This window comes from Caballeronia fortuita, assembly GCF_001544835.2.
Taxonomy (GTDB): domain Bacteria; phylum Pseudomonadota; class Gammaproteobacteria; order Burkholderiales; family Burkholderiaceae; genus Caballeronia; species Caballeronia fortuita.
The window spans coordinates 1-56,994 of sequence record NZ_FCNX02000025.1 but is presented as its reverse complement, the minus strand read 5'-3'; the positions used below and the strand labels follow the sequence as shown (position 1 = coordinate 56,994).

Genomic DNA, 56,994 nt, shown 5'->3' with positions numbered 1-56,994 from the left:
ACTTTCGACGTCATCGGCGAGCGCAAGCCGCGCGCGGATCTCACGCTCGTGATTCATCGCGCGAACGGCGAGCGTGTCGAAGCGCGCGTGACGTGCCGGCTCGATACGGCCGAGGAAGTCTCGATCTACGAGGCCGGCGGCGTGCTGCAGCGTTTCGCGCAGGACTTCCTCGAGTCGTCGAAAGAAGCGGCCTGACATTCAATCAAGGACACGAACGACATGGCACACGCACCTCAGATCAAGATCGCCGCGACCTACATGCGCGGCGGCACCAGCAAGGGCGTTTTCTTTCGCCTGAACGACTTGCCCGAAGCCGCGCGCGTGCCCGGCCCCGCGCGCGATGCGCTCTTTCTGCGCGTGATCGGCAGCCCGGATCCGTATGGCAAGCAGATCGACGGCATGGGCGGCGCGACATCGAGCACGAGCAAGACGGTCATCGTGTCGAAGAGCGCGCGCGACGGACATGACGTCGATTATCTTTTCGGGCAGGTCGCCATCGACAAACCGTTCGTCGACTGGAGCGGCAACTGCGGCAATCTGTCGGCGGCGGTCGGGCCGTTCGCGATCGCAAGCGGTCTGGTCGATCCCGGACGCGTGCCGGACAACGGCATTGCGGTCGTGCGTATCTGGCAGGCGAACATCGGCAAGACGATCATCGCGCATGTACCGATGACCAACGGCGCGGTGCAGGAAACCGGCGACTTCGAGCTCGACGGCGTGACCTTCCCCGCCGCCGAAGTGCAGCTCGAATTTCTCGATCCCGCTGCCGAGGAAGAAGGCGCGCAAGGCGCGATGTTTCCGACGGGCAATCTCGTCGACGATCTGGAAGTGCCCGGCATCGGCACCTTCAAGGCGACGATGATCAACGCAGGCATCCCGACGATCTTCCTGAACGCGGACGACATCGGCTACACGGGCACGGAGCTTCAGGACGCGATCAACGGCGACGATGCCGCGTTGAAGCGCTTCGAGACCATTCGCGCGTACGGTGCGCTGCGCATGGGGCTCATCAGGAATCTCGATGAGATCGCGAAACGTCAGCACACGCCGAAGGTCGCGTTCGTCGCGCCGCCGGCGGAGTATGTCGCATCGAGCGGCAAGCGCATCGGCGTAGGCGATGTCGACGTGCTCGTGCGCGCGATGTCGATGGGCAAGCTGCATCACGCGATGATGGGCACGGCGGCGGTCGCGATCGGCACGGCGGCGGCAATTCCCGGCACACTCGTCAATCTCGCGGCGGGCGGCGGCGAGCGTCAGTCGGTGCGCTTCGGGCATCCGTCGGGCACGCTGCGCGTCGGTGCGGAAGCGGTCGAGGTGAACGGTGAATGGCAGGTGAAGAAGGCGATCATGAGCCGCAGTGCGCGGGTTTTGATGGAGGGGCGCGTGAGGGTGCCGGAGCCGGTGGTGGGGTGAGGCTGGCGGTTACTGGATGGAAGAAAAGCCCCGTTCGCGGGGCTTCTTCATGTTCAGCCGGCACACATATCCATAGTTCATCTGTCGTTGCCTTGTATCTTGCGGATTCCGATTGATAAGGTTTCCCAACTACATGGCTTATTCTGAAACGGCATGCGACGATCCGCGCTGCCCGGTCTGTTACCCGAAGCGGAAAGAAGAAGAGAAAGCGGCCCGCAAAAAAGCAGAGACAGACAAGGAGGACTGTCTCCGTTGCTGGCGCAACTTGCAGAAGGAGGCCGAGCGCATCGTATCGAACGCGAACCCGATCGTGCGCAACCGCCGTATCAACGCTGCCTACGCGCAGCTCTGGCTGGAAGACCGACGCTTCCAATGGGCGGGCCTCGCTGCCTTCGCATCCAAGCAGGTCGGATGCGGCCTGCTCAACTCCGCCGAGTTGATCCAGAAATCCAATCAGCAGCGCGACGCGTATCAGCGTTGGGAGCAGAACGCGTCGGCGCTGGACAGGATGTCGCCTTACGGCTCACCCCGCATGCCGATGCAGGATCAGATTATGGGGGAAGGTGCGCAGAAGGTGTATCAAATGCTCGCGCTGGGCAACACTGCCTTGTTCCTCGAAATCTGGCCGCTGCACAAGTTCTACGAGGCGTTCGGACTGGCCCGGTTGAAACGTTGCTACCCGCTGCGACAATCGATCGGTGATGAAGTGTATTGGCCGCTCAGAAAGAAGATCGAATTCGGTCGGGAGTGGTCCGAAGTCGTTGACGCTTTTACCGCTATCGATAGCGGCAACATCAGCCAGGGTGTGCGGTTGATGGCTCGACATGAGCAGATAAACATCTTGCAAACGGCGATTTATTCGGACCCGATGTTCGCTACGCTAATGCGCGGCAATCAGTTCGCATGGGCGCTCAGCATTCCCACGGGATCCGCCAGGGAAATACAATTGACGCTGGCTAATCAATGCACGGTGACGGGAGCGAGTGCACAGCGAGAGCCGTTTAGCAGACTGCCCCTTGCCAATCTTGCTGATCCGGGACAACGCATGAATTTCGTCATGCGCGCCGCCGACCGCTTCGACAGGTTGCTTCATGATCCGCTGCTGAAACATGACGTGGAGAACTCGCTCTACTTGATCGGCGGGCCGAGATGATGACGCGCAATACGAGAAGAATCCAGTTGGTAGTCGCAACAGTGCTGCTGCTGACTATCGCAGTCTGGGCGTATCGGCAGCGTGAGTCGGCGGTCGTGACGTTGAGACTCGGCGAGCCTTACGAACTGGTTCAGAAAGCGTCGCCGGTATTGCCGGATCGCAACCGGGGCTGGGGAGCATTGCCGGAGGTCATCGCGAAGTTTCGATTCGACGACCCGGTCTATGGTTTCACGACACCGCGTTCAGTGATTCTGGATCTGGGCATGGGCGGCCCTGATAACCGGAATGTGACTTCCATCCGGCTATCGCCACAAACGAAGCCGTTGCCGCTGGACGATGCCTTGTCCGTCGTCGCGAACATTCAGGATCAGTTGCATCGTTCGGGCTGGCGTCCGTTTCAATACAGCGAGATGCGTGCTATCGAGGATACGCCGCAACTCCGGAGCGATCTTCACGAGTGCCGGTTTCCGATGTCGGTCTGGAACGGCGGCGACCGGTATCAGGTATCGCTTGACGTCGGATGCCACTCCGTGCCGCAGCAACCCGGAAAAGAACGGTACATCGTGACACTCGAGCTTGGGCCGCCATTCTGGACGGACCGGTCCGGCGAGTGACGAACGACCTCAACTGCATCGCCGCACTCGCCCTTACATGGCATAAGCCCCCGACTCTCTGCGGAGGCTTTCATACTTCAAGAAAAGCCGCTTACTTGCAGTGACGTTCCCAATGATGATGCACGCGCACCTTATGGCAAACCGGATGGTGGCCATGCGATGCAGCGAAAGCCGGAGCAACCGAAAGGAACGTGGTGCCAGCAACCAATACGGCGAGAACAGCTTTTTTCATGAGTTCGATGTCGTGGAAAGAAAGGAGGCGCCATCGTAGCAGCGCGAGCTTACGGCCACATATACGCACCGCGCGATCTGCGATGCCATTGAAAGCCGGTTTCCAGGCCATCAATCACGCTCGCGCTTCGCCAACGCCGCTTCTTCATCGGCGGGCAAGTCGAGCGGCGGCGTGCCATCCGCCGGCAGCGTAAACCAGAACCGCGCGCCTTCCACGCTTCCGCTCGCATCCACGCGATTCTCCGCGCCGATGCGCCCGCCATGCGCCTCCACGATCGCGCGGCAAATCGCGAGCCCCAGCCCCACGCCCGATTGCGCCGACTCCTTCTCTCCGCGCGTGAACTTCTCGAAGAGACGCGTCTCGATGCCCGGCTGAATACCCGGCCCGTAATCGTCGATGCACACGCGCACGAAGCGCTCGCCGCCAATCTCTTCCTCGCGCGCGGAGATATCGATGCCGGCATCTTTCGGCGTGTACTTCGCCGCGTTCTCCAGCAGGTTAGCAAGAAGCCGGTCCATCAGCACGGCATCGAGTTGCAGAAGCGGCAGATCGGGCGGAATGCGCGTCTTTACGCGGCGTCCCGCAAGCGTGCGCCTGAGCGCCGGAAGCGTCGCGCCGACGGTCTCTTCGAGCATCGACCATTGCCGGTTCAGGCGGATCGCGCCCGCTTGCAGACGCGCCATATCGAGCAGATTGGTCACGAGGCCGGTCATGCGCAACGCTTCCTCGTGGATCGCATGCACGAGTTCGGGCGCGCGCCCGGCGCCCTGCTCTTCCAGAATCGATGCAAAGCCGACGATCGATGTCAGCGGCGTGCGCAGATCGTGCGATATCGCGGACAGCAGCGAGTTGCGCAAGCGCTCCGATTCCATGTTGACGAGCGCGTCCCGCGCAATATCGACGTAATGCACGCGCTCGATCGCAAGCGCAATCTGCGATGCGAACGTCTCGATCATCCGATGCTGCTCGGGAACTGCGAGATCGGCCACGCGCTGCGGCGCGAAGGCGAGCACCCCGCGCGTGCGCATCGGCGCCTTGAGCGGCAGATAGAGCGCCTGCGCGGCGGGCAGCGTGTCGGTGCCGAGTCCCGCGGGCTTCTGCTGGTCGTAGACCCATTGCGCGATGTCGAGATCGAGTTGCGCGGTGTCGAGCGTCGTCTCCGGATTCACGTCGGTCACCTTCTGCTGCAGTTTCTCGGCGCTGTCGGGCAAAAGGATCGCGGCTTTCGCCTGAAACACTTCCGCGACGTGGCGCGTGCCGATCTCGATGATCTGCTCGGTCATCAGCGCGGCGGCGAGCTCTTTCGTCATCGCGTACATCGCCCCGGTGCGCCGTTCGCGTTGCGATGCGATGCGCGCCTCGCGCCGCAAACTCGACGTCAGATGGCTGATCGTCAGCGACGTCAGCAGCATCACGGCGAAGGTCAGAAGATACTGCGTGTCGCTGACCGAGAACGACATCACCGGCGCGACGAAGAAGTAATCGAACGCCGCGACCGACAGGAACGACAGCATCACGCCCGGCCCGCGCCCGAGTTTCGCCGCCGCGAAAATCACGCCGAGCAGATACAGCATCACGAGATTGGTCAGCGCGAAACGCTGCGCGGCAAGCGCGTTCGCGACCAGCGTGATGCCCGCGCCAATCGCGAGCGCAATGGCATAGGAACGCGGCGACGAATGCATGCCGTCGCGCAGCGCGCCGAACGTGAGCGCCGGGCGTTGGCCGCCATCGCGCGTGCCCGTCGATACGAGCGTCACGTCGATATCCGCAGCCTGCCGAATGATGCGCTCGCTCACCGGCCGATCGATATGGCGCCGCCAGCCTTTCGTCGCCGGCGCGCCGGCCACGAGCTTCGACACGTTGCGCATGCGCGCATAGTCGATGAGCGTCGCGGCGGCATCCGCGCCATCGAGCGTCACCGTTTCCGCGCCGAGTTCGGACGCGAGCTTGAGCGCATCGAGCGTGCGGCGGCGTTCGTCGTCGGAGAGGCGTTGCAGTTTCGGCGTTTCGACATAGACCGCGAGCCAGTCCGCCTTCAATGCCGCCGCGAGCCGCGCGGCCGCGCGAACCAGCGCCGCGCTGTCCACGCCCGGACCGACGCACGCAATCAGGCGCTCGCGCGCACGCCAGATGCGTTCGATCGATTGATCCGCGCGATATTCGCGCATCTGCGCATCGACGCGATCCGCCGTGCGCCGCAACGCGAGTTCGCGCAGCGCGATCAGATTGCCCTTGCGAAAGAAATTGCGCACCGCGTGTTCGGCTTGCGTCGGCAGATAGACCTTGCCGTCGCGCAGACGGTCGAGCAGTTCCTCGGGCGGCAGATCGACGAGCGTGACTTCGTCGGCGAGATCGAACACGCGGTCGGGCACCGTCTCCCACACGCGAATGCCGGTGATGCGCCCGACGATATCGTTCAGGCTTTCGAGGTGCTGGACGTTGAGCGTCGTGTACACGTCGATGCCCGCGTCGAGCAATTCCTGCACGTCCTGCCAGCGCTTCAGATGACGCGAGCCCTGCACGTTCGAATGCGCGAGTTCATCGACGAGAATCAGTTCCGGCTTGCGCGCGAGCGCGGCGTCGAGATCGAATTCCGCAAGCAGCCGCCCGCGATATTCGACACGCGCCGCCGGCACGATGTCGAAGCCGTCGACGAGCGCGAGCGTCTCGCGCCGCCCATGCGTCTCCACGACGCCGACGACGACATCCGCGCCCTCCTCGCGACGACGCCGCGCCGCCTGCAGCATCGCGAACGTCTTGCCGACGCCCGCGCAGGCGCCGAAGAACACCTTCAGCCGCCCGCGCCGGCGCTTTTCCTCTTCGCGCTGGAGCTTGCCGAGCAGTTCGTCGGGATCGGGCCGTGTCATCGCCGTCGTTCAGCCTCAGAGATGCGCCGCGTCCAGCGCGAGATTGAGCTTCAGCACGTTCACGCGCGGCTCGCCGAGCACGCCGAACTGAGGCCCGCTCGTCGCCTGCGCGACGAGCGCCTCGACCTGCGCGGCCGGCATGCCGCGCGCCTTCGCGACCCGCGCGACCTGATACGCAGCCGCCGCCGGGCTGATCTCGGGGTCGAGCCCGCTGCCCGACGACGTCACCAGATCGACCGGCACCGGCGCGGCGTTATCCGGATCGGCGGCGTGGAGCGCGTCGATTCGACCTTTGATTTCATCGGCGAGCGCGGGATTCGTCGGCCCGAGATTGGAGCCGCTCGAATTACCCGCGTTGTACGGATTCGGCGTCGTCGCGGAGAGACGGCCCCAGAAGTAGCGCGGCGCGTCGAACTGCTGGCCGATGATCTCCGAGCCGACCGTCTTGCCGTCGCGCTCGATGAGGCTGCCGTTCGCCTGATGCGCAAACGCTGCCTGGCCGATCGCCGTCACGACCGCCGGATAGATCAGGCCGGTGACCACGGAGAGCGCGACCAGCAAAACGAGCGCGGCACGCAGAATAGTCTTCATGATTTCAACTCCAGCCGAGTGCGGCAATGACCATGTCGATGAGCTTGATGAACGGGAATGGCAGCAGAATACCGCCCAGGCCGTAAATCAGCAGATTGCGGCGCAGCAACGACGCCGCGCCGAGCGCGCGATACTTCACGCCCTTCAATGCGAGCGGGATCAGGAACACGATGATGAGCGCGTTGAAGATCACCGCCGACAATATCGCCGAGGACGGCGACGCGAGATGCATCACGTCCAGCACGCGCAACTGCGGATACGTCGTCGCGAACGCGGCCGGGATGATCGCGAAGTACTTGGCGACGTCGTTGGCTATCGAGAACGTCGTGAGCGAGCCGCGCGTCATCAGCATCTGCTTGCCGATCTCCACGATCTCGATGAGCTTCGTCGGGTTCGAATCCAGATCGACCATGTTGCCCGCTTCCTTCGCGGCCTGCGTGCCGGTGTTCATCGCGACGGCGACGTCGGCCTGCGCGAGCGCAGGCGCGTCGTTGGTGCCGTCGCCGGTCATCGCGACGAGTCGTCCTTCCGACTGATGCGCGCGGATCGTCGCGAGCTTCGCTTCGGGCGTCGCTTCGGCAAGGAAGTCGTCGACGCCCGCTTCCGCCGCGATCGCCGCCGCCGTCAGCCGGTTGTCGCCCGTCACCATCACCGTCTTGATGCCCATCTTGCGCAACTCCGCGAAGCGCTCCTTGATGCCGCCCTTCACGATGTCCTTCAGTTCGATCACGCCGAGCGCGCGCGACGCGCCGCTCACCCGTTCCGCGACGACGAGCGGCGTGCTGCCGCGACGCGCGACCTCGTCGACAGCATGCTGCACTTCCTGCGGAAAGCGCCCGCCGCCATCCTCGATATAGCGCTTCACCGCAACGGCCGAACCCTTGCGAATCTCGCGCTCGGGCAGATCGACGCCGCTCATGCGCGACTGCGCGCTGAAGGCGAGGAACGTCGCGTGCAGCGTCGCCATGTCGCGCTCGCGGATATTGAAGCGCTGCTTCGCCAGCACGACGATGCTGCGGCCTTCCGGCGTTTCGTCGGCGAGCGAGGCGAGTTGCGCCGCGTCGGCGAGATCGCGCTCGGCCACGCCGGGCGCGGCCACGAACGCCGACGCCTGACGGTTGCCGAGCGTGATCGTGCCGGTCTTGTCGAGCAGGAGCACGTCGACGTCGCCGGCCGCTTCGACCGCGCGGCCCGACGTGGCGATCACGTTCGCCTGCATCATGCGGCTCATGCCCGCGACGCCGATCGCCGAAAGCAGCCCGCCGATGGTCGTCGGGATCAGGCACACCAGCAGCGCGACGAGCGCGGTGATCGTCACGACGTGGCCTTGCTTCGCGGCATCCACGGCGAACATCGAGAACGGCAGCAACGTCGCGGTCGCGAAGAGCAGCACGAGCGTGAGCGCGACGAGCAGGATCGTCAGCGCGATTTCGTTCGGCGTCTTGCGGCGTTTCGCGCCTTCGACCATCGCGATCATGCGGTCGAGAAACGCCTCGCCGGGATTCACGGAAACGCGCACGACGATCCAGTCCGACAGGACGCGCGTGCCGCCCGTCACCGACGAAAAGTCGCCGCCCGACTCGCGGATCACCGGCGCGGATTCGCCCGTGATCGCGGATTCGTCGACCGACGCGACGCCTTCGATCACGTCGCCGTCAGCGGGAATGACGTCGCCCGCTTCGACGAGCACTACGTCGTCCTTGCGCAGGTCTGTGGATGTCGTGATGCGGATCGGCGATTTCGGATGCGGCTCGTTGAGCTTCTTCGCCATCACGTTGTGCTTCGCCTGACGCAGCGACGCCGCCTGCGCCTTCGAGCGCCCTTCCGCGAGCGCTTCAGCGAAGTTTGCGAAGAGCACCGTGAACCACAGCCACAGCGCGATCGCGAGGATGAAGCCCGCGGGCGCTTCCGCCTGACCTGCGAGCGCGGCGATCCAGAGCACCGTCGTCAGAATGCTGCCGACGTACACGCAGCACATCACCGGATTGCGCAACTGCGTGCGCGGTGCGAGCTTTCTGAACGAATCGACGATCGCCGGCTTCAGGAGCGACGGATCGAACATCGAACGTGCGGCCGTGCGCGCCTGGCCCAGATTCTCGGGACGGTGCATCGGCATTTGATTGGGTTGATTCATGCTGTCCTCGAAATTCAATGGCCTGCGATCATCGATATCTGCTCGACGATCGGCCCGAGCGCGAGCGCCGGGACATACGTAAGCGCGCCCACGAGCAGGAGCGTGCCGAGCAGCAGCACCACGAAGAGCGGTCCGTGCGTGGGCAACGTGCCCGCCGTCACGGCAAGACGCTTTTTCGCGGCGAGCGATCCGGCGATGGCGAGAATCGGGATGAGCGTGCCGAAGCGGCCGAACCACATCGCGATGCCGAGCATCGAGTTGTAGAACGGCGTGTTCACCGACAATCCGCCGAACGCGCTGCCGTTGTTGTTCGCGGCGGAGCTGAACGCGTAGAGGATTTCGGAGAAGCCGTGCGCGCCGGGATTCGCGATGCCCGCCGTGCCCGCCGCGCTCAGCACCGCGACCGACGTGCCCGCGAGCACGACGAGCGGCGTCAGCAAAATGACGATCGACACCATCTTCATCTCGAACGATTCGATCTTCTTGCCGACGTATTCCGGCGTGCGCCCGATCATCAGCCCCGCGACGAACACGGCCAGCAGCGCGAAGGCGAGCATGCCGTACAGCCCCGAGCCGACGCCGCCGAAGATCACTTCGCCGAGCTGGATGAGAAGCATCGGCACGAGGCCGCCGAGCGGCGTGAGCGAATCGTGCATGTTGGCGACCGCGCCGCAGGACGCGGCCGTCGTCGCCACGGTGAAGATCCCCGATTGCGCGATGCCGAAGCGCGTTTCCTTGCCTTCCATGTTGCCGCCGGACTGGAACGCGGACGCCTGCGTATCGACCTTCATCGACGCGAACACGGGATTGCCCGCCTGCTCGGCCGAAATCTCGCCCCAGCACGCGAGCGCGAACGCAATGGTCATCGCCGCAAGCACGGCGTAGCCCTGCCGCCTGTCGCCGACGGTGCGCCCGAACACGACGCACAGCGCCGCCGGGATGATGAGCATCGCGAGCATCTGCATGAAGTTCGAGAACGGCGTCGGGTTCTCGTACGGATGCGCGGAGTTGGCGTTGAAGAAGCCGCCGCCGTTGGTGCCGAGCATCTTGATCGCTTCCTGCGAGGCGACCGGGCCCATCGGCAGGGTTTGCTTGTCGGCCTTCAGCGTCTGCGGCGCGGCGCTGCCCGCTGCCGGCGTCTGATACGTGGTCACTTGCAGCGTGGGCACGTCCTGATACGACCTGAAGTTCTGGATCGCGCCCTGGCTCACGAAGACGAGCGCGAACACGATTGCGAGCGGTGCGAGGATGTAGAGCGTCGTGCGCGTGAGATCGACCCAGAAGTTGCCGATGGTCTGCGCGCTATGCCGCTTGAAACCGCGAATCAGCGCGATTACGACCGCGATGCCGGTCGCCGCCGACACGAAGTTCTGCACGGTGAGGCCGAGCATCTGCGCGAGATAGCCGAGCGTGCTCTCGCCGCCGTAGTCCTGCCAGTTCGTGTTGGTCACGAAGCTGATGGCGGTGTTGAACGCGGCATCGGGCGTCATGCCGGCCATGCCTTGCGGATTGGCCGGCAGCACGCCTTGCAGACGCAGGATCGCGTACAGCGCGAGCGCGCCGAGCACGTTGAAGAGCATGACGGCGAGCGCGTAATGCTTCCATGACATCTCCGCTTCCGGATCGACGCCGGCGATGCGATACAGCAGCGCCTCGACCGGCCGCCCGATCCTGCGCACGACGACGGACGATCCGTCGAGCACGTTCGATATATAGCGGCCAAGCGGCATCGCGAGCGCGATCAGCACGACGACGAAGAGCGCCGTCTGCATGAACGTATTGGCGTTCATTCGAGATCCTCCGCACGCAGAAGCGCGTACACGAGGTACACGAACAGCAGCAGCGTCGACGCCGCCGCGAGCCACATCATCCAGGCGCTCATGGACGGCCTCCCGTCGCGCGGCGGCTCAATCGATCGCAGCCGCGCGTGAGCGCCACGCAGAGTCCCCAGACGAGGACGATGCCGGCGAGGTAAATCAGGTCCATTTCGTGTTCTCCCCATAGACGGTTCAGGACAGGCTGGAGAGTACAAAATCGGACGTAAAGGACTTAGTAAGAGCGTTGGGGAACGTATAAATATCGCGTAAAGACGCCGCGCCGAACCGTCATTCGCGCGCGCTCACCGGCACGGAGGCCGGCGTGGGCGCGTCGGCGAGTGAATGCGATTCGCGCGTCACGCCGATGAGACGCCGGCCTTGCGGACCGTGCACGGCATCGGGTTCGGGAAAGCGCCACAGCATCGCCAGATACAGCACGCCGCCGATTGCGAACGACACCGGCACGCTCAGGTCGCAGCCTCCCGCGAGCGCGCCGAGCGGCCCGACGAACTGTCCCGGCAGATTCACGAACGCGAGGCCGATGAACGCCGCGGGCAGCCACGCGCCCATCGCGCGCCAGTTCCAGCCGTGCGCGAACCAGTAGTGGCCGCCGCGCCCGCCGCGGTTGAAGACCTGCAGATCGTCGGCGAGATAGAAGCCGCCGCGCTGCACGAAGCCGATCACCATGATCGCCATCCACGGGCAACTGAAGGTGCAGATGAGCGTCGAGAACGTCGCGACGCTTTCGACGAGATTGAACGCGAAGCGCCCGAGAAAGATGAAGCCGATGGCAAGCGTGCCGATCAGCATCGTCGCGCGCACGCGATCGAGGTATTTCGGGAACATGCTCGACATGTCGAGGCCGGTGCCGTAGAGCGCGGTCGTGCCCGTCGACATGCCGCCGATGATCGCGATGAGGCACATCGGCAAGAGGAACCATCGGGGCGACACCGCGAGCAAGCCGCCCACGTAATCGTTCGACGTGATGTAATTCGGCGCGTGCGTCGCGATGATCGTCGCGGTCGCGAGGCCGAAGAAGAACGGCACGAACGTCGCGATCTGCGCGGCGAACACGGCGCCCATCACGCGATGACGCGGCGTCGATTGCGGGATGTAGCGCGCCCAGTCGCCGAGCGTGGACGCAAACGAAACCGGATTGGAAAGCGCAACCAGCGCCGCGCCGATGAACGCCGCCCAGAAGCCCGCGCTGCCATGCCGCAGCGTGCCCGCGTAATGCACGTCGAACGCGTTCGCGAAGGCAAGCGCGCCGAGCACGAACATGAGGCTCGCCGCCCACACCGCGATCTTGTTGACCCACAGCATGAAGCGGAACCCGTAGATGCACACGATCAGCACGAGCACGGCAAACACCATGTACGCGGTGCCGAGCGTCCACGGATTGACCGGCAGGCCGACCATGTCGTGCGCGCCGCCGACGAGCGCATCGCCCGAACTCCACACGGCGAGCGAGAAGAACGCGACCGACGTGAGCACCGCGAGAAACGATCCGACGATGCGGCCATGAATGCCGAAGTGCGCGCCCGACGACACCGGATCGCTCGTGCCGTTGCGCGGGCCGAAGAGACTCATCGGCGCGAGGATGCAGGTGCCGGCAAGCACGCCGAGCACGATGGCCCACAGGCTCGCTTCGAACGAAAGCCCGACGAGGATCGGGAAGCTGCCGAGCACCGATGTCGAAAACGTGTTGCAGCCGCCGAACAGGAGGCGGAACAGGTCGATGGGCCGCGCGTAGCGCGACGCATCGGGAATGCGCTCGAAACCGAAGGTCTCGATTCGGGTAATGCTCGTGTCCTGGCTTTTGTCGTCTGCCATGCTGTCTCGCTCCATTGTTATCGGCGCGCTCCGGTGCGGGCGGATGCGCGCCGTATTGCGTAGTCGAACCGTTCACGGACTTTCCGCGCGAACCTCCCGCGTGCCGTAGACATCGAAAAGGTCTTCGCAGAAGGCGCGCACGATCGGCTGGTCGGCCATGCCGCGCTTCATCGCGAGATGCAGCGGCACGTCGAAGCCAAAGGCGGTGCGCCCGAGCACGCGGATGAGGCCGCGCTGCTCGAACGGTTCCGCGTGATGCGCGGGCAGATAGCCGATGTGGCTGCCCGACAGAATCAGCACGGTCGCGGCGCGATGCTGTCCGCGATCGCCGTCACGCGCCGCTCGCCGATGCTCGCGAGTTCTTCCGGCACGGAATAGCTGCGCCAGATCCAGTCGTGCGCGCGCAGATCGTCGAGCGTTACGTGCGGGTTCGCGTGAAAGAGCGGATGGCCGCGCCCGCAACACAGCACTTGCCGCTCGCTGAAAAGCCTGCTGTACGACAATCCCGCGACGCGATGCCAGAAGTAGCCGATCGCCATATCGAGCTGCCGGTTGACGAGGCTCTCTTCGAGCTCCTGCGGCGGCGCGACGTGCATCGCGAAGCGCACGGCCTGATCGCGCTTGCGAAACGCGCCGATCGCTTCGGCGAGCCGCGCGTTCTCGACATGCGACGCCTGGCCGATCAGCCCGATAGACAGCGTGCCGACGAGCTTGCGATCGATATCGCGCACCTGTGCGACGAATTGCGATGTCGCCGCCGTCAGCGCGCGCGCCGATGCCACGAAGCGCTCGCCTTTCGACGTCAGCCGGAAACCGCCGCGCCCGCGTTCGCAGAGCGTGAAGCCCATGCGCGCTTCCAGCGCCGAAAGCTGCGCGCTGATGGTCGACTGGCGCACGCCGAGCGACGCTTGCGCGGCGGTGACGCCGCGCGCATCGACGACTGCGAGAAATACGCGCACGAGGCGCAGGTCAAGATCCGACGCGTTTGAAAACATGTCGCCGCGCTCACATCGGAAAGCCCATCGCCTTGATGCCCCTGATCCACGCGCGTTTCCAGCCGCCCTCGGCATCGGCGCCATCGAACGCGTGGAAGGTCACCTTCGCGGCGAGCCATCGGACCGGCTCGGGCGGAATGTAGGTCGGACTCTGATTGGCGATGTCGAGCGCGCGCTCGGGGCTGTCGCGATCGAACAGGATGTTCAGACCCATGAACGCGCCGAAGCGGCTCGCGGCGACGCCGAAACCCGTGTAGCCCGCGACGAACACGGCCTTGTCGCCGAGATAGCGCTTCGCGAACACGGAGCCGCGCGAGCAGTAGTCGATCGGGCCGCCCCACGCGTGCGAGAAGCGCACGTCGCCCAGTTGCGGGAAGGTCTTGTAGAACGCGTCCGCGAGACGGTAGTACGTGTCGCGCTGCTGATCGCGCGGCGGGTTCGGATCGCCGTCGAAGTGATAGCTCACGAGGCCGCCGAAGATGATGTTGTTGCGCTTCGTGAGACGGAAATAGTTGAGCTGCGTGCGCGTGTCGTAGATGCCCTGACGCTGCTTCCAGCCGATGCGCGCGAGTTGCTCGCCGGTGAGCGGCTCGGTCGCGAGCACGTGATCGCGCACTTGCAGCACGCGCCGGTTGATATCGGGAATGCCGACTTTCGCGGTGCCGCTGCCGAACAGCACACGCGGCGCGCGCACGCTGCCCGCGGGCGTTTTGACGAAAACGGTCGCGCCTTCGTCGGTGACGTCGATCAGCGGACTATGCTCGTGGACACGCACGCCGAGTTGCAGCGCCGCGCGCTTCAAACCCCACGCGAGCTTCGCCGGATGCACGATGCCGCTGCGATTGCGCGACCACAGCGCGCCCGCGAACAGCGGCGAATCGAGTTGCTCGCGCGTCGCGGCCGCATCGAGCAGCACGACATCGTGGCCGTAGGACCTGTGCAGATCGTGATCGGCGCGCAGATGATCGATGTGATCGGGGTCGACGGCGACCGTCATCTCGCCGTTCCATTCGATATCGGCGTCGATGCCGTATCGTTCGAGCGTTTCCTCGAAGCCGTCCAGATTGCGCTGGCCGAAGGCTTCGAGCTGCGCGATGTCGTTCGGGAACACGCGCACGGCGTTGGGCAACCCGTGCATCACCGATGTCGAGATGATGCCGCCCGCGCGCCCCGATGCGCCATGCGCAACGCGGCCCGCTTCGATCAGCACGACATCGAGTTCGGGCATCCGCTCCTTCGCCTGCACGGCGGCCCATAAACCGGTGAAACCGCCGCCGACGATCAGCAGATCCGCGCGCGTCTCGCCCGCGAGCGCGGGTTCGGCGGGCGGCTCGGCGGGATCGTCGAGCCAGTAGGGCATGAGCCGCGTGCGCGCGAGCGCTTCCTCGACGGTCAGCTTCACAGGCGTGCGGCGCACGGCTTGCGGCGGCGCGGCGCTATCGCCTATAGCGGGTTCGAAAAGTTGCGCGCTTTCGTTCATGACGTGTCTCCTCCTCGGGCGCGGCGCGCGGCGGTTATTGCTGCGGTTCGAGCACGACGTAAAACTTCTTCGCGTCTTCGATCGTTTCCCAGCGGCCCGCGAAACCTGCCGGCAACAGATAGCCCTCGCCCGCCGAGAATTCGCGGCGCGCGCCGTTCACGTCGATGAGCGCGATGCGGCCTTCGACGAGCCACACGGCTTCGTCGGCAGTGGTCGCGGGAAAATCAACGGCGCCGATCTTGCCTTCCCACCAGCCGATCACGAAGTTGCCGCTCTTGCCCTCGGCCGCGCGCCAGTCGCTTTCGTCCATGCCGTAGTCGAGCTTCGTGAATTGCCCGATGCCTGCGCCGAGCGGCGCGATGTCCTGAATCAGCTTGCTCACGTGTCGTTTCCTTCGATGCGTCGTTTCAAAATCAATCGATGCACCGAAGTTACCGGGTCGACATGCCCCGGTATGCCCCCCCGCAGGGGGGACAAGCCGCGTTTTAGCGAAGCGCGGGTAAATACCTAAAAGTGCAGAAAACCCCTTCTGGCAAGGCATGCGGCGCATGATCTACAATCGGAGAGCCTTTTTTCTGGGGCACGCCATGCTGCTCAACGTACCCCCGCTCAATTCCGATCACGCCGCGTTTCCGCTCTCGTTCAAGACGCTCGGCAAAGTCATCGAAGCTGTCGGCACGCCGGATTTCGTGCCGCGTCTCACGCTGCTTCTCAATGAAGTCGTGCCGCTCAATGTCGTGCATATCGAGCGTTCGCGTGTCGATCGCAGCAAGCCGACGGGCTTTCGCTGCGAGTGGATCGGCAGCAGCGGCGTCGGCATGGACTCGGGCGTCATCTCCGAAGTCATGACGCTCTACTATGACCGCTTCTACGACAGCGATCCGCTCTTCGCGGGCATTCGCGGCAAGGTCGGGACGATGCTCGTCGTGCGCGACATCGGCGCGATTCCGCCCGGCGAATTCCGTCAGCGACTTTTCGATGAAGCGTCGATCGCGCACGAATGCGTGCTCGCGCGCGGCACGCTGCATGCGCAGGATTCCATCGCGCTCGAACGCGCGCTCGATGCGCCGCCGTTCACGCTCGCCGAGATGAACCGCTTTCGCAGCGTGAGCGAATTCCTGTTTCCGCTGCTGGAGCTGCACGCATCGACGAGCGCGGCGAGACGCGTCGCGCATCCGACATCGTTTCTGCATCCGCTCGCGCAATTCGACGCGCGCATCGCTGCCGATCACGTGCGTCTGTCCAGGCGCGAATACGAAATCTGCACGCATCTCATCACGGGGCGCACGGTGCCCGAGGCGGCGGAGATCGTCGGCGTGCGGGTGGGCACGGCGGAGTCATATGTGAAGCGCGCGTTCGCGAAGCTCGGCGTGCGCACGAAGCGCGATCTGATCGCGTGGGGTCAGAGGTAGCGCCGCCTTCACATAGAACCGGATCGATGTGAACATCTCCACTTCGTGATTCGCGCGGCGCTCGCGTCGCCTAACATCGCCCCGTTCATACAACGATGACGGGAGACGTATCGATGCAGCGCGAACTCAACCAGCCGCTTGGCGGCAACGACATGCCGCGCTTCGGCGGCATCGCCACCATGATGCGCCTGCCGCACGCGGCCAGCGCCGAAGGACTCGATGCGTGCTTCGTCGGCGTGCCGCTCGATATCGGCACGTCGAATCGCTCGGGCGCGCGTTTTGGGCCGCGTCAGATTCGTTCGGAATCCGTACTGCTTCGGCCTTACAACATGGCGACGCGCGCCGCCCCGTTCGATTCGCTGCAAGTAGCCGATATCGGCGATGTCGCGACCAATCCCTATGATCTCAAGGATTCGATGCGCCTGATCGAATGCGCATACGATGCGATCGTCGCGAACGGCTGCCGCCCGATCACGCTCGGCGGCGATCACACCATCGCATGGCCGATCCTGCGCGCGCTGCACAAGAAGTACGGCAAGGTCGCGGTCGTTCACGTCGATGCGCACGCCGACGTCAACGACACCATGTTCGGCGAGAAGATCGCGCACGGCACGCCGTTTCGACGCGCGGTGGAAGACGGCCTGCTTCAATGCGACAAGGTCACGCAGATCGGTCTGCGCGGCACCGGCTATCACGCCGACGACTTCGACTGGTGCCGCGCGCAGGGCTTTACCGTCGTACAGGCTGAAGCGTGCTGGAACCGGTCGCTCGCGCCGTTGATGGAAGAAGTGCGCGCGCGCGTGGGCGAGACGCCCGTGTATCTGAGCTTTGATATCGACGGGCTCGATCCCGCGTTCGCGCCCGGCACCGGCACGCCGGAAATCGGCGGACTCAGCGTGCAGCAAGGGCTCGAAATCGTGCGCGGCATGAGAGGGTTGAACGTCGTGGGCGCGGATCTCGTCGAAGTGTCGCCGCCTTACGATCAGGCCGGCACCACGGCGCTCGTCGGCGCGAATCTCGCGTTCGAAATGCTCTGCGTGATGCCGGGCGTGCATTATCGTCAAGCGAATGGGGTGCAAGCATGAACATGCGCGAAGACCGCTCGTTGCTTCTACCCGCCGCGACGATCGCGGGGACGCGCTACGGCGCATCGGTGCTCGAATCGGGCAATGCGATTCATGATGCATCGACGGGCGATGTCATCGGCTGGCAGGAACACGCCGATGCCGCGCAGGTCGACGCCGCCGTGCGTGCCGCGCACGCCGCGCGCGATGCGTGGCGCGACCGCACGCCCGCATCGCGCGGCGTAGTGCTGCGCAGAATCGCGGAACTCATCGCGGCGGATCGCGCGCGTCTTTCGTCGATGCAGCAAAAGGTCAGCGGCAAGCCGCCGCTCGAAGCCGATACCGATGTCAGCGACGCCATCGCCACGTTCGAGTATTACGGCGGCTTGTGCGCGGACGCAGCGCTTTTCGCCGTCGAAAAAGTGAGCTTGCCCGACGATACCGTTTCGGGCGAACGACATCACGAAGCGGTGGGCGTGGCCGCGCTGATCGTGCCGTGGAATTTCCCGATGGTCACGACCGCGTGGAAGATCGCGCCCGCGCTCGCGGCGGGCTGCACGGCGGTGCTGAAGCCATCGGAACTCACGTCGCCGGTGGAGCATATGCTGGCGGACATCATGACGGCGGCGGGCGTGCCCGATGGCGTCGTGAATATCGTGAACGGCGGCGGCGAAGTCGGCGCGCTGCTCGCGGCGCATCCGCTCGTCGACAAGATTTCGTTCACCGGCAGCACCGCCGTCGGCCGCAAGGTCATGCAGACGGCGGCAGAGGACATGAAGCGCGTGACGCTCGAACTCGGCGGCAAGTCCGCGCTGATCGTGCGCGCCGATGCGGACATCGGTCACGCGGTCGCGCTCGCCATCGGCGGTGCGTTCACGAACGCCGGGCAGATGTGCTCGGCGACCTCGCGCATCATCGTGCACGACGATGTCTACCGCAAGTTCATCGCCGCGCTCGAAGTGGCGGTGCGCGCGCACGTGGTGGCGCCGCCGCATGTCGGCAATGTCGCGATGGGTCCGCTCGTTTCGCGCGCGCAGCGTGAACGCGTGCAGGCGTTACTCGATGAAGGCATCGCGGACGGCGCGCGCATCGCGTTCAGCGGCGCGCTCGATAGCGCGTGCGAGGGAGGTTTCTTCATGGCGCCGGTCGTCATTGCGGAACCGGATGCGCGCAACGTCTTATGGACCGACGAAGTGTTCGGGCCGGTCGCATGCGTCATATCCTTTCGCACCGACGATGAAGCGATCGCGCTCGCCAACGATACGCGTTATGGACTCGTCGCGACCGTCGTAACACGCGACGACGAGGCCGCGCGGCGCTACAGGAAAGCGCTGCGCGCGGGCCTCGTGTGGATCGACACGCCGCAATTGATCTTCCCCCAGGTGAGCTGGGGCGGGCTCGGGCTGAGCGGCATCGGCCGCGAGCTCGGCGTGGCGGGATTGCGCAGCTATCAGGAACTGCGCCACGCGATCATGGCGTGAGCGCCTTCGCGCGTCAGCTGCGCGAACGCGGCGGCCTGTCGCCGGCACCGCGTCCTTCGCGATGATTCGGGCGAGCGGGCGCGCCGTGATCTTCGCAGATGGTCGAGATCGCATGCTTGAAGAGCACTTGCGATCCGGCGGTCGAGTTGAGATAGACCATATATGTGTCGAACGACTGGATATGGCCGGTCAGCTTGATCCCGTTGACCAGATAGATGGAGACGCGCTTGCGTTCTTTTCGGAGCGCGTTGAGAAAATCGCCTTGAATGCTGCTGGCTGGAGTGTTGGACATTTGAGACTCGTTTCGGATGGAGCGCGGGCGCCCGGCTGACGGTTCTCAGTCGTCGCACCCGCGGCTCGGCGTGTTTTCTTTGGACGAGTCATTATCCCGTTTCCGCGCGCTTGGTGCGAAGAAAAGTAAATCAGTCTGTAAAGTCCGCACCGAAAACTTCAAAATCGTCGTATGAAACGTAACAATCTGGCAGCGGCGCGCCGTTTCACTTGAGCACCGTTGCTTCCACGGCGGCCAGATACGCGGCCAGCGCCCGCCTGACTTCCCGCAGATAACGCCGCGCGAGTTGCACGTCGCCCATTGCGGGACGCAGCTTGACGGCGAGCGCGCCGCTTGCGAGCGCGTGCAGCATGTCGACGTAAAGCTCACGCTCGGACGCTTTTACGCCGGGCATACGCGCGTCGATCACCTTGCGCATCATGCTGGACTTGCGCTTCTTCTTCGCTTCGTCGTGCGGCATCACCGACATCAAAATCAGAAGATCCGTCTTGCGCTCGAAATACTCGATGTGCGGCGTCATGATGCGATCGATCACCGCTTCCGCCGACAACCCGCGCCACGTCTCGCTGTCGATGCGCGCCAGTTCGTCTTCCAGTTCCTCCAGCGCCGCCGCGTGACGATCCCACAACGCGGCGAGCAGCGCGTCGCGATCTGGAAAAAAGTGATACATCGAGCCGATCGGCGTTTGCGCCCGCCGCGCGACGCCGTGCATCGTCACGCCTTCCAGACCCTTTTCGACGATCAGTTCGGCAGTCGCGTCCAGCACGGCTTCGATGCGCGCGCGCCCGCGCGCCTGCAGCGGCGAACGCGCAGTGCTGCCGCGCTCCGTATCCTGCAATTCGCTTTCATCGTCGGCGCGAGGCTTTTTCATCGTGTCTCCACAAGGCAGGGGCAAACTAGACGCTCGCGTCTAGATTCGTGCATACTAGACGGCATCGTCTAGTTTGGCGAGCGCATCGCGCGGTGATTTTCGCCCGGAACGCGCTCGTTGTCTCGCATTCGTCGAAGGCTGCCGCACGCGCGGCGCCGCGCAAGCTCCCGGAGAAATCATGTCAGTCACAGCGCCCCCGCACGGCGGCCAACCCGCCGACGCCGCTCAAGGCAAACCGTCGCGCAAGCGCCTTCTCATCGCGGCGGGCATCGTCGCGGTCATCGCGGGCCTCGCGTGGGGCGCACGCTGGTGGATGGTCGGCCGCTTCATCGAAACCACCGACGACGCCTATCTCAAGGCCGACAGCGTGACCATCGCGCCGAAGGTGAGCGGCTATATCACCGAAGTGCTCGTCGGCGACAACCAGGCGGTCGCGGCGGGCGCGCCGCTCGCGAAGCTCGATACGCGCCAGTATCAGGCCGCGCTCGATCAGGCGCAGGCCACGCTCGACGCCCGCGCCGCCGACATCCTGCGCGCCGAAGCAGAACTCAAGCAGCATCACGCCAACGCCGATCAGGCGAAGGCGCAGGCCGAAGTCTCGCGCGTGAGTCTCGCGCACGCGGAGGACGACGTGACGCGTTATCGTCCGCTCGTCGCGACGGGCGCCGAAACCGCCGAGCGTCTCGCGAGCCTGGTTTCCACGCGCGATCAGGCGCGCGCGACGCTCGCCGCGAATCTCGCCGCCGCGCGATCGGCCGCGACGCAGATCGGCGCGACCGAAGCGCAGATCGCCCAGGCGCGCGCGCAACTCGAAGCGGCGCAGGCGCAAATGAATCAGTCGAAGCTCGATCTCGGCGACACGACGCTCGCGAGCCCGGTCGCGGGGCGCGTCGGTGACCGTACGGTGCGCGTCGGCCAGTACGTGCAGCCGGGCACGCGTCTGATGACGGTCGTGCCGGTCGATGCGCTCTATCTCGAAGCGAACTTCAAGGAAACGCAGGTCGGCCGCATGCGCGTGGGGCAGCCCGCGACGCTGCATGTCGATGCGCTCAAGGGCACCGATCTGCACGGCGTCGTCGAGAGCTTCGCGCCCGGCACCGGCGCGCAGTTCGCGCTCCTGCCGCCGGAGAACGCGACCGGCAACTTCACGAAGATCGTGCAGCGCGTGCCGGTGCGCATTCGCGTCGATACGGGGCCGCAAACCCGCAAGGTGCTGCTGCCGGGCTTGTCCGTCACCGTCGATGTCGACACGAAGAACGCCACCGACGACAGCCATCGCATCGCTGCGGAAAACCGTCATGACTGAAGGTCACGCACGCGCGAGCGCAAGCGACTGGATCGCCGTCACGGCCGGCGCGCTCGGCGCGCTGATGGCCACGCTCGACATCTCCATCACCAACTCGGCGCTGCCGCAGATTCAGGGCGAGATCGGCGTGACCGGCACCGAAGGCACGTGGATTTCCACCGGCTATCTGATGTCGGAAATCGTGATGATTCCGCTTGCCGCATGGCTCACGCGCGTCTTCGGGCTGCGCAATTTCCTGCTCGGCAACGCAGTGCTATTCACGCTGTTCTCGGTGATGTGCGGCTTCTCCACCTCGCTTTCGATGATGGTCGCAGGCCGCATCGGGCAAGGCTTCACCGGCGGCGCGATGATTCCGACCGCGCAGACCATCATTCGCACGCGGCTGCCGCGCGAGCAGATGCCCGTCGGCATGACCATCTTCGGCCTGATCGTGTTGCTCGGGCCGCTGCTCGGACCCGTGCTGGGCGGCTGGCTCGCGGAGAACATCTCGTGGTCGTGGTGCTTTTTCGTCAACGTGCCGGTGGGCTTCGCGCTCGTCGCGCTGCTCGTCACCGGGCTGCCGGCGGAAAAATCGCACTGGGAGTCCTTTTTCAAGGCCGACTGGATCGGCATTGCGGGGCTTGCGATCGGCCTGAGTTCGCTCACGGTCGTGCTCGAAGAGGGCCAGCGCAATCAATGGTTCGAGTCGCATGAAATCGTGCTGCTGTCGTGCGTCACGGCGTTCGGCTTTCTGCTCATCGCGATCTCGCAGCTCGTCGCGAAAAAGCCGATCGTGCGGCTTTCGCTCCTGCGCAATCCGCGTTATGCGAGCGTGATCCTGATCGTGTTCGCGGTGGGCGCGGGTCTTTATTGCGTGTCGTTCCTGCTGCCGCAGTTTCTGAGCATCGTCGCCGGTTATAACGCGCTGCAGTCCGGCGCGATCATGCTCGTGTCGGGCGTGCCCGCGTTTCTCATCATGCCGGTGCTGCCGCGTCTGCTCGGCAAGGTGGATTTTCGCGTGCTCGTCATCACGGGGCTGCTGTTTTTCGCCGCGAGCTGTCTGCTCGATATCTCGCTGACCGCGCAAAGCGTCGGCCACGATTTCTTCTGGTCGCAGATTCTGCGCGGCTGCGGGCAGATGCTCGCGATGATGCCGCTCAATCAGGCGTCGATGGCCGCCGTCTCGCGCGAGGAATCCGGCGATGCAGCCGGGCTCTACAACATGGCGCGCAATCTCGGCGGCTCGGTCGGGCTCGCGATCCTCGGCACGGTGATCGACCGGCGCAACGACTTCCACACCGCGTCGATCCGCGAATCGCTGACGGCGAACTCCGTCATCGGTCAGGAACGCATGGCCGCGAGCGCCGCGAATTTCTTCGCGCAAGGCGGCGATATGGCGCACGCGAAGATGCAGGCGCTCGGCCAGTTGTCGGCGCAGATCGGGCAACAGGCCATCGTCATGACATATTCCGAAACTTTCTACGTGCTGGCGATCGCGCTGCTCGCGTGTCTTCCGCTCGCGCTCCTGCTCAAGACGCCGCGCGCTCAATCCGGCGACATGTCCTCCGCCGGCCACTGATTCATGAATCCTTTCACGATGTTTCCCCGCACGCTCCGCCTCACCGCCCTGCTCCCGCTCGCCGCATGCGCGCTCGCCGCGTGCACGGTCGGCCCCGACTATCGCGGCGCGCCGGATATCGCGCCCGACGCCACGAAAAGCGGCGCGTTCGTGCGCACGCCGGCGCAGGGCGTCGTCGCGACGCACGCGCCCACGGCGTGGTGGCAAGCGCTCAACGATCCGCAGCTGAACGCGCTGATCGATGCCGCATTCGCCCACAATCCCGACCTGAAAATGGCGCAGGCGCGTCTGCGTCAATCGCGCTCGCAATTGCGCGGGCAGCGCGCCAACGCGTTGCCGAAGGTGTCGGGCAGCGCGGCGGCGTTGCGCATGCGCTCGCCGGACACGTCGTTCTTCGGCTCGTCGGGCGATGACGGTTCGTCGGGATCGTCGGGATCGACCGGGCGCGGTCCCGTCGACTTCTATACCGTCGGTTTCGATGCCTCGTGGGAGCTCGATCTCTTCGGCGGCACGCGCCGCGCGATCGAAGCGGCATCGGACGAAGCCGACGCCGTGCACGCCGATCTGTCGGACGCGCAAGTGTCGCTCGCGGCGGAAGTGGCGTCGGTCTATATCGATCTGCGCGATCAGCAGGAGCGTCTCGCGCTCGCCGAACGGACCGCCGACTATCAGCAGCAGATGCTCACGCTCACCGAGCAGCGGCGCGCGCGCGGCACGGCGGCGGAAGTGGACGTCGAGCGGCTCACGACGCAGGTCGGCACGACGCGCGCGACGCTCGTGCCCTTGCAGGTGCAGATCACCGATTCGCTCGATCAGCTCGCCGTGCTGACGGGCCGGGCGCCCGGCGCGCTCGATGCCGAACTGGGCGCACGTGCGCCGTTGCCCGCGTTGCCGTCGTCGGTGCCCATTGGCGATCCGGCGGCGATGCTTCAGGAGCGCCCCGACATCCGCGCGGCCGAGCGTCGTCTCGCGTCGAGCAATGCGCAGATCGGCGAGCATATCGCCGATTATTTCCCGAAGGTGACGCTGCTCGGCGATATCGGCTTCTCGGCTTCCGAGCCGAGCCATCTATTGCGCAAGCAGAATTTCTCGTGGGTCGGCGTGCCTTATCTGCAATGGAATCTGTTCGACTTCGGGCGCACCGCGGCGAACGTCGATGCCGCCGAAGCCGCGCGCGACGAAGCACAGGCGCGCTACGAGAAAGCCGTGTTGGGCGCGCTGAAGGACGCGAATTCATCGCTGTCGCGGTACGGCAACCAGCGTGAGCATGTGGCGCGGCTGCAGCAGGTGCAGGCGTCGGCGGAGCGCTCGGCGGCGCTCGTGCGGCAACGTTACACGGCGGGCGTGTCGACGCTCATCGATCTGCTCGACGCGCAGCGCACGCAATTCGCCGCGCAGCAGGACGTGGTGGCCGCGCAAGGCGAATTGCTGCGGGATTTCGTCGCGCTGCAGAAGAGTCTCGGACTCGGCTGGGCATCCTGAGCGTCTTGCGTTAGCCGACGCTGCGACGCCATCTCACGCTCGAACATCGGCTTATAGAACGCGACGGCCTTGCGCAAGATGTCGTTCACTTCCCTGAGCGCGACATTCTCTTGTTCGAGTTGTGCGATGCGTCGAAACGGGTCGTCGTCTGCGGCTTGCGTCGTCATGTGCGTTCGCGTGATGTGCGCTATCGATGCGACAGCGCCTTTGCCGATTGCAGAAGATCGTCGAGCATCGCCTGCCGCCGCTGCGGATCGGTATCGCGGCCGGTCATGAAGCACAGCGCCGCGACCGGCAGTCCGGCGCGGTCGCGCACGGGCGCCGCCATGCACAGCCGAAACGCGTTCGACAGACCTTCCGTGCAGCAATAGCCCTGCTCTTTCGCGGCCTGAACGTCGCGCATGAATTCATCGAAGTCGATGCGCACGCCGTTATCGAGCGTGAAGTCTCCTTCCGGAATCAACGCGCGGATCTCGCCCGCGTTCATGTGACCGAGCAGCAGGCGTCCGGTCGCGGTCCACGGAATCGGCACGCGCACGCCGATATCCGAGCTGATGTTGAACGGCCGCGCGCTGTTCTCCGACAGCACCACCGTGTACTTGCTGCCTTCGAGCATGCACAGCTGCGTCGTCTCGTCGTACTTGCGCACGAGCGCGAGAATCGACTGATGCGCGCGGCTGATGAGATCGTTGTGCGTTGCGTAGTCGGAGCCGTAGTAATGCATCTCGCGTCCGAAGAACACGCTTCCATCGGCGGACGTTTCGAGCCAGCCCACTTCGGCCAGAATTGCGACCAGTTCGTAGATGCTCGAACGCGGCGCGCCGGTCGCTTCGATCAGCTCGCGCATCGTCATCGGGCGCTGGGCGAGATGCAGTTGCCGAAACATCGCAATGACGCGGTCCACGCCTCTTGCTCGCGACGATTCCGTGACAGCCATTCATTCACTCCGTAAGCGTCAGTGATCGAGCACGCGATGCAGGAACTGCCGCGTGCGCTCGTTCGATGGATCGACGAAAATCTGCTCCGGCTCGCCCTGCTCCGCGATCACGCCCTTATCCATGAACACGACGCGATCGGCCGTCTTGCGCGCGAAGCCCATCTCATGCGTGACGACGACCATCGTCATGCCGTCGCGCGCGAGTCCGCGCATTACTTCGGTGACTTCGCCGACGAGTTCGGGGTCGAGCGCGGAGGTCGCTTCATCGAAGAATATGATGCCCGGCTCCACGGCGAGCGCCCGCGCGATCGCGACGCGCTGCTGCTGTCCGCCCGACAACTGGCTCGGATAATGATCCGCGCGATCCGCAAGCCCGACGCGATCGAGCACGTCCATCGCGCGCTTGCGTGCATCGGCGGGACTCATCTTGCGCGCCTTGATGAGCGCGAGCGTCACGTTGCCGAGCGCGGTCTTGTGCGGAAAGAGGTTGAATTGCTGGAACACCATGCCGACGTGACCGCGGATGTCGCGCGCGCGTTTCGGGTCGTGCAGCGGCACTTCGTTGACCCACACTTCGCCGGAATCCGTGGTTTCAAGTCCTGCCATGATGCGCAGCACCGTGCTCTTGCCCGAACCCGATGCGCCGATCAGCACGAGCACTTCGCCCGAACGCACGTCGAGATTGATCTCGTTGAGCACGCGCGTCGCGCCGAACGCCTTGCTGACGCCCGAAAGGGAAATGATCGGCCTGGTCTGGCTTTGATTGCTCACGACAGTCTCCTGCGGTCATGGTGGCGCACCCATTGCGAAAGCGGGAAGCACACGACGAAATAGATGATGGCGACGAGTCCGTAAATCTCGACCGGCTTGCCGATGCGATCGACGATCGCCTGGCCGCCGTGCATCAGTTCGGACATGCCGATCATGCTGACGATCGACGTGTCCTTGATGAGCGAAAGATATTGGCCGATGAGCGGCGGCAGCACGATCTTGCCCGTCTGCGGCAGCACGACGAACGCGAACGCCTGCGTGCGCGACAGACCGAGAATCTGCGAGACTTCCCACTGCCCTTTCGGCACCGCTTCGATTCCCGAGCGGAACACTTCGGCGATATAGGCGCCCTGATAGACGCTCAGACCGATGACGCCGGCGGCGAAGACATCGATCGCATAGCCGAAGTACGAGACGCCGAAGTAGATGAACATCAGCGTGATGAGCACGGGCGTGCCGCGAAAGAGTTCGGTGTAGAGCCGCGCGATGCGGTCGGTGCCCCACGGTCCGAACGATCGCAACACGGCGGCGATGAGGCCGATCAGCGTGCCGCCGACGATCGACGCGACGGACAGCAGCAGCGTCGTCACGAGACCTTGCAGCAGGATCGACAGACTGGTTCCCAGCAATTCGATTGACATGATGCGACTCCGGTTCGGGCATCAGGCGCGATTGGCGCGGCGCAGCGCAAAGCCGCCGAAGCGTGCGCGCGGCCGGACGACGAGCGGCGGATGGAACATTCGCGCGCCGAGCTGGCCTGCGATCCACGAGAGCACATTGCTCAGCACGAGATACGCGACGAGCACGACCGCGAAGGTTTGCACGTAAAGGAGCGTGCGCGAATTGATGACGGTCGCGGTGCCCGTCAGTTCCGGCAGCGCGATCGCAGACAGGAGCGACGTGCCGAGCAGCAACTGGATCAGATAGTTGACGATCGCCGGATAGACGGCGCGCGCCGCCTGCGGCAGGACGATCTCGGTGAAGATCTGGCCGCGTTCGAGGCCGAGAATGCCGGCGGCTTCGAGCTGCCCGCGCGGCACCGACTGAATGCCCGCGCGAAACACTTCCGACAGATAAGCGCCCACGTTGAGCCCGAGTGCGATGACGCCGGCCCAGTAGGCATCGAGCGAGATGCCCGCCGACGGCAGCCCGAAGAACACGATAAAGATCTGCAGCAGAACCGGCGTATTGCGGATGATCTCGACATACGCCCGCGCGACGAAGCGGATCACGCCGAGCGGCGACATGCTGGCCAGCGCCGTCAACAGCCCGAGCACCAGCGACAGCACGAACGCGAGCACCGTCACCTGCAGGGTCAGCCAGCCGGCTTTCAGGAATTCGGGTACATAGCCCCACAAGGTCAGCCACTCGTAACTCATATCGGTCTCCGCATTGCTATCGGCATCGCCGTGTGGTCAGAACTGCGGATTCAACGGGAAGCGCGGATCGGTGCCGAACCACTTCTTGTAGAGCTGCGCGTTGAGCTTCGACGCGTTGATGTTGAAGAGGAACAGGTTCAGGTAATTGAGCCACGCTTGATCGCCGGCCTTCACGCCGAACGCGTTGTACTCGAGCGGCACGAGCGCTTCGTTCGTCACGGTCAGTTCGGGATCGAGCTTCGCCTGATACGCGAGGAAGTTGTTGTCCTCGATCATCGCGTCGGCCTGGCCTTGCTTGACGGCGAGAATCGCGGCCTGCGAGCTGTCGTATTCCTGAATCTTGACCGGGATGTTCAGCGAGCGGACTTCGTCGCCGTTGGTCGAGCCCTTCACGGTCGCGATCGTGCGGTTGCCCATGTCTTTCACCGACTGGATGCCGCTGCTCTTCTTGACCAGCAGCGCCTCGCTCGCGACGACATACGGCGTCGTGAATTCGATGACCTTCGCGCGCTCGAGATTGCGTGTGAAGTTGCAGAAGACGACATCGACCTTGCTCGTTTGCAGGTTCGGAATGCGGTTCGCGCTCGTCGTGTTCACGACTTCGAGCTTCACGCCCATTTGTTTCGCGAGTTCCTTGGCGAGATCGACGTCGTAGCCGTCGGGCTGGCCGTCCTTGTCGTAGAAGCCGAACGGCGCGAAGGTCAGGCAGTCGCCGACGCGCAAGGTCCCGCGCTGAAGCACTGCCTGAAGCGTCGATGAACCTGCCGTCGCGCTGCCGCCGCTTTCGGCGGGCGTCGAAACCTTGGTACATGCCGACATCGCCAGCGCCCCGGCGATGACGAACAGGGAAACAGTTCTGGCGCCGATGTTCGAGAGTTTCATGTGCAGATCCTGATTGACGATGATGACGTGAGGAACCGGTTCCAGAACGCTCTGGAAGGATAAGGCTGGCGGTCAGTGCCGTCCGGTATATCGGACAGGCATCTGGCTTATCGGATTGATTTGCAGTGTTGAGTAAGAGAATTCCGAGCACAAGCGGCCCGAACCCTAATTGCGCGCGGCTTTTTGGTCGGATATCAAACGCGACGCGCGCGCGGAGGCCGGCTCGCGATGAGCCTCGCGTGTCCGGATGTAGAGAATTTCGGCCGACGCGAGATTACTGGCTCGCGCCCGCGCCGATTCCCGCCTTCTTTTGGGCGTTCTGGATGTCCTGCGGATAATTCGGGTCGTTCGCCCGGGCCGGGTTGTAGCCCGCGTCTTCGAGCTTCTTGAGCTCGGCGTTCTTTTTCGCGCGCGCCTGTTTGCGCGCAGCTTTTTTATCGGCTTTCGATGCAGGTGCGGCTTGTGTCGCGTCGGTGGCCGCCGAACCGGTATCCTGAGCATAAGAAAGCGAGGCCGCCGATACACACGCGACGCCGATGAAGAATGACACAGCCATGCTTGCCAGCTTCGTTCTCACGGTGATTCTCCGTTCGCCTGGGAAAAATGCGCTCACGGAAGTATAGGCGCTCGAAACAAACTCATGACTCCGGATGCCAATTGATGCAAATCATCGTCGATGCAGACGCCTGCCCCGCCGTCGTAAAGGACATTCTCTTTCGCGCGGCCACGCGTATGAAGGTGGACGTGACGCTCGTCGCGAATCAGTTTCTCCGCACGCCGCCCTCGCCGCACATACGCGCGATTCAGGTGCCGGCGGGCTTCGACGTGGCCGATGCGCGCATCGTCGAGATGACGCAGACGGGCGATCTCATCATCACGGCGGATATACCGCTGGCCGCCGCGGTGATCGAGAAAGGCGCGTTCGCGCTCGATCCGCGCGGCGAGTGGATGAGTGCGGAGAATATCGAGGAACGTCTGTCGATCCGCGCGATGATGGATCAGCTGCGCGGTTCTGGCGTGCAGACAGGCGGACCGCCGCCGTACGCACCGCGCGACGGCAAGAACTTCGCCGCGCAGCTCGACCGGTTTCTTGCGAAGCAGGAAACCCTCATGCGCTCCCGTCGATGATCTTGCGGATCGCTTCCTCGAACGCCTCGGACGGCTGACCGCCGCTCAACAAATACTTGTTGTCGAAGATGATGGCGGGTACCGACTGAATGCCGAGTTGCTGAACCTCGTGCTCTTCGGCGCGGACTTCGTCGGCATAGGCGCCGCTTTCGAGGACCGCGCGCGCCTGCTCGACGTCGAGACCGGCGCTTCGGGCCGCCTTGATCAGCACTTCGTGATTGCTCGTGTCCTTGCCCTCGCCGTGATAAGCGCGCAGCAGCGCGAGCTTCAGCGGCAACTGCTTGCCTTCGATGCGCGCCCAATGCAGCAACCGATGCGCATCGAACGTGTTGTAGACCCAGTTGCGATCGCCGAACGCGAAGCCTTCGCGCGCGCCGCGCTCGCGGATCATCGCCTGCGCCTCGCTGATCTGCTCGGGCGTGCGGCCGTACTTCCGGCCAAGATAAACGACGATGCGCTCGCCCTGCGGTCCCATGTCCGGATTCAGTTCGAACGGATGCAGCGTGATGTGCGCATCGACGGCATCGCCGATGCGTTCCAGCGCGCGTTGCAGCGAGGACAGGCCGACGGCGCACCACGGGCAGGCGATATCGGAGACAAAGTCGATTTGAAGAGTGCGGGACATGGCTTGATGGAAAACGTATTCGAGCGAAACAGGCTAGCTCAATTCGGGCGTGCTTGCCGGCTAGCTCGATGGAAGCGCGCAGCTTCGACCGTTAGTTGCGGGTTGGTGGATGACGAGAGGCGGCTGATTAGCTTCTTGCTTTTCCCGGCCGCATCTTGTTGAACACGTATCCGGAGAATCCGTCGCGCAGATCGGGATATTTATGGATGACCGCTTCGACGAGTTCGCTCGTCGGATCGATGCCCAGTCTGCGCAGCGTCAGCTTGCCCGCGGGACTCGTCCTGTAAGTGCGCCGCCAGTCGTCGCGCTGCCGTGCCGTGGCGGCCTCATATATCTCCCAGCCGCGCCGCACTTCATCGACGATACGGTTCTGCGCGTTCACGTCCTGAGCCGCGACCAGCAACGCCCGACGCGCCTCGGCCTGCTCCTTCGCTTCGGCCTCGCGTTGATCTGTCAGCGCGAGGTCCACCTGAACCTGGACCATCTGCCGCTCTGCATCCGAGACGATCCAGCCTTCTTTCAGCGCCTTCATGAAAAAGCCGGCCGGGCTCTTCGATACCTTGCCGAGCTTCAGGCTGAAACGCGTGCGTTCGATGGCCTGCTCGAGCCGTTCGTCCGTATAGGTGTCGCGGTCGGAGGCGATCTGATTGAACTGCGCGCTCGACAGACCGATCTCCTGCTTGAGCGTCTGATACAAGGCCTGGGCGTGCTCGTGCGTGTGAAGCAGGCGCTCGGCCATCTCCTTGCGCTCGACGCGAAAGCGCATCCGCCCGATCTTGCGCGAGCCGGGCTCGTTGCGCGTCTCGTACGACAGAGATAGATCGGACACCTCATTGATCTGATCCACTGCCGGAGCGAGCCAGTCGCGCTTGAAGTATTTGAATTCCTGCGCCTTCGCGCCCATTGTGCCTTGCCACGCGCGCAACTCGTCCAAAGTGAACCAGTCGGTTACGCCCTCGCCCGCATATGGAAGGAGATGGTCGTACATCACGCGCGCATAACTGAGCGTGAAGAGCGACGTGATGCGCAGGCTTAGCCAGTGGGATTTGCCGGGACCGCGAATGATCCCGATGAGATCGGGGGGTACGCGAAACTGAAACCGCCCGCCAAGGTATGAGATGCGTCCGATCAGTTGCACGGAGCCGAACGGCTTCGATCCATCGGCGTCGGGTTCGGCGGTGGCCTGAATAAGCGCTCGCTGCGCCTCGGTGATGACCTGTTCAAGGTGCGCGTTGTTGCGGCTCGAATAGCGCATCAGCCACTTGAAGTAGTCGAGCTCGACGTCGTACAGGTCGTGAACCTTGTCTTCCTGCGCGACGATGAAATACGCCGCATCGATAAGGCGACGCGCCGCCACGCCGAGATCGACGATGCGGATCAGCACGTTCTTGCGTGAGAAGCCGATGTCCGAGCGAGCCGTTTCGACGGGCAAACCTTCGGCGCTTGCATCGTCGAATAGTGCCAGCGCCAGTTGTCTGGACGTGGCCACCTGCCCCGCTGTCGTCATCCTGCCTCCGTGTTTGCACGTATCGTGTGCTATCGAGCCGAACGTTAACGCCTGCATGGTGAGCTGTCAACACAGATCACCTCACCTTGAAACAAGGCGGACACAGGAAACCTCACTTTGCTCTGGCCGCTTCACAATTTCCCTCACCATCCCGCCCAAACGTCTCACCCTCGGCGCCAAGACGCCTCACTTGTGCGGGGTAAACACGGCACTTAGCGGCTCAATCAACAGCACCTGTAGCACAAAACGGCTCACCTTGCGGGTCTAACGCATTGATTTTTCTAAGTATCAGGTGGACCTGTTAGTGGTGGTTGGTTTTCGTCTTTATTAAATAACCAACAAACCGGGTGGTAATGGATTCTGCGCGCAGCCTACGAGCGAGTCGGTGTCGATGAGCGAACTCGGTCGATTCGCAACAAGGAACCGGCATTTGATAGGTGAGGCGTTTTGTGTTTGGCCAAGCGGCGCGGCTGAACAGGTTATTCATCCACATGCTGAGGTGAGGTGTTTTGTGATCGCCAACGGGCCTTCTTATGTTCGTCGTATGAGATCTCGACTCGTATGCAGTTTCTTAACGTATCAACCAGGCTGCAGACTTGCTCGCAACGTACTGAAATCTATGATCTTTTGTCCCAAACGCGCCGCAATCGAAAATTTCGGGCAATTGGGATAGCCATTCATCACCGTGGCGCGTATTCTACGGTTCGACATCGACTCACATTAAAACCGTGGAAACAGCGCTGGGCGTGTAGAAAACGCCTCACCGTGGACCCACAAGGAAGCGTGCGAATGAATTTAAGCGAACTGCCAGAGATTAACCGAAGAGTGAAACTTTCCAATCTTGGAGAGTTTGCAGAGCGTTTGTCGGTCATGACGAACGAGCTGCGAGACCAAATACTGGCTCCCCGACCACGAAAAACGGCACCCGTTTTCACAATCGGCGAGTTGTCGGAGATGTGCGGTATCGACCGTCAGAAGATCAACTATTTGGCGACCAAGGATGGTACCGATCTGCCGCAGGGCGAAACGCACGGTACCGGCCGCGCGCGCATCTTCTCGCTGAAGGATGCGCGGACATGGGTCCAGCAAGTCTCCGACATCTACCAGACGCCGCTTGTCACCGGAACACGTGAACATCGCGGGCGCGTGCTTATCACGGCGAACTTCAAGGGCGGATCGTGCAAGACGACGACGTCGATGTGCATCGGCCAAGGACTCAGTCTGCGTGGCCGAAAGGTTCTCATGATCGACCTTGATCCACAAGCATCGCTTTCAGAACTGTGCGGTCTCTACGCCGAGAAGGATGTGACTTGGGAAGACACGGTTCTCCCCTACATCTACGATCCGGACATCGAGGGCGGTCTGTCGGCCAAAGTGCAGACGACCTACTGGGACGGCTTGGACGTGATCCCGGCGCACAACTATTTGCACGACGCGGAATTTCATCTTCCGACGGCGCAAAAGACCAATGCGAATTTCGAATTCTGGTCGGTGTTGCGGAAAGGAATCGAACCGCTGCGTGCGCATTACGACTACATCATCCTCGACACCGCGCCGTCGCTTTCCTACATGACGCTGAACGGACTGATGGCGGCCGATTCGATGGTCATGCCGCTTGTGCCCGAGAGTCTGGACTTCATATCGTCGGTATCGTTCTGGTCTCTGTTTGCCGAGGTCGCGAACGGCTTCGTGGAGCATGAAGTCGACAAGACGTATGACTTCGTGTCGGTGCTTTTGTCGCGAGTTGATTACGGGAACACGTCGTCTGCGCCAGTTGTGCGCTCGTGGTCACAGCGCGCCTACGGCGACTGGCTGCACACGACCGAAATCCCCGCGAGTTCGGTCATGAGTAACGGCGCGTTGGCTTTTTCGACGGTGTTCGACTTGTCGCGCGCTGAGACCGTCGCGAAGACCTTGGCGCGCGTGAAGCAGCCAATGGTCGATTACTGCAAATGGATCGACGATCAATATGTCGAGCAATGGAGAGCCGGACAATGAGCAGCCTTCGTGACCGCATGATGAGCAAGACCGCCGAAGTCCGCGCGGCTAAAGACATACAACTCGATCCGCAGCAAGAAAAGGCGACCAGTCCGCGTACCGCACCTGGGATGGCGGCCGCGCTCGCCGCCGCACAGCAGCGCATTGCTCAGTTGGAACAGGCTGGTCCGGCGTCCGAGGCATCGGTATCGGAGATCGTTCCGAATCCTTGGCAGCCTCGTCAGGTATTCAATGATGCAAAGCTCGTCCAACTGGCTGAGTCGATTCGCGAAGCCGGGCTGGTTCAGCCGATCGTGGTTCGGCGCGTTGGCGGTGGATATCAGATCGTTGCCGGCGAACGTCGATGGCGCGCGCACAAGATGATCGGGAAAGAGACGATCAAGGTTCTGGTCGTCGATCTATCCGATGAAGAAATGGCGATGCTCGCGCTCGTTGAAAACGTCGCGCGCGAGGATTTGTGCGATTACGAGATCTCGCGATCCATCCGACGCACAGAAAAGGAGTTTCCGAATCGCAAGCGCATGGCCGAAGCGTTGGGCATCTCCCGGTCGGAGCTTTATCGATATCTGTCGTTTAGCGAGTTGCCTGAGTTCATCGTTCAGGATCTTGATGTTCAGCCTCGGCTGCTAGGCGCCACGGCGGCGGAAAATGTCGTTTCGGTTCTTCGTGGACGAAATGGGGCGGCGTTTGAGATTGCGAAGAGTCTATGGTCGAAGGTGATTGCTGGTGATCTGGATCAGCTCAAGCTGGGACGTGCGATCAAGCAGGCTCTGGATGACGAAGGCAAGCCTGCGGCTGGCGTTAGTGATCGGAGCATCGACAAGATTTTTGCAGGCGGGTCGCATGCCGGATCGATTACAAAGGACTCGACGGGGCTGACTGTCAAGATCAAGGCGGGTTTGCTGACGTCGGAAAAGGAAGAGCAAATTCGCGAGTTGATCGGGCAGTTGTTTGCCGATAACAGTTAAGGATTTTGTCAATCGGTTACGGTGCCGGCCGCAGCACCTACGGTCCTGTTGTTTACCTCTTTCCCGTCGCGGATGTCCCAACTTGGGACACTCGCGACGCGGCATCCTGAGACGCGAAGCGTCCTCTTTTCACGACGTGTCCCGACTTGGGACATGTCACGCGGATCAGGGGCACATCCTGATCCGGTGACCGTCACGCCCTCGTGGTTCTTTTGATCGGCTGGGCGTACCCATCCGCCAACGTTTAGTACGGACGAGACGCACGAGCGCAGAGTCGGCGGTGAAAGGAATCTTTTGCTTTAGCCGGTCGGTCACGAAAAATCGTTTGGCAAGCCCGTCAATTTCGATCTGGATCGCCCGCGGGGGAGCCGACAACAGTCGCAAGTTAAACGCAGTTGTGCCGATAACCTTCCACCTCTTTGCGATGTCATCTGCCGACTGCAGCCGCGACACTCGCAGACGGAAGGCCGAATGCATCAATCGCGACATGAAAGTCGCGCGCTGGACACGCGTGGCGCGGTCTTCCGCCGCGAGCGATAAAGTTGGCCGAGAAAGTGTCCCGACTTGGGACACGTAACGTCCGGAAACTGCACATCGCTTGAGCGAGCCGACTGCCCTATTTTCTACCGTATAACTTCCGGGCGCGTGGCCTTGGTCCCGCCGCTGCTGACGCCCGTTCATCGCAGCGCGAAACACGATGGCCAGGCACAACCTGAACAGAAGACCGGGCGGATGGAGCTGACCTCAATGGAAGCGAGGCGGGCGTTCATCGATATGCAGCGCCGCACGGACGTCGCAAAACGAGATGCCGTGTGGCGTATGCGACCGTCGAACTGGCGTTGAACTGAAGGGGTGGGGCGAAAGCTCACGAGCGCGCGGCTCGGCTCTTTCGAGCCCGAGCACGCCGGATTGATCTCTAGGATAGGAAGGCGACGTTGATTTACGTCGCTTCGCATCGCGCGGTCTGTACTCCGTGTCGAGAGGGTGCAGACCGCGCGCCGCCTTTTCGCACGAGATCACAGAAGCGGAGCGCGGAGGTACCGGGTGCGACTTTTGTGCTCTTGCATCAGCGGAACCGCAGACGCTGCGAATACCCTCCGCATGTTAAGGCGGTAACGTTGACGGGACAATGCGCGGTACTGCGGCGACCGAATCCCGCGTGATACGACTAGCCTCGACGTTAGGAATTCTGTCGGGTCCGTCCGCGAGTGCCTGCGCAGCATTGGCCGGACGTCGCTTCTTCCGGATCTGCTGAAGGTCACGAAGAACCGTCGAAGTTGACGGATAAGTTGCTCATTAGAGCACCGATGCCGGCCCCGTCAACAACGAGTGTCCCGACTTGGGACACGTCGAGCATGCGCGCGGAGGTCCATTCTTCCGACGCTGCCTCGGCGGCCAGCGCCACTTCGGGTGTATGAACTGCGCGGAAGTTGACACCAAGCGAAACTGCCCTGGCATGCGGGAGGGCGTCGTAAGCAATATTGCGTGAGCACGATCCCTTTTAGTGCACGCAACGTTGAGACGCACTTCGCAGCCGAAGAACATGTCCCAAACGTACTCATGCCTTCTGCAAGCAATCGAAACTGGACCGTGCAGGCTTTGTGCAAGCGTTCTCTGGGCGCAAGTGCAGGCCGCTTGGAATGTCAAACTGCCCGTGTCCGTCGCATCGATAGCAGAGTTGTTAAGGGACTGGGCAAAGTCGAAAGCGCGATCGTTACCGCCTTCAAACGGCCGTGAAACATCCGAAGCACGCTTAGAAACTAACCGAAGGCCTGCTGGCAAAGGGCTGCGCCGCGTTTTTCATGCAATATCGAAGAAATGTTTCACGAAATGTAAGCGACTTGCGATAAGAACGCACAGCTATCGGTCTGTAGCTACCTGGATCGCCGACCGTTCTCAGTAGCCGTAGTAAACAACACGCTTTGCGTAGCAGGCCTACCTAACGCAAAAACTACCGTGCCCGCACCTGTTGCTCCCTCCGACTCGGCTCCCCGCTAACCCGAGCCTTCCGCAGCACCGGCATCTTGCGCGGAAAGAACACATCCAGCATTGCAAGCAGACCAAGCAGCACGACCGCAACAAACCCAATCGTCCCAAGAAACTCGAGCAAGAACATACCCCACCTCATCCGGTCGCGAATCGCGTTGTATTGGAACATCTACCGGAACCGAGTATGCGCGCGGCGTTGCAACAACAATCCCGCGATAAGCCGCCACAACCCGCGTCAATTCGATGCTTGAACCGACCGGCCACGTCCCGCATCACCTGAGAGCCAGATTTGTGCCCCCGATCGCGCGTGCTGTCTCGACCACCTGCGGTCCTAACTCCGCCATCGCACTTGCAAGCGTCCAGCGCGTAGAAGGCGCCGACACATTGACCGCGCCCACCGGCTTACCATTAGGTGCAAGGATCGCCGCAGCGATGTTGATGTCGCCGTTGTAGTACTCGCCATTGGCCCAGGCGAAGCCGCGCTCCCGGGCTTCGACGAGCAACGCGTTCAAGCGCCCCAGATCGGTGACGGTCTCCGACGTGTACGGCACGCGCTCGCACGCTTCGAGCAAACTGGCGGCCGTAACGTCAGGCAGACGCGAGAGGAGGGCGCGCCCCGTTGCCGTGCAATAGACCGGCAGGCGCATGCCGATCGGCATATTGACGAACATCTCGCGATGCGTCGGGAAGCGGGCGATATACACCACATCGCAACCATCGAGTTCAGCGACGATGCACGTCTCCTTGCATGCGCGATTCAACGCGTGGACATAAGGATTGGCGCTTTTCACAAGTGTGCTCGTCTGCAGATAGCGCAATCCGACGTCGAGCGAGCGCGGCGCAAGCGAATACACCTTCGTCGTCTCGTTCTTGTGCAGATACCCGAGCGCGACGAGCGTGTAGGCGAAACGCTGCGCGGCGCTCTTCGTCATGCCGGCAGCTTCCGCAAGATCGCCGAGCTTCATCGACGGACGATCTTCCGAAAATGCGGTCAGCAGTTGCAGGCCGCGCGCGAGCGAGTTGATATACAGGCGACTTTCATCGCCCTGCGTCGGGTCGTTCATATGATGTCCGGTTGAGCGCGCTTCTCGCGAGCGTCATCGGCGCGTGCTTCAGGCGACGATCTGCCCGAGGAACTCGCGCGCCCGCGCCGATTGCGGCGCATTGAAGAAGCGCTGCGGCTCGCAGCTTTCAACGATCTTGCCATGATCCATGAACACGATGCGATCGCCCACTTCACGCGCGAAACCCATCTCGTGCGTGACGCAGATCATGGTCATGCCGTCGCGCGCGAGCTGCATCATCGTGTCGAGCACTTCCTTGACCATCTCGGGATCGAGCGCGGAAGTCGGCTCGTCGAACAGCATGATGCGCGGCTGCATGCACAGGCTGCGCGCGATCGCGACCCGCTGCTTCTGTCCACCCGACAACTGGCCCGGATGCTTGTGCGCATGCGCGCCGAGTTTCACGCGCTCGAGATAATGCATGGCGAGCGCGTCGGCATCTTTCGCGGACATCTTCTTGACGAGCCGCAGCGCCGCGGTGCAATTGCCGAGCGCGCTCAGATGAGGGAAGAGGTTGAAATGCTGAAACACCATGCCGACGTCCGCGCGCACGCGGCGAATACTGATCGCGCGGCCATCGAGCGTGACGCCGTTCACGACGACCTCGCCTTCCTGATGATCCTCGAGCGCGTTGACGAGACGAATCGTCGTCGACTTGCCTGAGCCGGAGGGGCCGCACAGAATGAGTCGTTCACCGGGCTGCACGTCGAGATCGACGTTGTCGAGCACTTGGAAGTCGCCATACCACTTGGAGACGGCGCGCATCGAGATGATCGGTTCCATGCGTCGCTCCTGTCAGATTATTGCGGCGGGATTGTGATCCGGCGCACCGCTCCAGTAGCCTGGAATCGACAGCGACTTCTCCGCGCGACGAAAGAGATACGACAGCACGCCGCACATCACGAAGTAAATCGCGCCGACGAGCGAGTACACGAGCAGCGAACGAAACGTGGCGCCGGCAAGCATCTGCCCCGCGCGCATCAACTCGTACACGCTGATGACGGCGACGAGCGACGTATCCTTCACGAGCACCAGCGCGTAATTGCCGAGCGCCGGGAAAATCGTGCGCAGCGCCTGCGGCATCACGATCACGCGCATGCGCTGGGCGCGCGTCATGCCGAGCGCGCGCGATGCTTCGAACTGCCCGTTATCGACCGACTGGATGCCGCCGCGAAAAAGCTCCGCGAGATACGCGCCGAAGTTGAGCACCAACCCGAGCACGCCGGCGACGAAACCGGGGATCACGACGCCAAGCTCGGGCAGGCCATAGTAGAGAAAGAAAAGCTGCACGAGCAGCGGCGTGCCGCGAACGATGTCGATGTAGACCTTCGCGGCCGTTCGCACCGGCTTCATCGACGACATGCGGCAGAAGCACACCGCCAGCCCGAGCGCCACCGCGAGCAGCGACGACGCCGCGAAGAGCGCGATCGTCCACCATGCGCCTTGCAAGAGCGGCTCCAGATAGGTCTTGAGTATCTCGGGCGTCATCGCGTGCTCCGTTCAATGGCTTTCCATGTTCGCGACGCCCCACTTCGCGAGGATCGTATGCAGTTCGCCGTCCTGCTTCATCTTCGCGAGCGCGTCGTTGACGGCAGCGAGCAGCGTCGGATTGTTCTTTTGCGTGCACGCGCCGACTTGCCATTGCTTCTGCGCGCGATAACCCGCGTCGAGCTTCACGCCGGGAATCGACTTCGCCTTGATCTGATAAAGCACGCTCGGCGGATCGACCACGCCGAGATCGATGCGGCCCACGCGCACATCGGCGAGCAGCGAAAAGTAATCCTGATACGTCGATACATCGGTGCCCGGAAGCGCCTTGATCATCTTGTACTGCACGCTGTCGACGAGCGTGCCGACCTTCGCGCCCTTGAAATCGTCGAGCGAGCCGTAGTGCTTCTTGTCGCCGTCGCGGACCGCGACGCCTTCACCCCAGCCGTAGATCGGCGCGCTGAAATCGACCACTTGCGCGCGCTCTTCCGTGATGAAAAGCGGCGCGGCCATGACATCGGCGCGGCCGGACGTGAGCGTCGGAATGAGGCCGTCGAACGGCACGTCGGTGAGTTTCACCGTGACGCCCAAACGCTTGCCGATCGCATCGGCGACATCGACCATGATGCCTTTCATCGAGTTCGATGCCGGATCGAGAAAGCCGTGCGGCGGACTCGATGCCGTCGTCACGACGTTCAGCGTTTTGGTCTGCATGACCTCGGCGAGCGTGCGTGCGCCGGCGGGCAGCGCGATCAGGCTCGCGCACGACGCGACGAGCAACGACAGCGTTTTCAGACTGCTCATGACGGGTCTCTTTCGCAAGTGTTGGAACGATGAACCGGCGTGCGGCTAACGAGAGGGCGTCTGCGCGGCGAGCGCGCAGCATTCCAGCATCACGGTCGCGGCGAGAAACGCGGTGGCGTCGCCGATGTCCTGCGCGGGCGAAACGGTGTTCACATCGAACGAAACGAAGTTCATGCCCGCGAACGCGCGCAACAGCGCGATGCCTTCCTTCGGATTGAATCCGCCCCATTCCGGCGTGCAGACGCCGGGCGCGCATGACGGATCGAAGATATCCATGTCGAAGCACAGATAAACGGGCCGCTCGCCGATGCGCTCCCGGATCCGCGCGATGCAGCCTTCGCGATCCGCTTCGAACTCGGAGAAGGGCACGACGTTGAAGCCGAGCGAGCGCCCGAACCCGATCACGCCGTCGATGAACGTCGTGCCGCGTGCGCCGACGTGAAAGCTGGCGTGTGCATCGACCAATTTTTCTTCGGCAGCGCGCGTGAACGTCGTGGCCGTGTTGAAGCCGTCGAGATCGTAAGTGTCGGTGTGTGCATCGATATGCAACACGACCAGGTCGGAATAACGCTTCCTCACCGCGCGCAGTTGCGGCAGCGTCACTGCGCCGTCGCCGCCCATCGTGACGGGTGTCATGCCGGCGTCGAGCAACTCGTCCATCGCGCGTTCGATCAGCGGGTAGCTACGCGCGATGTCGCCGGGATGGCAATGTACATTGCCTGCATCGACGAGGCGAAGCGCTTCGAGCGGATTGGCGGGACGCCCTTGCGGATCGACGAAAAACGGACGCAGAAGACGCGATTGCCGGCGGATTGCATCCGGACCTTCACGCGAGCCGACGCGAAACGGATGCGTGCCGCAATCGAATGGAACGCCGAGCACGCAGGCGCGCGACGCGCCCGTTGCGGCCGCGTCGGTCTTCATCGGAACGCCCATGAACGTTGCGAATGACATCGATCGTTCCTCCCGGTGCGATGTACGAACCGATGATAGTTGCGCACATGTCGTCACGCAAAGCGGTAAACAAAGATCGCTATGCGATATAAGCAGATGAATGGACTCGCGTCTGAGAGTCTTTACATCGCAAATTCGATCGAATAGCATCCATCACGACATACGTGTATCCAGTCTTACAGTTGTAAATCGACGCATCGATCATGCGAGGAACAACATGGATTCGAGCGAAGTCAGCACGCTGTCGCAACGCGACGCACAGTTCCACCTGCATCCGTTCACGAACGCCGTAAAGAACGCGCACGAAGGCGGGAAAGTCATGATGCGCGGCGAAGGCATCCATGTTTTCGACGAACACGGGCAGAAGTACATCGAAGCGCTGTCGGGCTTATGGAGCGTGGCGCTGGGTTTCAGCGAGCAGCGCCTCATCGATGCCGCCTTGCGGCAGATGTCCGTGCTGCCGTTCTATCACTCGTTCGTGCAGCGCTCGCATCAGCCATTGATCGATCTAGCTGCAAAGCTGATCGACATGGCGCCCGTGCCGATGAGCAAGGTGTTCTTCACCAATTCCGGGTCGGAGGCGAACGACACCGCGATCAAGCTGCTTTGGTACTGGGCGAACGCGCTCGGCAAGCCGGCGAAAAAGAAGATCATCAGCCGGCAACGCGCGTATCACGGCGTGACGATCGGCTCCGCGAGTCTCACCGGCATGCCGCACGTTCACGGCGGTTTCGACCTGCCGCTCGACGGCTTTCTGCACTTGAGCGCACCGCATTTCTATCGCGAAGGTCAGGCGGGCGAAACCGAGGACGCATTCTCGACGCGCCTCGCAAGCGAACTCGACGCGCTGATCCGGCGCGAAGGCGCGGATACCATCGTCGCGATGTTCGCGGAACCGCTGATCGGCGCCGGCGGCGTCATTCCGCCGCCTTCGGGCTATTGGCCGAAGATGCAGGCGGTGTTGCGCAAGTACGAGATTCCGCTCGTCGCCGATGAAGTCATCTGCGGATTCGGGCGTCTCGGGCGCGCATTTGGTTCGGAACACTATGAATTGACGCCAGACATCATGATCCTGTCCAAGCAACTGTCGTCTTCGTACATGCCGATATCGGCGGTGATGATCAGCGAGAGGATTTATCGGCCGGTGGCCGAGGAAAGCGAGCGTCGCATGACCTTCGGACACGGCTTTACTGCTGGCGGTCATCCGGTCGCGGCGGCGGTTGCGCTGGAGAACCTCGCGATCATCGAGGAACGCGGGCTCGTCGAACGCGCGCGCGTGCTTGGAGAGCGCATGCACGCGCGGCTCGCGGAACTGGCCGCGCATCCGCTGGTCGGCGAGGTGCGCGGCGTCGGGCTGATCGGCGCGATAGAACTCGTGGCGTCGAAGGAAGACAAGACGCCTCTCGAGATGCCGGGCAAGCTCGGTGCGCTCGCGTCCGAAGCGCTTGCGCGACGCCATGTCATCACGCGCAATATCGGCGATGCGGTCGCATTGTGTCCGCCGCTCATCATCAGCGAGCAGGAACTCGACGATCTTCTGAACCGCGTGAGCGCCGCCATCGACGATGTCGCCCGGCAGGTGAAACCATGACGGACGAGAGCATGCGTATCGAAAGCCGATTGCGGGACATGAGCATCGAACTTCCGCTGAACGAAGTCGGGCCGTCGTACTACGGCACGAAGTACGGCAAGATGAAGCCGCACTACGAGTACGGCCAGTTGCTGCTGCTGTCGGGACAGACGGCGGGAATCGACGCCGATGGCAACGCGCGCTTTCCCGGCCGCGTGGGCCGCTCGATCTCCGTCGAAGACGCGAGGCAGGCCGCGCGTCAGACGGGCATCAATTGCGTCGCGGCGATCAAGAACGCGGTCGGCGATCTGGATCGCGTCGTCGGATTCGCGCGCGTGCTGAACTTCGTCGCATGCGATCCGGATTTCACTGCGCCGCATCTTGTCGCGAGCGCAATGACCGATTTCCTCGTCGATGTCTTCGGCGAAGAGATCGCGGTTGCGCCGCGCGCGACCATCGGCGTGACATCGCTCGCCGACGACTATTGCTTCGAAACCTGGGTCACCGTCGAAATAGCGGAGCCCGCAAGGAGACCATGATGCCCGACCTTCTCGCGACGAGCGGCGTCTCGCTTTCGGCCGAAGACGAAGCCTATCGCTTCATCGAGAGCGCGATCCGCGCGGGACGTTATCGCGCGGGCGAACGTCTCGTCGCCGAGGACATCGCAGCAGAGATCGGCACGAGCCGCATGCCGGTGCGCGAAGCGTTTCGCCGGCTGTCGGCGGAGGGTTTGCTGCGCATCCGGCCGAATCGCGGCGTCGTCGTGCGCGGACTCGACGCCGACGAAATGCGCGAAGTGTTCGAAATTCGCGCCGCGCTCGAAGGCCTCGCGGCGCGCATGGCGGTGCCGAAGATCGATCGGCACGGCATCGCCAATCTCGAACATCTGCTCGATCGCATGGAGAACGCCAACGCGGATCACTCGCTGTGGGTTACGTATCACCGCGATTTTCACGAGTATCTGACCGGCCTCGCGGGCATGCCGCGCCTCGTGCGCCAGTTGTCCGGACTTCACTCCGCGATCGAGCCATATATGCGTATCTGGCTCGAGCATGCCGACAAGCCGATGACATCGCGCGAAGATCACGGCGGTCTCATCGACGTGCTGCAAAGCGGCGATCCGAAGCGCGTCGAAGAGGCCGTGCGCGAGCATGTCCGCGCGACGATTCCCGCGCTGGTCGAATTCGTGAAATCGTAGTTCCGTGCTTTGCGAGGAAACAGCGAGATGAGAAATTTCGAGGCGCCGGGGCGCTCCATCGTGATGGCGAAGGACGGCATGGCAGCGACCTCTCATCCGGCGTCGTCGTATGCGGCCATCCGCATTCTCGAAGCGGGCGGCAACGCGATGGACGCGGCGGTTGCGGCGTGCGCGGTGCAGTGCGTCGTCGAGCCGGGATCGACGGGCATCGGCGGCGATTGCTTCGCGCTCTATTCGAAGCGCGGCACGGACGACATCATCGCGTTCAACGGCTCGGGATGGGCGCCGCAAGCCGCCAGCGTCGACGCGTTGCACGCGCTCGGCGTGACGGCGATCGCGCGTCGGTCGCCGCACGCGGTTACGGTGCCGGGCGCGGTCGATGCATGGGCGACGCTCGTCGCGGATCACGGCTCGATGCCGCTCGGCCGCCTGCTTGCAGCGGCCGTCGCGCTCGCGCGTGACGGCTATGCGGTGGCGCCGCGCGCGGCGTCGGATTGGGCGAAGCAGCGCGACGTGCTCGCCGCCGACGACATAAGCCGCACGCGCATGCTGATCGACGGACGCGCGCCCGAAGCCGGCGCGCTGCACGCGCAGCCCGAGCTTGCGCGCGCGTTCGAGCTCATCGCCGCGCGCGGGCGCGATGCGTTTTATCGCGGGCCGATCGCGCGCGACATCGTCGACTGTCTGCGCGGTCATGGCGGCCTGCACACGCTGGACGACTTCGCGCGTTATCGCGGCGAATACGTGCAGCCGATCAAGGCGAGCTTTCGCGGATACGACGTTCACGAATGTCCGCCGAACGGGCAGGGCGTCGTTGCGCTGCTGATTCTGAAGATACTCGAAGGCTTCGCGGCGGACGGCGATCCCTTGAGCGCGGAACGTCTGCATCGCGAGATCGAGGCAACGCGTCTTGCCTATTCGATACGCGATGCATCGCTCGGCGATCCGCGCGCAGGCGGCAAGCTGAACGTAGACGAATTGCTGTCGGACGCGAACGTCGATGCGTTGCGCGCGAAGATCGATGCGAAGCAGTCGCGTCACGCGATGGAAGCATCGTCCGCGACGGAGCACAAGGACACGGTGTACATCTGCGTCGTCGACAAGGACCGCAACTGCGCGAGCTTCATCAACTCGCTCTTTCATCCGTTCGGCTCGGGCATCATGTCGCCGGAATTCGGCGTGATGCTGCACAACCGCGGCCAGAGTTTCTCGATGCAGGCGGGCCATCCGAACGCCATCGCGCCACACGTGCGGCCGATGCACACGATCATCCCCGGCATGATGACGCGCGACGGCAAGGTGCGCACGGTGTTCGGCGTGATGGGCGGACATTATCAGGCGATGGGTCACGCGCATTTCGTCTCGAAGCTGCTCGACTACGGTCTCGACATGCAGACGGCGCTCGATCTGCCGCGCGTGTTTCCGGTGCCCGGCACGGATCACGTCGAGGCAGAAGGCACGCTGCCCGAAGCGGTCAAAAGCGCATTGACCGAACGCGGCTTCAGGCTCGTGCCGCCGAGCTGGGCGATCGGCGGCGGCCAGGCGATCTCCATCGACTGGGAGAACGGCACGCTGTCGGGCGCGTCGGATCATCGCAAGGACGGCTGCGCGCTCGGGATTTGAACGAGATGGCTAGAAGCCGTAAACCTCGGCCGCGTTGTCGACCATGATGCGTGCGGCGGTACGCGCGTTACCGCACCACTGCATGAACAGATCGATCAGATGACCGTCGTCGGGCGGTGCATCGGGCTTGCTCGGATGCGGCCAGTTGGTCGCGAAGAGACATCGCTCGGGCGCGGCATCGATCAGCTTTTTCGCGAGCACCGCGACATCCGCGTAGCCCGGCGCGCCCGCAAGCGATGTCTCGTACACGCCCGACGTCTTGACCCACGTATTGCCGCGATCGACAAGCTCGAGCAGCGTGCGAAAGCCCGCGTGCGTCGTCTCGACGGGCGCGAGGAATTTGCCATTGTGATCGATGACGAGCCTGCACGGCAGCGCATGCAGCAACGACGCGCGATCGGCGAGCGTGCTGCCATCGGTTTGCAGTTGCACGTGCCAGCCGAAGGGCGCGACGCGCGCCGCTAGATCGGCCAGACAATCCCAGGGTAACGCTCCGCCCGGCAGCATGAAGAAGCGCACGCCGCGCGCGCCGAGTGCCGTCAGTTGAGATAGTTCGTCATCCGAAACATAAGGCGGGACCACTACGATACCGCGTCCGTTCTCGCCGAGCGCGGCCATCGCCGCGAGCGTCGGTGAGTTGTCGAAGCCGTAGACCGAAGGTTGCACGACGACCGCGCGCGATAGTCCGAGGCGCTTCTGCACGTCGAGATAGTTTGCGATGCTGCCATGCGGCACCGGCGGAAACGCGGCGGCGGCATCGGTCGGCAATTCGGACGGCGCGAGATACGCGTGCATGTGGCAATCCGTGGCGCCTGCGGGCAGCGGCGTCGCGGGTGCGGACGGATAGCGGATATCGCGCGCCGTCATACGCCGCTCCGCGCAAGGCGCGCCGCACGATGCGCGTCGCGCGGATTCACCGCGAGCGCCACGGGCCGGCCCGCGAGCAGATCGCGCACCTGTTGCACCGTTTCGACCGCCTGATAATCCGACGCTTCCGGCGTGAGGCCGGCCACATGCGGCGTCGCGATGACATTCGGCAAACGCGCGATGGCCGGATTCGGCTGCTCGTCCTTGCCACGTCCGACATCGAGACCCGCGCCCGCGATTCGTCCCGACGTGAGCGCGGCTTCGAGCGCGGCTTCATCGACGAGCACCCCGCGCGATATGTTGACGAAGAAGGCGTCGCTGCGCATCTGCGCGAAGGCGCGCTCGTCGAACATATTGGTGGTTTCCGGCGTCGCGTAGGCTGCGCAGACGACGAAATGCGCCTCGCGCAACAGATCGGGCAAAGCCACCTGCGTCACCGCGCCGTGATGAATCTCGACATACGGATCGTTGACGAGCACGCGCATGCCGAACGCAAGCGCGAGATCGACGATGCGCCGTCCGATCGCGCCATAGCCGACCACGCCGATCGTGCTGCCGTAGAGCTGGCGGCCGAGCACCATCGGATGATCGGCGATGCCGTCCTTGTAACGCGCATCGCTCTCGCTGACCTTGCGCGCTAGATCGATCATCAGGCCGAGCGCGAGTTCGGAGACGGCTTCAGCATAGCCCGCGCTGCAGCGCACGACGAGAATGCCATTGCGCGACGCCGCCGCGACATCGACATTGCGGATATCGACCGCGCAGCGCAGATAGGCGGCAAGCTGTGGCAGGCGGTCGAAGACATCGGCGGTGCCGGGCGCGAGGCGATCCGAAATGACGATGTCGCAATCCTGCGCGGCCTCGACGAGCGCATCGCCCTGAAGCGGTGTGTCCGTGCCGTTCATCTTCACGTCGACGAACTCGCGCAGACGCTCGACGGCGCGCGCGCTATAGAAGTTTTCGAGCAGAGCGTTGTTATGGGTGATGAGCACGCGCGTCACGCGGATCCTCCTGTGAGATGGGCGGGCAGCCGCGCGGCGACCCAACTGTTCATCGCGTGCACCACGTCGTCGCGCGACGACAGCACGCCCGGCCTGTACAGCACGGAACCCACGCCGCGCTGCTGCTTTTCGAGTATCGCGACGTCCTCGCGCGCGACCGCTTCCCAGCGCTCGAAGTACGGACGCGCACGCTCGTCGAAGTCGGGCATCTCGGTGTATGCACGCGGGAAGCATCCGCCGACGCTCAGCACCGAACGGTCTGCGGCCAACGGAAGAACGGCGAGCCACCACATGCAGTCCTGCGCGAAAACAAGCTGCGTGAGCGGCTCGATCAGCGTGAAGAACGTGCCCTTGCGCGCGATGTCGCTCAAGCCATCGATCTGCGGAAAGGGCGGCGGTGCGCTCTTGTCGAGCACGGCGGTCGATACGTCCGATTGCACCTGAATCGCGTGCCAGTTCGGGCCGCCGGGAAACGTCAGGCTGGTTTGCGCACCCACCGTGCGCGCGTGAACGAGTCCCGTGTGATATGTCTCCATCGCGTTTTCGAGCAGCATTTTCCAGTTGCACGCGGCCGGTAGATCGACGCGAAACATGCAACGCATGTCCTCCACGCGATGCGACGCGAAGAGTTCCGGATAGGTACCGAGATGCGTGTCGAGATCGTCGGCACCGGCATCGAAGTTGAGGAAGAGGTTCCCTTTCCAGTCGCTCATGCGCACCGGTATCAGGCCTTCCGATGCGGCATCGAAGCCCGGCACGTCCTGCGTGCCCGGCGCGCGCAGCAACGAACCGTCGAGCCGGTACGACCACGCGTGATAGGGGCACACGATGCTGCGTTTCGCGCCGCAGCCTTCGAGCAGTTGCGCGCCGCGATGCCGGCACGTATTGGCGAACGCATGCAGTTCGCCGTTTTCGTCGCGCGTGAGGAGGACGGGGCCGCCCGCGGTGTCGATCGCGCGATAGTCGCCCGGCTTGCGCAGCTCGTCCGCGCGCCCGGCGAAGAACCAGTGCCTGAGAAACACATGCTCGCGCTCGGCCTCGAACACTTCGCGCGAGGTATAGAAGCTGCCCGGCATGCTGCGCGCCTGTCCGAGCGACTTGCCCGACCAGATGAACGGCGCCGGGCGCTGCGTGATGTCGGAGTGCATGGTGTCGTCCTTCATGCGCGACTCATTTCTGCTGTCCGGCGAGCGCGAACTTGCCGTCGTGCGCGGTGAAGAAATAGAGCGTGCCCTTGCGATCGCCGCTCTTTTCGAACGATACCGGTCCCGTCACGCCCGCGACGTTCACCGTCGATAACGCCGCGTTCACCGAATCGCGCGTGACCGGTCCTTTCGCTTTCGCTGCCTTCACCGCGTTGCCGATGGCAAGCCCCGCGTCGTAGCCGAGCGCGGCCCAGCTATCCGGCGCCTCGCCGTATTTCGCGGTGAACGCCTTCACGAACGCCGCGCTCTGCGACGAGGAATGCGACGACGCATCGGGATCGAACATGCCGTAGAGCGTCATGCCATCGACGGCATTGTTGGAAAGACTGATGAGCTGCGGCGACAACGAGCCATCGGTGCCGAGAATCTTCGCATCGATGCCGAGCGCCTTTGCCTGCGTGACGATCTGCGCGGCCTCCGTATAAAAGCCGCCGATGAAAAGCCCGTCCGGATGCGCCGCCTTCACCTTGGTCAGAATCGTGCGGAAGTCTTTCGTGCCGAGCACGTAACCGCCTTCGCCGACGATCTTTCCGCCCGCTTCCTGATACGCCGCCTTGAACGCGCCGTTCACGCCGAGCCCATAGTCGTCCTGCTGATAAAGCGTGTACACGGTCTTCACATGCAGCTGACTGGCCGTGTACTGGCCCATCATCTTGCCTTGAATGGCGTCGGTCAGCACCACGCGGCGAAACCACGGACTGCTATTCGAGAGTTGCGGGCTCGTGACCGCCGTGCCGATCGTCGGCATCTTGCACTTCTTGTAGAGCGGCACGGTGGCGAGCGCGATCGAACTGAACGTGTAGCCGACGACCGCCACGGTGCCATCGTCGCCGCAGAAGCGGTTCGCGGCGAGCACGCCGTCGTTCGGCTGGCCGTGATCGTCGACAGTATCGACGGCGATCTTCGGCCCGCCTTGCGCGGCAAGGTCCGCGATGGCGAGATCGAAACCCTTCTTGCCGCTCACGCCGTAGGTGGCGAAATCGCCCGTGAGCGTGGCGGTGAAGGCGACGTGCACCGCGTCGTCCGCCCACGCCGGCGATGCGGCGAGCGAAAGCGCGAGCGCGATAGGACACAGGCTGCGAAGAACGTTCATGATCGTTTTCCCTTCGAGTGTGAATGATCGATGTGCGTGTTCAGCTCAGATAGAACGCCTTGAGCGATGACTCGGTGATGCTCGCGCCGCTCTGACGGCTGACGACTTCACCGACGCGCATCGCATAGACGTGATCGGCCATGCGGATGGCTTCGACGGTGTTCTGCTCGACGAGCAGGATCGGTATGCGCTTCTCGCGAATCTTGTGCAGCGTGTCGAGCACGACGCCGATCATGCGCGGCGAGAGACCCATCGTCGGTTCGTCGAGGATGAGCAGCGCGGGGCGCGACATCATCGCGCGGGCGATCGCGAGCATCTGCTGTTCGCCGCCCGACAGCGTGCCCGCCGCCTGACGCCGGCGTTCGTGAAGAATCGGGAAGAGCGCGAACATGTCGGCCATGTCGCGTTTGATCTCGCGGCGATCGCGCCGCAGATACGCGCCGAGTTGCAGGTTCTCTTCGACGCTCAGGCCCGGGAACACGCGGCGTCCTTCCGGAACGTGCGCGATGCCCGCCTTCACGCGCTGATCGGGCGTGAGCGCGTCGATGAGCGCGCCGCGAAAGCGCACGCTGCCCGTTGCGCCGCGATGCAGACCCGAGATTGCCTGCAAGGTGCTCGTCTTACCCGCGCCGTTGCTGCCGACGAGACTCACCACTTCGCCATCGCCGACATCGAAGGACACGCCGCGCACGGCCTTCACACCGCCGTACGACACGCACAGATCGCGGACTTCGAGTAGCGGCGCGTTCATCGGCTTTTCCCCAGATAGGCGGACTGCACGTCGTCGTGGGCGAGCACGGCGGCGGCCGCGCCCTCGATCAGCTTGCTGCCGAAGTGAAGCACGGTGACGCGGTCGGCAAGCGTGCGGATCACGTCCATATCGTGTTCGATGAGAAGGATCGCCACGCCCGATGCGCGTATCTGCTGAATCAGGCCGCTGAGTTCCAGCTTTTCGCTGACGTTCATGCCGGCGAGCGGTTCGTCGAGCAGCAGCACGCGCGGCTGTGCGATCAGCGCGCGCGCGAGCTCCACGCGCCGTTGATGACCATACGACAACGCGCTCGCCTGCTTGCCCGCGGCATCGGCGCCGAGCCCGACGAATTCGATGAGCCGATGCGCGTCGGCGATCGCCGCCTGTTCCTGTTCGCGCGCCTTCTTCGTGCGCAGCAGCGCCGCGAGCGCGCCTCCGTCGAAGCGGCTGTGCGCGCCGACGAGCACGGTCTCCAGCACGTTCATCGAACCGAAGAGACGCGTGTTCTGAAAAGTGCGGCCGAGCCCGGCGCGCGCGAGCGTGTGCGAACGCCAGCGCGGCGAACTCGCGCCGTTGATCCAGACCTCGCCGGCTGTCGGCCGCACGAAGCCCGACAGCGCGTTGACGACCGTCGTCTTGCCCGCGCCATTCGGTCCGATGAGCGCGTGTATCTCGTGCTGTTGGACATCGAGATCGAGCTGCTTCACGGCGGTCAGTCCGCCGAAGGTCACGGTCAGGCCTTGCGCGCGGAGCGGCACGCCGACGCTGCCTTGCGTCGCGGCGCGCGTGGCATCGGCGTGAGCGTGCGCGGTGTCGACGGTCATGGCGATGGAAGGTGCGCGAGCGTTCGTCATCGTCACTCCATCGTGAGACGAAGACGCGCCTTCGCGGCGATGCCTTCGGGGCGGAACAGCATCAGCGCGACGAGCAGCACGCCGAGCAGCACGTAGCGGGACTCGGGATAGGCGGACACGAACGGTATCTTCAACGAGAGTTGCAGGAATACGATCCAGATGGCCGCGCCGATGAACGGCCCGACGAGCGTGCCGAGGCCGCCGAGCACGATCAGCATCAGCACGAGAATGTTTTCGAACAGCGTGAAGCTCGCAGGACTCACGTATTGTTGAAGATGCGCGTAGAACACGCCTACGACGCCGCCGACGAAACCGCTGCACGCATATGCGAGCAGCTTGAAGCGCGTGCCGGCGACGCCCATCATCTCGGCGGCGTCTTCGTCCTCGCGCAGCGCGACCCAGGCGCGTCCTACATACGATCGCGACAATCGCGCGACTGCGAACAGCACGATCGCGGTCAATGCGAGCGCGAAGAAGAACTGCGTGCGCGGTTCATCGAAACTCATGCCGAAGAACTGCGGCGAGGGAATGCCGCGCACGCCCATCGGACCATTGGTGACGGAAATCCAGTTCGTTGCGACGATGCGCACGATCTCGCCGAAGCCGAGCGTCATGATCGCGAGATAGTCGCCGCGCACGCGCAGTGTCGGATAGCCGAGGATCGCGCCGAGCAGCGCCGCAAGCAGGCCGCCCACGATCAGGTTCGGATAGAAGAGCCACCAGATCGACGCGGTGTCCACGCCGAAGTGGTTCTGCATCACGCTCACGAAGATAAGCGACGAGAAGTACGCGCCGATCGCGAAGAACGCGATGAAGCCGAGATCGAGCAGACCCGCCAGCCCGACGACGATGTTCAGCCCGCTTGCGAGCATGCCGTAGACGAGCACCATCACGAGGATGCTCAGCCAGTAGTCGGAACGGATCGCGACGCCGAGCGCGACCGCAATGGCCATCGCGCCGAACGCGACGCGCTTTTCGCCGAAGCGCCCGAGCGCGGCGAACGCGCGATCCAGCGATCCGAACATTTTGACGAGCGCCGGTGCGCGCCTGGAGCCACCGCCCGACATCAGACTGCCGCGCGCGCTCACGTTGAGATCGGCGCGGCCGAGCAGACCTTGTGGGCGCACCAGCAGGAGCAACACGAGCAGTGCGAAGCTGAGCGCATCCTGATAGACGGAGCCATCGGGCAGATAACCCGCGCACACCGATTCGGCGACGCCCAGAATGATGCCGCCGAGCGCGGCGCCCGGAATGCTGCCGATGCCGCCGAGCACCGCCGCGGTCAGCGCCTTCAGACCGGGCACGAAGCCCATCGTCGGACTGACGAACTGGAAGGATTGTGCATAGAGAATGCCGGCGAACGCCGCGAGCGCCGAACCTAGCACGAACGCGGCGCAGATGATGCGGTTCACGGGAATGCCGACGAGATATGCGGCCGTCGAATCCTGCGCGGCAGCGCGCATCGCGCGGCCGAGCGACGTCGCGGAAACGAAGAACTGCACGCCGATCATCGCGACGATGGCGCATCCGAAGACCGCAAGCTCCGATGGCGTCACGGTCAGATCCACGCCGAGCGACAGCGGCGGCAATCCGCCGACCGGCAGCGGCGGAAAGCGCAGCGATGTCGGACCCCACACGGTCTGCGCGACGCTTTGCAGCAGCACGGAAATCGCGATCGACGTGATGAGCGGCGCCAGGCGCGGCGCGTTGCGCAACGGCCGATACGCGACCACGTCGATGAGCGCGCCGAGCGCGGCCACACCGGCGATCGCGAGCGGCCCGGCGATGTAGAAGTCGAGTCCGGGCATCGGCATCTGAATGCCGAAGAGCGTCATCTGCTTCGTCATCAACGTGAGCGTGAGGAATCCACCCAGCATGAAGAGTTCGCCGAAAGCGAAATTCACCAGCTTGACGACGCCATAGACCAGCGTGTACGCGACGGCAGCGAGCGCGTAGATGGAGCCGATCACGAGACCATTGAGGAGCAGTTGTTCGAAATACGGCATGACGTTCGTTTTCTCCGTGCGTCGATCGGGCAGGGGAACGTGCTTCTGTTACCGTGGCAAGTTAATTCGGATGACGAATCAACGAGTGTGATGCATCATCGATAGCGAGACGAGACGCGGCTTCAGCGGACGAGCTCGACCAGCGGTCCGATCGTCGCGCGGACGTGCTCGCGCACGAGTTGTTCGACGACATCGCGGTCGCCGCTTTCAACCGCGTTCAGGATGGCTTCGTGAAACTGGCGGGAAGTCATCGGCTTTTCTCCGTGTTCGAGCCAGATACGCATGTGCGGCTCGATGATCGAATGCAGGCTCGATATCTGCCGTTGCAGGCGCGGCATTGCGGCGAGTCCGCTCAGATATTCATGAAACTCGCGATGACGCGTGACCCATTCGGCGACGTCGTCGCTGACACTTTCCATGCGCTCCAGCAAATGCCTGAGCGTCGCCATGTCTTTCTTCGTCATGCGCGTCGCGGCCACGCCGGCGGCGAGCCCTTCGAGCACCGCGCGCGTTTCGAAGACTTCGTGCATCTCGGCGGCGTCGAGCCCCCGCACGATAGCGCCGCGATTCGCACGGATCAGCAAAAGCCCTTCGGCCGCGAGCCGACGAAACGCTTCGCGCACCGGCATGCGGCTCGTCCCGACATCGCCCGCGATTTCCTCTGCGATGAGCCGCTCGCCCGCGCGATATCGTCCGCTGCGGATGGCCTGTTCGATATAGCGATACGCCTCGTCTTCCGCCGAGAGGCCGTGGATGCCGTGCCATTCAGCCATGCAACCCCCGTCGCGAGACGTAAAGTTTGTAAGGGTGTATCCATGCATGAATGGATGAACCTTAGACCCTCAAAAATCGGGTGTCACTACTGGGGTTTACCCTTAGTCATTTACATGCAACTAACCGTCGATCGCGTGCGTTTGCTGCAAGGAAAGAGGGCGCCCAGTGCGTGTTTGGCGCCCGCGTCACACGCCTTACTTGGTGGCAGCCACCACGAAGGCATCCGACCGGTCGGGAAGCGTCAAAGCCGCGAGTATCTCGTGGCCCGTGAAGAAGGTGACGCCCGTGACCTTCGCGTTTGGATACAGACAAGGCGCGGCGCCGAACGTGATCGTCGTATCGAGGTAGTTCTTGTCGGCGTGAGGCGTCGCCGTTCCGCTGAACGTGCAGCCGCTCAAGCCCGAGCCCTTGATCGCGCCGTCCTGGCCGATAGAGAACGTCGTGGTCTCGTTGCCCTTCGTCGATCCAGCCGCGCCCGAGTACGCTCCGGCAACCGACGATAACGAGATCGGACGTTCATATGCCGCGTCATACACGACGTTGAAGCGGATGCTCGCCTGCTTCGCCGCGCTCGTATAGACCGCGCCCTGAATGCTGTTCTTTTCGTTGTAGCCCGCGAGGACGGGCGTATCCGTTGCGCTCTTGCCGGTGATGTCGAAGGTGCGCGCATTGTCGGACTGAAACGTTCCATGCGATGCCGACGCCGCACCTTGCACGAGCCCGAACGCGTTGGTCGTCGTGTTGGCGTACACGAAATAGAACGCGCCCGTGTCGAGCACGACGCCGCCGATCACGTTGTTGTTCGCATCGGTGCCGGAATAAAGGCCTTGGGCGGCGTTCGCCTCGGGCACTGCGGGCGTGTTATCGGAACTGCCTCCGCCTCCACCGCCACCACATCCGGCCAGAACGAGTGCGAATGCTGATACCGCAACGACGAGTTTCATGCTTGTTCTTATGTATTGACTTGCGTGCCCGCAAGATGTTGATGAAGCGCCCGCAGTTAAACGTTACGGTCGTTCCCGTCGATAACGGCATCGAATGTCAGGACTTTAGAGCAAGGCGTTCAGTCGACCACTCATTTGCCCTTGCCGAGATCGCGCAGACGCATGCCGGCCATCAGATCGCTGCCGAGCTTTTCGAGCGAGACACCGCGCGTCTCGGGCACGAAGAAGAACACGAAGATCGCAAAGACCACGTTGAGGATCGCGTACAGCACGAAGGTATTCGCTTCGCCGACCGTCGACAACAAGCTGAGGAACGTCGCCGCGACCGCCATGTTGGCCACCCAGTTGACGAGCGTCGACACGGCGATGCCGAAGTCGCGTCCCTGCTGCGGCTGGATCTCCGAGCACAGGATCCACACGAGCGGACCGGCGGACATGGCGAAGCCCGCGATGAAGAACAACAGCGAGGCGACCGCGAGAATCTGCGACGTTAGACCCGCAACGCCAGCATGCAGAAGGAAACCGAGCGAGCACATGCCGGCAGCCATGACGGCGCACCCCGCATAGAGAATCGGCTTGCGGCCCCAACGATCAACGAAGGCGATCGCGCCGAACGTCGCCAATACATTGACGAGACCGACGATGACCGTTGCCCACAATTGCTGCTCGTGCGTCGCGAATCCGGCCAGTTCGAAGATGCGCGGCGCGTAGTACATCACGACGTTGATGCCGGTAAGTTGCTGGAAAATTTGCAGCACGACGCCCAGCAGCACCGAGCGGCGGAAGTTCGAGTTCTTGCGCAGCAGGCTCCATCCGCGTTGCGGGCGCGTGTTGTCGTCGTTGACCTGTTCCAGTTCGGCTTGTGCATCGTCCGGATTGGCATAGAGACGCTGCAGGACGGCGCGCGCTTCGTCGGCGCGGTTGCGCTGAAGCAGCCAGCGGGGACTGTCGGGAAGGGCGAGCACGCCGGCGAGGAAGAACGCGGCGGGAATCGCGATGACGCCGAGCATCCAGCGCCAGTCGGCCACGTACGAAAGCCCGATGTTCGACAGAAACGCGGCCAGAATGCCGACGGTGATCATCAACTGATACGTCGAGATCATTGCGCCACGCACATGCCGCGGCGCGACCTCGGATAGATAAAGCGGCGCGGTGAACGACGCCATGCCGACAGCAAGGCCGAGCAGCAGTCTCGCGCCGATCAGATGTTCCGGACTCGGCGCGAAGCCGGACCACAACGATCCGGCGATGAAGAGTATCGCGGCGAGCACGAGCGCGTAGCGGCGGCCGAGACGCCACGACAGCCAACCGGCGCCCAACGCGCCGATCGCCGCGCCGACCATCATCGAACTGACGATCCATTCCTGCGCGCGGTCGCCGAGAACGAAGTGCTTCGCGATGAAGGGCAGCGCGCCCGAGATCACGCCGATGTCGAGACCGAACAGCAGGCCGGCAAGCGCCGCCATGAGGCAGACAAAAAGACCATAGCGTCTGGATTTGGAGGGTGTGCTGATGCGGCTGTCGGCGAAAGTGCTCATTCGATGAGGCTCCAGGTTGATCGCGGGCGGGCGGCGTCGCGTCGACCGTCCATCTGTGAGCATCATCGAACACGAGAATTAGCGCGGCGTGAGCGCCCGCGCGATTGTCTCAGCACGGGGCGGGTCGGCGCTACTGCGTTGCGGCGTCAATTGTCAGCTTATTGTGTCCGATCAATTCTTCGGTCTTGGATTTCGCTCGAAATAACCCGATCAAATTTTTTTAAAGAGACGCTTGACGCCGATGAAATAGCCCCGCATAATTCGCCTCCCGTTGAATGACGGCGCGCAAGAAACGAAGCGAAAACGCTAAGAAATCTTGGGCAATTGCTCTTTAAAAACTAACAGCCGATAAGTGTGGGCGCTTGATGGCGGGTGCGGCTGCAGTGCTTAGGTGCTGCGGCAATAGCAAAAGTATCAAGAGTCTCACACGAAGTATCAGAGGAAGGTTTTTGTCTTAGGACAATAATCATCGTCAGTACGT

Annotated in this window: 51 protein-coding genes and 1 pseudogene (1 of these 52 only partly in view); 17 read left to right on the top strand and 35 right to left on the bottom strand. The window is 63.4% G+C overall.

Going from position 1 to position 56,994, the window contains the following annotated elements; translation table 11 throughout:
- From acnD to AWB77_RS32330, 4 genes are all read left to right on the top strand, one after another.
- Window positions 1-195: the 3' portion of a Fe/S-dependent 2-methylisocitrate dehydratase AcnD gene (acnD, locus tag AWB77_RS32345; protein ID WP_061138522.1), read on the top strand. 2,403 nt of this gene lie to the left of the window's left edge; 195 of the gene's 2,598 nt are visible here — the last part of the coding sequence; its start codon lies off the left edge, out of view; it ends in the stop codon at window positions 193-195.
- 24 nt (window positions 196-219) lie between these two features.
- Window positions 220-1,413, top strand: a complete 1,194-nt coding sequence (prpF, locus tag AWB77_RS32340; protein ID WP_061138521.1) for a 2-methylaconitate cis-trans isomerase PrpF — start codon at window positions 220-222, stop codon at window positions 1,411-1,413.
- A gap of 133 nt (window positions 1,414-1,546) precedes the next feature.
- Window positions 1,547-2,566, top strand: coding sequence for a DUF2515 family protein (locus AWB77_RS32335; RefSeq protein ID WP_061138520.1), 1,020 nt, complete (start codon window positions 1,547-1,549; stop codon window positions 2,564-2,566).
- Window positions 2,563-3,180 carry a hypothetical protein gene (locus AWB77_RS32330; protein ID WP_157694964.1) on the top strand — a complete coding sequence of 206 codons (618 nt, stop codon included), beginning with the start codon at window positions 2,563-2,565 and terminating at the stop codon, window positions 3,178-3,180. The genes AWB77_RS32335 and AWB77_RS32330 overlap by 4 nt, the downstream gene beginning before the upstream one ends.
- Window positions 3,181-3,271: 91 nt before the next feature.
- Here AWB77_RS32330 and AWB77_RS34890 read toward each other — a convergent pair whose 3' ends face one another.
- The 10 genes and pseudogenes from AWB77_RS34890 to AWB77_RS32285 all read right to left on the bottom strand — a co-directional run bounded on the left by AWB77_RS34890 (window position 3,272) and on the right by AWB77_RS32285 (window position 15,511).
- Window positions 3,272-3,523, bottom strand: a complete 252-nt coding sequence (locus AWB77_RS34890; RefSeq protein ID WP_074169000.1) for a hypothetical protein — start codon at window positions 3,521-3,523, stop codon at window positions 3,272-3,274.
- A complete protein-coding gene (locus AWB77_RS32325; protein ID WP_061138518.1) occupies window positions 3,523-6,279 on the bottom strand; it encodes a DUF4118 domain-containing protein in 2,757 nt (918 codons plus the stop codon). The genes AWB77_RS34890 and AWB77_RS32325 overlap by 1 nt, the downstream gene beginning before the upstream one ends.
- 15 nt (window positions 6,280-6,294) lie before the next feature.
- Complete coding sequence (kdpC, locus tag AWB77_RS32320; RefSeq protein WP_061138517.1) at window positions 6,295-6,870, bottom strand: potassium-transporting ATPase subunit KdpC; 576 nt, start codon at window positions 6,868-6,870, stop codon at window positions 6,295-6,297.
- 4 nt (window positions 6,871-6,874) lie between these two features.
- Entirely contained in the window at window positions 6,875-9,004 is a 2,130-nt protein-coding gene (gene kdpB / locus AWB77_RS32315; protein WP_061138530.1) for a potassium-transporting ATPase subunit KdpB, read from the bottom strand.
- 14 nt (window positions 9,005-9,018) lie between these two features.
- Window positions 9,019-10,794: a potassium-transporting ATPase subunit KdpA gene (gene kdpA, locus AWB77_RS32310; protein ID WP_061138516.1), complete on the bottom strand. Its 1,776-nt coding sequence runs from the start codon at window positions 10,792-10,794 to the stop codon at window positions 9,019-9,021.
- Window positions 10,791-10,886 carry a K(+)-transporting ATPase subunit F gene (gene kdpF, locus AWB77_RS32305; protein WP_061138515.1) on the bottom strand — a complete coding sequence of 32 codons (96 nt, stop codon included), beginning with the start codon at window positions 10,884-10,886 and terminating at the stop codon, window positions 10,791-10,793. Before kdpF ends, kdpA begins: the two co-directional genes overlap by 4 nt.
- Before the next feature lie 223 nt (window positions 10,887-11,109).
- Entirely contained in the window at window positions 11,110-12,654 is a 1,545-nt protein-coding gene (locus AWB77_RS32300; protein ID WP_061138514.1) for a purine-cytosine permease family protein, read from the bottom strand.
- Window positions 12,655-12,726: 72 nt separating this feature from the next.
- Window positions 12,727-13,649: pseudogene (locus AWB77_RS32295) on the bottom strand (LysR family transcriptional regulator).
- 10 nt (window positions 13,650-13,659) lie between these two features.
- Window positions 13,660-15,129 carry an NAD(P)/FAD-dependent oxidoreductase gene (locus AWB77_RS32290; protein WP_061138513.1) on the bottom strand — a complete coding sequence of 490 codons (1,470 nt, stop codon included), beginning with the start codon at window positions 15,127-15,129 and terminating at the stop codon, window positions 13,660-13,662.
- Window positions 15,130-15,163: 34 nt separating this feature from the next.
- A complete protein-coding gene (locus tag AWB77_RS32285; RefSeq protein WP_061138512.1) occupies window positions 15,164-15,511 on the bottom strand; it encodes a cupin domain-containing protein in 348 nt (115 codons plus the stop codon).
- A 205-nt stretch (window positions 15,512-15,716) separates the two neighbouring features.
- Here AWB77_RS32285 and AWB77_RS32280 point away from each other — a divergent pair, with 205 nt between their 5' ends.
- From AWB77_RS32280 to AWB77_RS32270, 3 genes are all read left to right on the top strand, one after another.
- Complete coding sequence (locus AWB77_RS32280; protein WP_061138511.1) at window positions 15,717-16,541, top strand: helix-turn-helix transcriptional regulator; 825 nt, start codon at window positions 15,717-15,719, stop codon at window positions 16,539-16,541.
- A 113-nt stretch (window positions 16,542-16,654) separates the two neighbouring features.
- Window positions 16,655-17,626 carry an agmatinase gene (speB, locus tag AWB77_RS32275; RefSeq protein WP_061138529.1) on the top strand — a complete coding sequence of 324 codons (972 nt, stop codon included), beginning with the start codon at window positions 16,655-16,657 and terminating at the stop codon, window positions 17,624-17,626.
- The gene (locus AWB77_RS32270) at window positions 17,623-19,086 is read left to right on the top strand and encodes an aldehyde dehydrogenase family protein (protein ID WP_061138510.1); all 1,464 of its coding nucleotides are present in this window, start codon (window positions 17,623-17,625) and stop codon (window positions 19,084-19,086) included. The genes speB and AWB77_RS32270 overlap by 4 nt, the downstream gene beginning before the upstream one ends.
- Window positions 19,087-19,099: 13 nt before the next feature.
- Here the strand turns inward: AWB77_RS32270 and hfq are convergent, their stop codons facing one another.
- Entirely contained in the window at window positions 19,100-19,378 is a 279-nt protein-coding gene (gene hfq, locus AWB77_RS32265) for an RNA chaperone Hfq (protein WP_061138509.1), read from the bottom strand.
- Window positions 19,379-19,583: 205 nt separating this feature from the next.
- Complete coding sequence (locus AWB77_RS32260; RefSeq protein ID WP_061138508.1) at window positions 19,584-20,249, bottom strand: TetR/AcrR family transcriptional regulator; 666 nt, start codon at window positions 20,247-20,249, stop codon at window positions 19,584-19,586.
- Between the two features lie 178 nt (window positions 20,250-20,427).
- Here AWB77_RS32260 and AWB77_RS32255 point away from each other — a divergent pair, with 178 nt between their 5' ends.
- Genes AWB77_RS32255 through AWB77_RS32245 form a run of 3 tightly spaced genes read left to right on the top strand, consistent with a single transcriptional unit; the run spans window position 20,428 to window position 24,595 of the window.
- A complete protein-coding gene (locus AWB77_RS32255; protein WP_061138528.1) occupies window positions 20,428-21,555 on the top strand; it encodes an HlyD family secretion protein in 1,128 nt (375 codons plus the stop codon).
- Complete coding sequence (locus tag AWB77_RS32250; RefSeq protein ID WP_061138507.1) at window positions 21,548-23,113, top strand: MDR family MFS transporter; 1,566 nt, start codon at window positions 21,548-21,550, stop codon at window positions 23,111-23,113. The genes AWB77_RS32255 and AWB77_RS32250 overlap by 8 nt, the downstream gene beginning before the upstream one ends.
- A gap of 3 nt (window positions 23,114-23,116) precedes the next feature.
- On the top strand, window positions 23,117-24,595 hold the full coding sequence (locus tag AWB77_RS32245) for an efflux transporter outer membrane subunit (RefSeq protein ID WP_061138506.1): 1,479 nt from the start codon (window positions 23,117-23,119) through the stop codon (window positions 24,593-24,595).
- A gap of 187 nt (window positions 24,596-24,782) precedes the next feature.
- On the opposite strand, the gene AWB77_RS32240 is transcribed toward AWB77_RS32245, so the two are convergent.
- The 6 genes from AWB77_RS32240 to AWB77_RS32215 all read right to left on the bottom strand — a co-directional run bounded on the left by AWB77_RS32240 (window position 24,783) and on the right by AWB77_RS32215 (window position 29,120).
- Complete coding sequence (locus AWB77_RS32240; protein WP_061138505.1) at window positions 24,783-25,532, bottom strand: IclR family transcriptional regulator; 750 nt, start codon at window positions 25,530-25,532, stop codon at window positions 24,783-24,785.
- Window positions 25,533-25,550: 18 nt separating this feature from the next.
- The gene (locus AWB77_RS32235; RefSeq protein WP_061138504.1) at window positions 25,551-26,303 is read right to left on the bottom strand and encodes an amino acid ABC transporter ATP-binding protein; all 753 of its coding nucleotides are present in this window, start codon (window positions 26,301-26,303) and stop codon (window positions 25,551-25,553) included.
- Window positions 26,300-26,944: an amino acid ABC transporter permease gene (locus AWB77_RS32230; RefSeq protein WP_061138503.1), complete on the bottom strand. Its 645-nt coding sequence runs from the start codon at window positions 26,942-26,944 to the stop codon at window positions 26,300-26,302. The genes AWB77_RS32235 and AWB77_RS32230 overlap by 4 nt, the downstream gene beginning before the upstream one ends.
- Window positions 26,945-26,965: 21 nt before the next feature.
- Window positions 26,966-27,682 (bottom strand): amino acid ABC transporter permease, encoded by a 717-nt coding sequence (locus AWB77_RS32225; protein ID WP_061138502.1) that lies wholly within the window; start codon window positions 27,680-27,682, stop codon window positions 26,966-26,968.
- Between the two features lie 36 nt (window positions 27,683-27,718).
- Window positions 27,719-28,564, bottom strand: coding sequence for an ABC transporter substrate-binding protein (locus AWB77_RS32220; RefSeq protein ID WP_061138501.1), 846 nt, complete (start codon window positions 28,562-28,564; stop codon window positions 27,719-27,721).
- Window positions 28,565-28,838: 274 nt separating this feature from the next.
- Window positions 28,839-29,120: a DUF4148 domain-containing protein gene (locus AWB77_RS32215; protein ID WP_096031218.1), complete on the bottom strand. Its 282-nt coding sequence runs from the start codon at window positions 29,118-29,120 to the stop codon at window positions 28,839-28,841.
- A 104-nt stretch (window positions 29,121-29,224) separates the two neighbouring features.
- Here AWB77_RS32215 and AWB77_RS32210 point away from each other — a divergent pair, with 104 nt between their 5' ends.
- Window positions 29,225-29,692 carry a YaiI/YqxD family protein gene (locus tag AWB77_RS32210; RefSeq protein WP_061138500.1) on the top strand — a complete coding sequence of 156 codons (468 nt, stop codon included), beginning with the start codon at window positions 29,225-29,227 and terminating at the stop codon, window positions 29,690-29,692.
- Here AWB77_RS32210 and AWB77_RS32205 read toward each other — a convergent pair.
- Together AWB77_RS32205 and AWB77_RS32200 are read right to left on the bottom strand one after the other, a co-directional pair.
- Window positions 29,673-30,317 carry a DsbA family oxidoreductase gene (locus AWB77_RS32205; protein ID WP_061138499.1) on the bottom strand — a complete coding sequence of 215 codons (645 nt, stop codon included), beginning with the start codon at window positions 30,315-30,317 and terminating at the stop codon, window positions 29,673-29,675. The genes AWB77_RS32210 and AWB77_RS32205 overlap by 20 nt on opposite strands.
- A 127-nt stretch (window positions 30,318-30,444) precedes the next feature.
- A complete protein-coding gene (locus AWB77_RS32200; protein ID WP_061138498.1) occupies window positions 30,445-31,824 on the bottom strand; it encodes a replication initiation protein in 1,380 nt (459 codons plus the stop codon).
- A 789-nt stretch (window positions 31,825-32,613) separates the two neighbouring features.
- Here AWB77_RS32200 and AWB77_RS32195 point away from each other — a divergent pair.
- The gene (locus AWB77_RS32195; protein WP_061138497.1) at window positions 32,614-33,822 is read left to right on the top strand and encodes a ParA family protein; all 1,209 of its coding nucleotides are present in this window, start codon (window positions 32,614-32,616) and stop codon (window positions 33,820-33,822) included.
- Window positions 33,819-34,790, top strand: a complete 972-nt coding sequence (locus AWB77_RS32190; protein ID WP_061138496.1) for a ParB/RepB/Spo0J family partition protein — start codon at window positions 33,819-33,821, stop codon at window positions 34,788-34,790. Before AWB77_RS32195 ends, AWB77_RS32190 begins: the two co-directional genes overlap by 4 nt.
- 2,261 nt (window positions 34,791-37,051) lie before the next feature.
- Here AWB77_RS32190 and AWB77_RS32180 read toward each other — a convergent pair.
- From AWB77_RS32180 to AWB77_RS32160, 5 genes are read right to left on the bottom strand one after another with little or no spacing between them, the layout of a single operon-like run.
- A complete protein-coding gene (locus AWB77_RS32180; protein ID WP_061138494.1) occupies window positions 37,052-37,843 on the bottom strand; it encodes an IclR family transcriptional regulator in 792 nt (263 codons plus the stop codon).
- 48 nt (window positions 37,844-37,891) lie between these two features.
- On the bottom strand, window positions 37,892-38,626 hold the full coding sequence (locus AWB77_RS32175) for an amino acid ABC transporter ATP-binding protein (RefSeq protein ID WP_061138493.1): 735 nt from the start codon (window positions 38,624-38,626) through the stop codon (window positions 37,892-37,894).
- Window positions 38,627-38,638: 12 nt separating this feature from the next.
- Entirely contained in the window at window positions 38,639-39,331 is a 693-nt protein-coding gene (locus tag AWB77_RS32170) for an amino acid ABC transporter permease (RefSeq protein ID WP_061138492.1), read from the bottom strand.
- Between the two features lie 12 nt (window positions 39,332-39,343).
- The gene (locus AWB77_RS32165) at window positions 39,344-40,135 is read right to left on the bottom strand and encodes an ABC transporter substrate-binding protein (RefSeq protein ID WP_061138491.1); all 792 of its coding nucleotides are present in this window, start codon (window positions 40,133-40,135) and stop codon (window positions 39,344-39,346) included.
- Between the two features lie 45 nt (window positions 40,136-40,180).
- Window positions 40,181-41,071: an arginase family protein gene (locus tag AWB77_RS32160; protein WP_061138526.1), complete on the bottom strand. Its 891-nt coding sequence runs from the start codon at window positions 41,069-41,071 to the stop codon at window positions 40,181-40,183.
- A 235-nt stretch (window positions 41,072-41,306) separates the two neighbouring features.
- On the opposite strand from AWB77_RS32160, the gene AWB77_RS32155 reads away from it, so the two are divergent.
- Genes AWB77_RS32155 through AWB77_RS32140 form a run of 4 tightly spaced genes read left to right on the top strand, consistent with a single transcriptional unit; the run spans window position 41,307 to window position 45,480 of the window.
- Window positions 41,307-42,680, top strand: a complete 1,374-nt coding sequence (locus tag AWB77_RS32155) for an aspartate aminotransferase family protein (protein WP_061138490.1) — start codon at window positions 41,307-41,309, stop codon at window positions 42,678-42,680.
- Window positions 42,681-42,718: 38 nt separating this feature from the next.
- Window positions 42,719-43,198 (top strand): RidA family protein, encoded by a 480-nt coding sequence (locus tag AWB77_RS32150; RefSeq protein ID WP_244158723.1) that lies wholly within the window; start codon window positions 42,719-42,721, stop codon window positions 43,196-43,198.
- The gene (locus AWB77_RS32145) at window positions 43,195-43,857 is read left to right on the top strand and encodes a GntR family transcriptional regulator (RefSeq protein WP_082852797.1); all 663 of its coding nucleotides are present in this window, start codon (window positions 43,195-43,197) and stop codon (window positions 43,855-43,857) included. The genes AWB77_RS32150 and AWB77_RS32145 overlap by 4 nt, the downstream gene beginning before the upstream one ends.
- Before the next feature lie 27 nt (window positions 43,858-43,884).
- Complete coding sequence (locus AWB77_RS32140; RefSeq protein WP_061138488.1) at window positions 43,885-45,480, top strand: gamma-glutamyltransferase family protein; 1,596 nt, start codon at window positions 43,885-43,887, stop codon at window positions 45,478-45,480.
- A gap of 9 nt (window positions 45,481-45,489) precedes the next feature.
- On the opposite strand, the gene AWB77_RS32135 is transcribed toward AWB77_RS32140, so the two are convergent.
- The 10 genes from AWB77_RS32135 to AWB77_RS32090 form a co-directional block, all read right to left on the bottom strand.
- A complete protein-coding gene (locus AWB77_RS32135) occupies window positions 45,490-46,347 on the bottom strand; it encodes an amidohydrolase family protein (protein WP_061138487.1) in 858 nt (285 codons plus the stop codon).
- Entirely contained in the window at window positions 46,344-47,348 is a 1,005-nt protein-coding gene (locus tag AWB77_RS32130; protein WP_061138486.1) for an NAD(P)-dependent oxidoreductase, read from the bottom strand. Before AWB77_RS32130 ends, AWB77_RS32135 begins: the two co-directional genes overlap by 4 nt.
- Entirely contained in the window at window positions 47,345-48,511 is a 1,167-nt protein-coding gene (locus tag AWB77_RS32125; RefSeq protein WP_244158722.1) for an aromatic ring-hydroxylating oxygenase subunit alpha, read from the bottom strand. The genes AWB77_RS32130 and AWB77_RS32125 overlap by 4 nt, the downstream gene beginning before the upstream one ends.
- 7 nt (window positions 48,512-48,518) lie before the next feature.
- Entirely contained in the window at window positions 48,519-49,646 is a 1,128-nt protein-coding gene (locus tag AWB77_RS32120; RefSeq protein ID WP_061138485.1) for an ABC transporter substrate-binding protein, read from the bottom strand.
- 40 nt (window positions 49,647-49,686) lie between these two features.
- A complete protein-coding gene (locus AWB77_RS32115) occupies window positions 49,687-50,397 on the bottom strand; it encodes an ABC transporter ATP-binding protein (RefSeq protein ID WP_061138484.1) in 711 nt (236 codons plus the stop codon).
- On the bottom strand, window positions 50,394-51,251 hold the full coding sequence (locus tag AWB77_RS32110) for an ABC transporter ATP-binding protein (protein ID WP_244158721.1): 858 nt from the start codon (window positions 51,249-51,251) through the stop codon (window positions 50,394-50,396). The genes AWB77_RS32115 and AWB77_RS32110 overlap by 4 nt, the downstream gene beginning before the upstream one ends.
- A gap of 2 nt (window positions 51,252-51,253) precedes the next feature.
- Window positions 51,254-53,257: an ABC transporter permease gene (locus AWB77_RS32105; RefSeq protein WP_061138483.1), complete on the bottom strand. Its 2,004-nt coding sequence runs from the start codon at window positions 53,255-53,257 to the stop codon at window positions 51,254-51,256.
- 122 nt (window positions 53,258-53,379) lie between these two features.
- Window positions 53,380-54,030 (bottom strand): GntR family transcriptional regulator, encoded by a 651-nt coding sequence (locus AWB77_RS32100; RefSeq protein ID WP_061138482.1) that lies wholly within the window; start codon window positions 54,028-54,030, stop codon window positions 53,380-53,382.
- Between the two features lie 195 nt (window positions 54,031-54,225).
- The gene (locus AWB77_RS32095) at window positions 54,226-54,975 is read right to left on the bottom strand and encodes a hypothetical protein (RefSeq protein WP_061138481.1); all 750 of its coding nucleotides are present in this window, start codon (window positions 54,973-54,975) and stop codon (window positions 54,226-54,228) included.
- Window positions 54,976-55,106: 131 nt separating this feature from the next.
- Window positions 55,107-56,513 carry a sugar porter family MFS transporter gene (locus AWB77_RS32090; RefSeq protein ID WP_061138480.1) on the bottom strand — a complete coding sequence of 469 codons (1,407 nt, stop codon included), beginning with the start codon at window positions 56,511-56,513 and terminating at the stop codon, window positions 55,107-55,109.
- Between the last annotated feature and the right edge of the window lie 481 nt (window positions 56,514-56,994).

Excerpts from the sequence above, each read along its gene's own strand:
- prpF (WP_061138521.1), top strand. The coding sequence starts at position 220 with ATGGCACACGCACCTCAGATCAAGATCGCCGCGACCTACATGCGCGGC.
- AWB77_RS32335 (WP_061138520.1), top strand. The coding sequence starts at position 1,547 with ATGGCTTATTCTGAAACGGCATGCGACGATCCGCGCTGCCCGGTCTGT.
- AWB77_RS32330 (WP_157694964.1), top strand. The coding sequence starts at position 2,563 with ATGATGACGCGCAATACGAGAAGAATCCAGTTGGTAGTCGCAACAGTG.
- AWB77_RS34890 (WP_074169000.1), bottom strand. The coding sequence starts at position 3,523 with ATGGCCTGGAAACCGGCTTTCAATGGCATCGCAGATCGCGCGGTGCGT.
- AWB77_RS32325 (WP_061138518.1), bottom strand. The coding sequence starts at position 6,279 with ATGACACGGCCCGATCCCGACGAACTGCTCGGCAAGCTCCAGCGCGAA.
- kdpC (WP_061138517.1), bottom strand. The coding sequence starts at position 6,870 with ATGAAGACTATTCTGCGTGCCGCGCTCGTTTTGCTGGTCGCGCTCTCC.
- kdpB (WP_061138530.1), bottom strand. The coding sequence starts at position 9,004 with ATGAATCAACCCAATCAAATGCCGATGCACCGTCCCGAGAATCTGGGC.
- kdpA (WP_061138516.1), bottom strand. The coding sequence starts at position 10,794 with ATGAACGCCAATACGTTCATGCAGACGGCGCTCTTCGTCGTCGTGCTG.
- kdpF (WP_061138515.1), bottom strand. The coding sequence starts at position 10,886 with ATGAGCGCCTGGATGATGTGGCTCGCGGCGGCGTCGACGCTGCTGCTG.
- AWB77_RS32300 (WP_061138514.1), bottom strand. The coding sequence starts at position 12,654 with ATGGCAGACGACAAAAGCCAGGACACGAGCATTACCCGAATCGAGACC.
- AWB77_RS32290 (WP_061138513.1), bottom strand. The coding sequence starts at position 15,129 with ATGAACGAAAGCGCGCAACTTTTCGAACCCGCTATAGGCGATAGCGCC.
- AWB77_RS32280 (WP_061138511.1), top strand. The coding sequence starts at position 15,717 with ATGCTGCTCAACGTACCCCCGCTCAATTCCGATCACGCCGCGTTTCCG.
- speB (WP_061138529.1), top strand. The coding sequence starts at position 16,655 with ATGCAGCGCGAACTCAACCAGCCGCTTGGCGGCAACGACATGCCGCGC.
- AWB77_RS32270 (WP_061138510.1), top strand. The coding sequence starts at position 17,623 with ATGAACATGCGCGAAGACCGCTCGTTGCTTCTACCCGCCGCGACGATC.
- hfq (WP_061138509.1), bottom strand. The coding sequence starts at position 19,378 with ATGTCCAACACTCCAGCCAGCAGCATTCAAGGCGATTTTCTCAACGCG.
- AWB77_RS32260 (WP_061138508.1), bottom strand. The coding sequence starts at position 20,249 with ATGAAAAAGCCTCGCGCCGACGATGAAAGCGAATTGCAGGATACGGAG.
- AWB77_RS32255 (WP_061138528.1), top strand. The coding sequence starts at position 20,428 with ATGTCAGTCACAGCGCCCCCGCACGGCGGCCAACCCGCCGACGCCGCT.
- AWB77_RS32250 (WP_061138507.1), top strand. The coding sequence starts at position 21,548 with ATGACTGAAGGTCACGCACGCGCGAGCGCAAGCGACTGGATCGCCGTC.
- AWB77_RS32245 (WP_061138506.1), top strand. The coding sequence starts at position 23,117 with ATGAATCCTTTCACGATGTTTCCCCGCACGCTCCGCCTCACCGCCCTG.
- AWB77_RS32240 (WP_061138505.1), bottom strand. The coding sequence starts at position 25,532 with ATGGCTGTCACGGAATCGTCGCGAGCAAGAGGCGTGGACCGCGTCATT.
- AWB77_RS32230 (WP_061138503.1), bottom strand. The coding sequence starts at position 26,944 with ATGTCAATCGAATTGCTGGGAACCAGTCTGTCGATCCTGCTGCAAGGT.
- AWB77_RS32225 (WP_061138502.1), bottom strand. The coding sequence starts at position 27,682 with ATGAGTTACGAGTGGCTGACCTTGTGGGGCTATGTACCCGAATTCCTG.
- AWB77_RS32220 (WP_061138501.1), bottom strand. The coding sequence starts at position 28,564 with ATGAAACTCTCGAACATCGGCGCCAGAACTGTTTCCCTGTTCGTCATC.
- AWB77_RS32215 (WP_096031218.1), bottom strand. The coding sequence starts at position 29,120 with ATGGCTGTGTCATTCTTCATCGGCGTCGCGTGTGTATCGGCGGCCTCG.
- AWB77_RS32210 (WP_061138500.1), top strand. The coding sequence starts at position 29,225 with ATGCAAATCATCGTCGATGCAGACGCCTGCCCCGCCGTCGTAAAGGAC.
- AWB77_RS32205 (WP_061138499.1), bottom strand. The coding sequence starts at position 30,317 with ATGTCCCGCACTCTTCAAATCGACTTTGTCTCCGATATCGCCTGCCCG.
- AWB77_RS32200 (WP_061138498.1), bottom strand. The coding sequence starts at position 31,824 with ATGACGACAGCGGGGCAGGTGGCCACGTCCAGACAACTGGCGCTGGCA.
- AWB77_RS32195 (WP_061138497.1), top strand. The coding sequence starts at position 32,614 with ATGAATTTAAGCGAACTGCCAGAGATTAACCGAAGAGTGAAACTTTCC.
- AWB77_RS32190 (WP_061138496.1), top strand. The coding sequence starts at position 33,819 with ATGAGCAGCCTTCGTGACCGCATGATGAGCAAGACCGCCGAAGTCCGC.
- AWB77_RS32180 (WP_061138494.1), bottom strand. The coding sequence starts at position 37,843 with ATGAACGACCCGACGCAGGGCGATGAAAGTCGCCTGTATATCAACTCG.
- AWB77_RS32175 (WP_061138493.1), bottom strand. The coding sequence starts at position 38,626 with ATGGAACCGATCATCTCGATGCGCGCCGTCTCCAAGTGGTATGGCGAC.
- AWB77_RS32170 (WP_061138492.1), bottom strand. The coding sequence starts at position 39,331 with ATGACGCCCGAGATACTCAAGACCTATCTGGAGCCGCTCTTGCAAGGC.
- AWB77_RS32165 (WP_061138491.1), bottom strand. The coding sequence starts at position 40,135 with ATGAGCAGTCTGAAAACGCTGTCGTTGCTCGTCGCGTCGTGCGCGAGC.
- AWB77_RS32160 (WP_061138526.1), bottom strand. The coding sequence starts at position 41,071 with ATGGGCGTTCCGATGAAGACCGACGCGGCCGCAACGGGCGCGTCGCGC.
- AWB77_RS32155 (WP_061138490.1), top strand. The coding sequence starts at position 41,307 with ATGGATTCGAGCGAAGTCAGCACGCTGTCGCAACGCGACGCACAGTTC.
- AWB77_RS32150 (WP_244158723.1), top strand. The coding sequence starts at position 42,719 with ATGAGCATCGAACTTCCGCTGAACGAAGTCGGGCCGTCGTACTACGGC.
- AWB77_RS32145 (WP_082852797.1), top strand. The coding sequence starts at position 43,195 with ATGATGCCCGACCTTCTCGCGACGAGCGGCGTCTCGCTTTCGGCCGAA.
- AWB77_RS32140 (WP_061138488.1), top strand. The coding sequence starts at position 43,885 with ATGAGAAATTTCGAGGCGCCGGGGCGCTCCATCGTGATGGCGAAGGAC.
- AWB77_RS32135 (WP_061138487.1), bottom strand. The coding sequence starts at position 46,347 with ATGACGGCGCGCGATATCCGCTATCCGTCCGCACCCGCGACGCCGCTG.
- AWB77_RS32125 (WP_244158722.1), bottom strand. The coding sequence starts at position 48,511 with ATGAAGGACGACACCATGCACTCCGACATCACGCAGCGCCCGGCGCCG.
- AWB77_RS32120 (WP_061138485.1), bottom strand. The coding sequence starts at position 49,646 with ATGAACGTTCTTCGCAGCCTGTGTCCTATCGCGCTCGCGCTTTCGCTC.
- AWB77_RS32115 (WP_061138484.1), bottom strand. The coding sequence starts at position 50,397 with ATGAACGCGCCGCTACTCGAAGTCCGCGATCTGTGCGTGTCGTACGGC.
- AWB77_RS32110 (WP_244158721.1), bottom strand. The coding sequence starts at position 51,251 with ATGACGAACGCTCGCGCACCTTCCATCGCCATGACCGTCGACACCGCG.
- AWB77_RS32105 (WP_061138483.1), bottom strand. The coding sequence starts at position 53,257 with ATGCCGTATTTCGAACAACTGCTCCTCAATGGTCTCGTGATCGGCTCC.
- AWB77_RS32100 (WP_061138482.1), bottom strand. The coding sequence starts at position 54,030 with ATGGCTGAATGGCACGGCATCCACGGCCTCTCGGCGGAAGACGAGGCG.
- AWB77_RS32095 (WP_061138481.1), bottom strand. The coding sequence starts at position 54,975 with ATGAAACTCGTCGTTGCGGTATCAGCATTCGCACTCGTTCTGGCCGGA.
- AWB77_RS32090 (WP_061138480.1), bottom strand. The coding sequence starts at position 56,513 with ATGAGCACTTTCGCCGACAGCCGCATCAGCACACCCTCCAAATCCAGA.